The following is a 57,671-nucleotide window of genomic DNA, read 5'->3' as shown; positions in this document are numbered from 1 at the left end:
GAAATCTTAGTACGGGAATTCCATATTTGTCGACCACATTCGGATCTATTTCACAATAATTATCTTCACGGGCAATTGCAGTACCCCGGCCTGCCATACCAACTCCCGTTCCATAAAAACGGCGCTGATCCTCTTTAAAGGCTAATCCATAACCTCCCTCATCTTTCATTTTTCCATTTTTATCAGGAACCATGCCAGTCATAGTTGAAACCCCTCCTCCAAATCCATAAGATGGCATTCCCATTCCCCCGCCATATTCGATGTGGTATCCACGAGGGAAATCTAAATTCTTATTATCCAGCCACCAAGGGGAGTAGATATGAATGCTGCCCAATCCGTCTTCATTGTATCTTTTTCGATCCATTAATTGTGGTAGAAAACCATAAACGCTTGCTCCAGTTGAATCATGGAGGTACTTACCCACAACACCGCTGTTATTTGCTAGGCCATTTGGATGTGCAGATGATTTTGAATTTAAGAGAATTCTGGCAGACTCACAGGCACTCGCCCCTAGAATTACCAATTTTGCGTTAACCTGGTACTCCTGTAAATCTTTTCTATTGACATAAGAAACACCTTTTGCAGTGCCATCAGCGTTTGTGATAACTTCTCTGACCATTGCGTCCGTTATAACAGTTAAATTACCCGTACTGACAGCAGGAATTACTAAACACGAAGATGCAGAAAAATCGCCGTAGACTTTACAGCCTCTTCCACACTGACCGCAATAGAAGCAAGGTGCGCGATCGTTATTTCCTTTAATGGCCTCTGTCATAACCGCACCTCTACCTGCAATTACTTTTACACCAGCCTTTTCTGCTCCTTTTTTAATGAAAAGCTCGTTTAACCTAGGCTTTGGTGGTTTCATAAAGATGCCATCGGGTTCATTTTTTAGTCCCTCAACCGTACCATAAATTCCGATCATTCGGTCTACCTTATCATAAAATGGTTTAACATCATCGTAAGTAATTGGCCAGTCATCCGTTAATCCATCTGTAGGTTTAAAATCTTCAGGTCCCATTCTGAGAGAGATTCGCCCCCAGTGATTGGTACGGCCACCCAACATTCGGGATCTGAACCAATCGAACTCAGTTTTGTTTTTTTTGGTATAGGGTTCTCCCTCAAGTTGCCATCCACCGTATGAAGCATCAAAATCTCCGAATGGACGAGTTGTACCTGCGCCCCTGCGGGGTGATTCCCATGGCCATTTCAATTGGTGAGAATCAAGCCTGGGATCGAAATATTGCCCAGCTTCGAGCATCAATACTTTTTGCCCTGCATTTGCCAATACATAGGCTGCCATACCCCCACCTGCTCCAGACCCTACAACTATAGCATCATAAACGGTAGATGATTTTTTTATTTGAAAATCGCTCATTATAAATGGTTAGAATTTAAAGAATATCCTAATTTAAAGCTTAATTTTGGAAAATGGAAACGTTCAGGCGAAATGTAGTTAGAATGTTAGCTAAATCGATTTATATATATGAGTAGCAACGATGTTTTACTGAAATTTGCAGGCCTTTTAAGGGAAAGTATCGCAAATAATAATTTTATAAAATTATCGCTTGGTAATTACCATGGCAATGATGAAGCGCTTAAAAATCTGTACATACGAAAAGTTAAGATTAAGCGGGCTGATATGTTGTCGTTTAATTACAGATATAAAACGAGAGATATTTTTAAAAATTTTGCGGTCGACACGGGTGTAGCTAAAGTGATTCAATACGTAAGTAACGATTTTAAAGTAGGTACTCTGTTTACAACAGACGAAGAGACGGTAATCGAGCATCATCAAAAGAAGGGAATCTTGATTCGCTCCAAGAAGAATGTACAAGCTATACAAGTTTCGACTGCGCACGATAAGGAAAAGAAACGCATGATTAAACCCGCTGGAAATACCTATTTACATTCCCTAAAAATAACAGATGCGGATGGAAATGTATTTAAGAATGCGCAGGATAAATACAAGCAAATCAATCAATATATTGAAATATTGAGCTCGTTGATTAAGGAATTGCCAACAGGAACGATCAAAAACGTTGTTGATATGGGATCTGGGAAAGGATACTTAACTTTTGCTTTATATGATTATTTACATCAGCAATTAGCACTTAAAGCCCAAGTTACAGGCGTTGAGTATAGAGGTGACCTCGTAAATTTATGTAATGATATAGCTCGGCAAGCTGATTTTGAGCAACTGAAATTCGTAGAAGGAACCATTGAAGCGTATGAAGTAAGCAAGATTAATTTGCTAATTGCACTGCACGCTTGTGATACGGCTACAGATGATGCAATTTATAAAGGCATTCAAGCAGGTGCTGAACTAATTGTTGTTGCACCTTGTTGCCATAAGCAAATTAGAAGGGAAATTGAGCAACACAAAGTGAAGAACGATGTTTCTTTTTTGACTAAATATGGAATATTTTTAGAACGCCAGGCTGAAATGGTTACCGATGGCATTAGGGCGTTAATATTAGAGTATTTTGGCTATAAGACCAAAGTATTTGAATTTATCTCTGATGCACATACGCCAAAAAATGTACTAGTAGTTGGGATAAAAGGAAAGGAGCAGGGAGCGAAGAGCAAAGACGAAACTCTACAAAAAATAAAGGAAGCCAAGGCTTATTTCGGAATCGGGTACCATCATTTAGAACGGTTAGCGGGGATTTAGTCTTGTCTATAGCAGGGTTATTTTACAACTGTAAATCGACGTGGTCCCTGCTTTAGATCTTGATCATATTTAAGTATGCCATTGTACCAGACTTTACTGATCACTTTAGAATTCTCACCGTTTAGTATTTCACACTTTATGGTATCGGTTCCAAAATCGCCAAGTTTGATGAGCGTAATCGGGTATTCGGTATTGTTCGTCTCTGGTGTACCGGTATAGGGATAAACCTTCAAACCAATATCAGACAATCCATCTAAGGGTTTTATTAAAAAACCCTTTGAAGCACTGAGATTGCTTTGATTAAATAAAATGGGTTGGCCATCCTTAACAAAATATATATCTATGTTATTTTCATGAAGCACTATTGATGAGTTTAATAGATTTTGAGATTGTTGGTTTACAAGCAAAATTTCTACCATGGCAGAAAGGATTGTAGCTTTTTCTTTTTTACAGGACGAATTGAATAGTAGTGGAAGGACCATTACTATAACTAAAACTTTTTTCAATACATTCTTAATTAAGTACAATGTACTAATATAACAAAATAAGTTATATTATTGGTCTAATCATTTAACTTAACACTTTAAGAATGAAAAAAACGCACTATCTTATTTTGTTTATGCTCCCATGTTTCTTTGGTTGCAAAAAAGTCGATTATCTGCGGAATCCGCCTATAGAGCTAAGTAAAATCGACAACCACATAGTTACAATTGTACAAGCAAATAAGATCGCTTTATTACATGCTGCGTTTCCCCAACCTGTTAAAAAGCCTTCGAGAATAATGAATCTAGGTGAGCCTATTAAATCAAGCGTACAAATGCCCAATCCATTAAAGACAATTAAGAGTACATTTCCATATAACGATAGCGATTCTGATCCCACACTTTTTATCATTAACTTTGTTGAAGGCGGCTTTGTAATAGTTGGAGGCGATGATCGAATTAGACCGATATTGGCTCACTCTGATAAAACTTCCTTTCCAACGGATGAAGAATACCCTCTCCAATCGCAGATTGGTTAAAAGCGAATCATGAAGGAGTTAAATACATGAGAAGTAGAAATAAACCTCAAGCGGAATCGGTTAAATCAGATTGGGATCAAGTGTTTATGAAAGGTGAGCTTTCTTTGGGGAAAACGATTGCCATAAATTCATTGCCTGAATGTGACGAAGAGGGCGAACAGTACACAGAGACATTAATAAATGGTCCTCTTATGGGAACTACCTGGGGGCAGGGGGATGGGTATAACGCAAACACCCCGTATATGAATTGTTCAAGCTACATAAATGGTAACGCCCCAACCGGTTGTGTGGCCACTGCAATGGGTCAGGTGATGAACTATTATCAACAACCTTCTAATTGGTCTTGGAGCCCGTCCGGAGCGTATAGCTCTTCTACGAACACATTATTATCAGTGCTTGGAAACCAATTGGGGATGAATTACGGCTGTGGTGGATCTGGTGCGCTGATGAGCAATTTTGATAATGTGTTTGGGGCCTTAGGTTACTCCACTGCAAACTATCATAGCTACTACAATGCTTCTGTAGTTGAAAGTGACTTATTGAATAGTAAACCCGTAATCATTGGCGCGGGACAGAATTGGGCAAATCCATTTTCTGGGCATACTTGGGTTATAGAAGGCGTCTGGAAGATCGGTTATTACATATGTCATTTGGGGGAAGGGCCCTTTCCAGGGGCGATGTGCAAAGCAGGGGATTACCAAGCGGACCTGCCGGATATTGGACCCAAACTGCAGGCTATTTGAGATTTTATATGAATTGGGGGTGGGATGGAAGATGGGATGGTTGGTTTGGATATGATAAAAACAGCTGGACCCCTGGAGGTGTATCTGCCTATAATAACTGGATGGAAATGGTGACAAATATAACACCTTAAGGACACTATTGTTTAAAGATAGTCTGCCGATATAAGCATCTTGAATTAAGTCAAGATTTACATTTTAATAAAGCAATATTATTGCTCTAAAATTGAGCGAGCGGTCTCTTTCTGCCAACGTGTCAGCAGAAAAATAAGCTAAACTTCCTGTTTTAACAGTCGTTAAGGCTTAATTTCTGCCAAAACCTAATTGGCACATTGCTTGTTACTAGCTTGTAAACAATAAAATTTAAAAAAGTAAAATATAATAAAATGGGAAAAATAATTGGTATAGACTTAGGAACAACGAACTCTTGCGTTTCTGTAATGGAAGGTAACGAACCTGTAGTTATAGCCAACAGTGAGGGTAAACGTACTACGCCATCTATTGTTGCTTTTGCAGAGAACGGCGAGCGTAAGGTAGGAGAGCCTGCAAAACGTCAGGCGATAACGAACCCTACAAAAACAATTTATTCTATTAAGCGTTTTATGGGGTCTAGCTTTGCCGAAGTTTCGAAAGAGGTTGGAAGAGTACCTTATAAAGTAATTAAGGGAGATAACAATACACCTCGTGTAGAAATAGACGATCGTAAATATACTCCGCAAGAGATTTCTGCAATGATTTTGCAGAAAATGAAAAAAACGGCTGAAGATTTCTTAGGCCAAGAAGTAACAGAAGCAGTTATTACTGTTCCTGCTTATTTTAACGATGCACAACGCCAGGCTACAAAAGAAGCTGGTGAAATTGCGGGGTTAACAGTAAAACGTATTATCAATGAGCCAACTGCAGCCGCTTTAGCTTACGGTTTGGATAAAGCACATAAAGACATGAAAATTGTTGTGTTTGACTGCGGTGGTGGTACACATGACGTTTCTGTTTTAGAATTAGGTGATGGAGTTTTCGAAGTAAAATCAACCGATGGTGATACGCACTTGGGTGGTGATGATTTTGACCATATCATTATTGATTGGTTAGCTGCTGAATTCCAAACGGAGAATGGCATGGACTTGAGCAAAGATCCAATGGCATTGCAACGTTTAAAAGAGGCTGCCGAAAAAGCTAAAATTGAATTATCAAGCACTACTTCAACAGAAATTAACTTACCATATATTACTGCTGATGCGAGTGGCCCTAAACACTTAGTGCGTACTTTAAGCCGTGCAAAATTTGAGCAATTAGCTGGTGACTTAATTAAACGTACAATAGATCCTTGTAAATCGGCTTTGAAAAATGCTGGATTAAAAGTTGGTGATATTGACGAAATTATCTTGGTAGGTGGATCAACTCGTATTCCAGCTATTCAGGAAGCAGTTAAAGCGTTCTTCGGCAAAGAGCCAAGTAAAGGTGTAAACCCTGATGAGGTTGTAGCAATTGGTGCCGCTATTCAAGGTGGTGTTTTAACCGGAGAAGTTAAAGATGTATTGTTATTAGATGTTACCCCACTTTCTTTAGGTATTGAAACCATGGGCGGTGTGATGACTAAATTAATCGAAGCTAATACAACTATTCCTTCTAAGAAAGCGGAAACTTTCTCTACTGCTGCCGACAATCAGCCTTCTGTAGAGATCCATATTTTGCAAGGAGAGCGTCCAATGGCTGCTCAAAACCGTACAATTGGTCGCTTTATTTTAGATGGAATTCCACCAGCACCTCGTGGTGTACCTCAAGTAGAAGTTGCTTTCGATATTGATGCTAACGGTATCCTACATGTAAGTGCTAAAGATAAAGCAACTGGTAAAGAGCAGAAAATCCGTATTGAAGCATCTTCTGGTTTAACAGATGATGAGATCAAGAAAATGAAAGAAGAAGCTGAAGCAAATGCTGAAGCAGATGCTAAGCAGAAAGAAGAAGCCGATAAAATTAATGGCGCTGATGCTTTGATCTTCTCAACTGAAAAACAATTGAAAGAATTTGGAGACAAGTTATCTGCTGATAAAAAGGCACCGATTGAAGCTGGTTTAGAGAAATTGAAAACAGCACATGCGAGCCGTAATTTTGCAGACATTGATGCAGCGCAGGAAGAATTGCAAAATGCATGGAATGTAGCTTCTGAAGAGATGTACAAAGCCGGACAAGAGGGGCAAGCTCAAGAGGGCGCACCACAAACGGATGCTCAACAAGGAGGTGAAACCGTTACGGATGTAGAGTTTGAAGAAGTAAAAGACGAAGAGAAAAAATAGATCAAAAAAAATGTCCCGATGTTAATCGGGACATTTTTTTTTGTTATGCCCATAAATTCTCTGGGTAAGCACCATCTTTGATCAATTGATCAATAGATGCCTGTACAACTGGTTTATCTTCTTTATAGGTAACTCCAAACCACTTATTATCGGTTGGAATACTCTTGAAATCAGCAATGTTATTTTTAATTAAATATTCGCCCACTAAAGGAATGAAGAATTCTGCTTTAGGATTGTGTTTATTTGCTTCTGCAAATTTAACAAACTGCTCTTCTGTAGTTTTAAAAACTGAGGGAGTAAAGCCCCAAAAATTCATAGAAACTGGGTTTTCGAAATCCAATGGGTATTCTTCGCCATTTTCCTTATAAACGATTGCATCACCTTTAGCATATATTTCTGTCCGCTCATTGATTTCAGTAATGTTTCCGGCAGCGTCTACATTACAAACTCCACGAGATACTGCTCCAAAGTCAGATAACGTTTTGCCGATCTTATAACCTATGATAGCAAATTGACTATCCGTAATTTCATTAGTTAAGAAATCGCTCATTTTTTTAAAAGCATCATAACCATAAAAATCATCAGCATTGATAATGCAGAATGGTTCTTTTACTGCGTTTCTACCGGCTAACATCGCATGAGCGGTACCCCATGGTTTTTCTCTGTAAATATCTTCTTGGATGCCATATTGTTTAAGGTCGAAATTTTGAAATACATAGTCAGTTTCAATTTTTCCTTTCAGTTTTGAATCAAAGATGTTTTTAAAACTATCCACAAATTCTTCTTTAATAATGAATACAACTTTGCCAAAACCAGCTTTAATTGCATCATATATTGAATAATCGATAATAGTTTCGCCATTGGGGCCAAAGCCATCTATTTGTTTCATGCTTCCATAACGACTAGCCATACCAGCGGCTAGAATAAGTAGAGTAGGTTTCATATAATTTTTTTAATAATTCAAAGGTAGGGTTTAAAAGCCAAAAATACCACCACTTCTTGAGCGTGGTTTTTTGCCCGTTAACATTCCAAAGAGACCACGCACAATTTCTTTTCCAATTTGCCTGGTAATTGTAGCGCCCATTACTTGTTCTACAATTGATTTTTCTCCCGCCCTTGGTCTCTGTTTTGCTTCAGCGTTCTTTTGTTCTTCTTGCGCAGCTTTTACTTCATTGTCCTCCGCCATTTTTTGATTAATCCGATCGGTAAGCATCTCGAAAGCGCTAACTGGATCAATTACTTCTTGATACTTCGTGAAGATAGGACTTGTTTGCATCAGCTTTTCACAATCTGACACAGCCATGGGCCCCATAACAGCTTTTGGTGGGGTTAACATGGTAGCTGCCACTTCGGTGGGAATACCTTTTTCGTTTAATACTGTTATAAGTGCTTGACCCGTGCCTAATCCGGTAAGTATTTTATCAATCTCATAAAAATCTGATTTGGGATAAGTATTTACTGTTTTTCTTAAGGCATCAACATCATTGGGCGTAAATGCACGTAATGCATGCTGAACGCGATTACCAAGTTGAGCTAGAACGGTTTCAGGGATGTCCATAGGGGATTGGGTACAAAAGAAGACCCCTATTCCTTTCGATCTAATGAGTCGGATGATCGTGTTTACCTGTTCTAGAAATGCCTTTGGTGCATCGTTAAAAAGCAAATGGGCTTCATCAAAAAAGAATACCAGTTTTGGTTTGTCCAAATCTCCGGCTTCAGGCATTGCTTGATAAATTTCAGCTAGCAAACTTAGCAGAAATGTAGAATAGAGCACAGGTTGATTTTGGACATCGGCAATATTTAACAAGCTAATTACTCCTTTGCCATCGATGCGATTAAAAAGGTCCTCAATATCGAAAGATTTTTCACCAAATAAATTGGCTAAGCCTTGCTGCTCAATCGTGACAATTTTCCGTAAAATAGTGCTTGAAGTGGAGGTCGAGATTGAACCGTAGCTACTTTTTATTTCTGCTGCGCCGGCACCCTCTGATAAATAACCTAATAGTTTTTTAAGGTCGTTTAAATCAACAATGGGCATTTTGTTGTCATCGGCATACTTAAATATAACCGATAATACACCTGTTTGAGTGTCATTTAATTCAAGAATTTTGGCTAACAAAACAGGTCCGAACTCAGTTACCGTAGCACGCATTTGAGCGCCAGATTTCCCGCTTAAAGAATAAAGTTCAATAGGATAGCCGCTTGGTGTAAAGGGCTTATTCAATTGCTTAGAACGGTCTTCTATCTTAGGATTTGTTGATCCCGCCTGATAAAGACCCGAGAGATCGCCTTTTACATCGAGCATAAACACAGGAACATTGGCATCTGATAATTGTTCGGCAAGTAACTGTAAAGTCCTAGTTTTTCCGGTTCCTGTTGCTCCTGCGATTAGGCCATGTCGGTTCATCATCCTCAAGGGCAGATTGATTTCGGCTGCTGCCAAAACTTCGCCATTTAAAATCCCTGCTCCTAAGTAAATAGAGGCACCCGTAGGTGCATAAGATGATTTTATTTTTTCGGTGAATAAAACTTTTTGATCGCTCATAGCTGTATGTTTTATGCTTTAATTTAAGAAAGAGTACTCAGCATTAATTGTATTTCTTTTTTAATTCTTCAGACATTTCCTTAGCAATTTTCATTCCCCATTGCTGGCCAACCATCATAGATTCTTGTGTGATGAGTGGTGTTTTTTCAGCAAATTTTTTCCCTACCGGCGATTGATAAAAAGCAATCATTTGATTTATTTCCGATAAGGTGAGATGTTTTTTATAGATAGGGACTAATTTGTCTATTAAGTCGGCAATAGAGCTCTGTGTGAATTTGGTATTCATTTTATCTAGGAATTCCTTTGGCACATTTGAGTTTTGTTTGCCCATCATGTCAATCATTTGGCTAATAGCTACCTTATAGGTTTTATCGCTACCGGATACAAGGATCATTTTTTGGATTGCTTTCTTATATTCGACATCCTTTTGCTGTGCAAAAGTTGTTACTACTGATAAACAAGTGAATGCAAGCAGGATTAGGCTTTTTTTCATAAATTTTGTTTGAATAAATATCAATTATTAAGTCGGCTGCTATGAAAATTCTCTAAAATCTTGCTCCGCTTTAATGTTTAGTAAACTCTCATAAATTAAACTAATAACATTATCAACATCTTCCTTGTGCACCATTTCTACTGTAGTGTGCATATAACGTAGGGGAAGGGAGATTAATGCCGACGGAACACCCCCATTTGAATAAGCGAAGGCGTCGGTATCTGTGCCGGTAGATCTTGATGATGCTTGACGCTGAAAAGGGATGTCATTTTTTTCTGCGACCTTGATCAATAGTTTATTCAAGTTGGTTTGCACCGCTGGCGCATAAGAAACAACTGGCCCCTTACCGCATGCCAGATCACCCTGTGTAATTTTGCTGATCATAGGGGTTGTCGTGTCGTGCGTAACGTCGGTTACAATAGCCACATTCGGCTTGATCCTTTGCGCAATCATCTCTGCACCGCGCAGACCTATCTCTTCTTGAACGGAGTTTACAATATATAATCCGAATGGTAATTTCTTCTTATTTTCTTTTAGTAACCTAGCTACTTCCGCAATCATAAAACCACCAGCGCGGTTGTCGAGCGCACGACCAACATAATAACGATCGTTTAATACCATAAATTCATCTTCATAGGTGATTACACAACCCACATGTATCCCTAATTTTTCTACTTCTTCTTTTGTTGTACAGCCGCAATCTAAAAAGATGTTTTTCAACTGCGGAGCTTCTTCTTTTTCACCGTGACGGGTGTGGATAGCCGGCCAACCAAAAACTGCTTTTACGGTACCTTTTTCTGTATGAATATTCACACGTTTTGATGGAGCTATCTGATGATCTGATCCTCCGTTGCGGATCACATAAATTAAGCCGTCACTCGTAATGTAATTTACATACCAAGAAATTTCGTCAGCATGTGCTTCAATCACAACTTTATAACTTGCTTTTGGGTTAATTACGCCCACTGCGGTGCCATAATTATCAATAAAACTTTCGTCGATATATGGTTTCAGATAGTCTAACCAGAGTTTTTGCCCTTCCCACTCATATCCAGTTGGAGCAGGATTATTTATATATTTTTCGAAAAACTGTAATGACTTTTTAGTTACTACAGGAATGTGTTTTTTCTTGTTTTCTTCTTCTTTCTTCTTTGCCATTGTTATATATGATTACCCATATTGTATTACTAATTCCATTCTCACAAAATCGAAACCTGCAGCTGAATAGGTTTGATTAGTTTGATGGAAACCAAATTTAGTATAAAATTCTGTTGAATTTACCCTTGCATTGCACCAAAGTTTTGTCAGTTTTTGCACTTTACAGAAATCGATTAAATAGGTCATCAATTGTGAGCCTAAACCTTGGTGTTGTGCTTCGGGCAATATGGCAAGTTTTCGAAACTGCCCAATTCCATCCTCCATAAAAAGTGAAACTACTCCTGTTAATTCATAATCGACATAAATACCAAAATGGATGCCATCGAAATCATGCTCAAGCTTTACAAAATCATAAGGTTGGTGAGGATACATGGTGACGTGCCGAATGCGCCATGTTAGTGAGGGGAATATTTGCTCTATAACTGCCATTTTAAAGTATCGAGTATTAAGACTTGAATAGGTCTATAAAGGGATATTTCCATGTTTCTTTCTCGGCATATTTACAACCTTATTTTCGAGCATTTTGAAGGCTTTGATCAATTTTGCTCTTGTTTGAGCAGGTTCAATTACTTCGTCAATAAATCCGCGTTCAGCGGCCCGGTAAGGATTGGCAAAAATGTCGGAGTATAATTTCTCTTTTTCAATCCATTTTTCTTCGGGATTTTCGGCACCTGTAATTTCTCTTTTAAAAATAATCTCGGCAGCTCCCTTTGCACCCATCACAGCAATTTCAGCGCTTGGCCAAGCGTAGTTCATGTCGGCACCAATATGCTTCGAATTCATTACATCATAGGCACCACCATAAGCTTTTCGAGTAATTACGGTAATGCGAGGAACAGTTGCTTCACTAAAGGCATATAATAGCTTAGCACCATTCGTGATGATGCCATTCCATTCCTGATCGGTACCTGGCAAAAAGCCCGGTACATCTTCAAAGACTAATAAAGGAATATTAAAGCAATCGCAAAATCGAACAAATCTAGCTGCTTTTGTTGACGAGTTGCTGTCAAGTACACCCGCTAAAAAGGCAGGTTGATTGGCGACTATACCAATGCTTCTGCCAGCCAATCTTGCAAAACCAACAACGATGTTCTCTGCATAGGCAGCATGCACTTCTAAAAAGCTTTCTGGGTCAGCGACTGTGTTGATGATTTCTCGAATGTCATACGGTTGGGACGCATTTTGAGGCATTAAATCATTAAGGTATGGCCGACTTTCATCGGATGCCTCATAAGGTAAACTGCAAGGAGTTTCTTCGCAGTTCTGGGGCATATAACTCAATAATTTTTTAACATGATTGATGGCCTCAAGTTCATTTGCGCAGGCAAAATGGGTAACGCCAGATTTGCTCGCATGTGTATTTGCACCACCTAATTCTTCGGAGGTTACTATTTCGTGAGTTACAGTTTTGACTACATTTGGACCCGTTACAAACATGTAAGAGGTGTTTTCTACCATTAAAATAAAATCGGTAATAGCAGGAGAGTAAACAGCTCCACCGGCACAGGGCCCCATAATAGCCGATAGCTGTGGAATTACGCCTGAGGCCTGCACATTGCGATAAAATATATCGGCATAACCTCCCAATGAAACAACACCTTCTTGAATACGAGCCCCACCACTATCATTTAGCCCAATTAAAGGGGCACCATTTTTCATGGCCATCTCCATAATTTTGCAAATTTTCTCTGCATGTGTTTCCGATAGTGAACCTCCAAAAACAGTGAAATCTTGAGAAAAAATATAAGTTAACCGCCCATTAATAGTACCGTAACCAGTTACTACGCCATCTCCTAAATATTTTTCGCGCTCCATTCCGAAGTCAGTACTCCGGTGAGTAACCATCATCCCGATTTCTTCAAAACTACCATCATCCATTAGAAAATGAATTCGCTCTCGTGCGGTTAATTTACCTTTTTTATGCTGACTCTCAATTCTCGCGTTACCGCCGCCTAAGTTGGCTTCTTTAATCTTGCTTTGGAGTATTTCTATTTTATTCTTCATAGGATAGGTCAAAGGTTCTAAAAGTAAACATTACCATCTGTATTGCAAACGTGTGGTAAATACATCATCATTTAAATCACTCGTAATAGCGGCAAGCTGCGTAGGTTTATTTGTGACGTGTTCATTATAAATAGTTAGCTTAAGTCTAGCATTGATGGAACAGGTTAAGCCATAACCTAATGTGCTAAATTTGATGTCACCGGCTGTGGTATTGTTTGCCGCAAATCCAATTTGTGTTTCCTCAACATCCACATTCGGGTCGTATACGTCGTATCCGAGTATTGCTTTAAATCTTGTCCGTGCTATTTGTTGAGTGAACCAAAAGTAGTAACCCTTAAAATTTCGCAAATATAAATCGCCAGTGGGCTGAGTACTGAAACTTGTGCTGGCAGCTGGCCCCGTTGTGTTAGCCGATGAGCCCACTCCTGGCTGCTTCCCATAAATATACTCCGTTTTGAAAGTAGTTTCACCAAAAGAATTGTGGTATTCAAGTTGAAAATTCACACCGTAATAGTCCCTTCTAACTTTACTGTTTTCATTATTTGGCGAACTGTTCTTCTCAAACCCTCCTTCATTTGGTTCGAAATACGTTTGGGTATTGCTACGTACAGTTCCTTTGTAAAAGGATCCGCCGAAACCAATATGTAGTTTTTGATGAGCTAGGCTATCGAATTTGAAATTTAAGTTCCCAATTAAATCTTTGCCAGAATCGTAATCCTTCGCACTTAGTCCGCTACCGTTTACCATAGCTAAATCCAGACTTAAAAATTTGGCAACTTTTTTCGGATTAAAACTAATCATTGCCCCTAAATCTCGTTCTCGGGGCATCAACGTTTGAAAAACTCTAGCCCGTTCCGGGAAATCTCTATATCCTGAAGAGTATACAATAGAATAGCCAAAAGGTCTATTAAACAGGCCTGCTGTAAAACGAAATGAGGGTAAGGTAGGTGCGTGAAACTGAATGAAGGCATCCATTAACCTCACTCCGTCCTGTGTGCCATCTAATTGGAAAACGATACTTGAAAATTTATCTACACGATCTATTTTTAATCTGCCACGCCTAATCATAAATCTTTGATCGGAGTTTTTGTCAAAATTTCCACCAGACCACGAAGAAATGCCCGCTGATTGAGCTTTCTGGAACTGAGCTTGGAGGTAACCGGTTATTTTTATATCATGTTCATCATATGATGATGGTGCATTATTGTTTTGTCCACATACAAAAAACGGAAATAGTGCAAATAAAATGGGCAAAATCTGTTTCGTCATAATAAGTTGGTTAAAGGATGCCAAAATACAGTTAATCCCTTGCTTTTTTGTAATAGATTTTCAATTTCAACCCATGCGACACTTTATTTGTAAAAGTTTTGTATAAAAATGCTTTTTTCTTCCTTAAAAATTTGGTGCTTTCAATATTTTGGAGGTATTTTTGAAAACATCAATACAATTATAACGAATAGATGTTGCTAAGCAAATACCGTATACTTATAGTACTTACCTTCTTGGGTATCTTTACTGCAAAGATGGTAATTTCTGGGGCACCTGTATTTTTTGCTCATTTGGACAAAGATCTCATGAGCGCTGTGATTATGCAGCTTGAAACTGAGAATAACTCGGATGACCCTGGAAAGTCAAACGTCAAATTTGGCGAGCAAAAATTGATGTTTCAACGGTTTGACGTAAATTATATTCCCCAGTTGATTACACAAGGAATTAAAAATAGCTTCATAGATCATTCGCGGCGATATGTTGATCCTTATCACCCATCTGTACCAACACCCCCACCAAACTTTTCTTAATTTTTTGATAGCCAACAGTTTTTGCAGGATAAATTCTGCAATATAATGTGGTATTTTAAAAATGGCTGTGATTTATAATGCGCAAGTGCGTTGCTGCATAGCTAATTGCATATGGCAGGTAAGTAAAAGTTATCTTTATCTACGTGTGATTTATTAAATTTTAAAGAAAGTTTATGAAAAGTGAAAATTCGCAAGCTCCAAGCTTCGATGTGAAGAAATATTTATTGAAAAAAAATTTAAAGCGCGATTTACCCTCTAGCATTGTAGTGTTTTTAGTTGCGTTGCCGCTGTGTTTGGGAATTGCCCTAGCTTCGGGCGCGCCCCTATTTGCCGGGCTTATTGCAGGTATTGTTGGGGGGATAGTTACTGGCTCTTTAAGTGGTTCGCAGTTAAGCGTTAGTGGTCCGGCGGCTGGATTAACCGTTATTGTTTTAGGGGCGATTACCTCATTGGGTGATTACCGAATCTTTTTACTTGCTTTGGTTTTGGCGGGTGTTCTTCAATTGGTGCTCGGCCTGATTAAGGCCGGCACTATTGGGAATTATTTTCCCTCCAGTGTGATCCAGGGAATGCTCGCAGCAATCGGATTAATTTTAATATTAAAGCAACTCCCTCACGCTTTAGGGGTTGATAGTGACTTCTTAGGTGATGAACAATTTTTCCAGAGCGACAATCAAAATACCTTTTCTGCTATTGGCAATGCGCTAAATCAGTTTAGTCTTGCTGCTGTTTTAATTAGCGTATTGGCCGTATTAATTCTTTTATTTTGGCCAAAAATTAAAACACTAAATGTGGTTCCAGCCCCCTTAATAGTGGTAGCACTTGGGATCACGCTGAGTCTTGCTTTTCAGGGAACTCCATATGCGTTAAAGGCAGAGCAAATGGTGGCGATTCCTGTTGTTAGTGGCTTTGATGGGTTTATCGGGCTGTTTAGTATGCCAGATTTTACCGCAATTGGCAATAAACAAGTTTGGATTGTTGCAGGTACTATTGCAATTGTAGCTAGTTTGGAAACGCTTTTAGGGATCGAAGCAGTTGATAAAATTGATCCAATAAAGCGAGTAACTCCAACCAATAGAGAGTTAATAGCCCAGGGGATTGGAAACATGGCGAGTGGTATGATTGGCGGATTGCCAATGACATCGGTTATTGTTAGAAGTTCAGCGAATGTTGGCGCTGGTGCCAGAACTAAAATGTCAACTATTTTTCATGGAATTTTACTGCTGCTATCATTGGTATTAATTCCAACCCTGATTAACATGATCCCGTTGGCTTGTTTAGCTGCGATACTTTTGGTTACAGGTTATAAACTTACTAGAGTATCCTTGTTTAAAGATATGTATCATAAAGGTTGGGATCAATTTATTCCGTTTGTTTTAACCGTAGTGGCCGTAGTACTAACCGATTTATTAAAAGGTGTAGCCGTGGGTATGGTATTTTCAATCTTTTACTTACTTCGCACCAACATGCGCAATCCATACTTTTATAAAGTACAGGAAGAAGGTAATAAGAAGAATATTAGAATTAAACTAGCAGAGGAGGTTTCGTTCTTAAATAAGGCAGCCATACAGGTGCTTTTAACTGGAATTCCCAATGAAACCAATGTAATTATAGATGGTTCGAATGCTCGATATATAGATCCAGACGTTTTAGAAACTATTTTTAATTACAAACATAATGCTTATACCAAAGGCATTATTGTAACTTTAGAGCATGTTAAAAATCATTATACCGTGCCTAAATTAAATAATAAGATTGTAGAAGAAATTAATAATTAAAATTATGTGCGCAAAAACAATAGAAACAAAAGACATAACATACGACGGCCTATTACAGGGCAATATTGATTGGGTGGAGGATATGAAGAAAACTGACCCAGGTTATTTTGATAAATTATCTGCAGGGCAAAACCCGCCGGTTTTATGGATCGGGTGTTCAGACAGCCGCGTGCCAGCAAATCAAATTACTAATACCTTACCTGGTGACATCTTTGTTCATAGAAATATTGCGAACGTTGTTGTTCATACCGATATGAATATGTTAAGCGTGTTAGATTATTCGGTAAATGTTTTAAAAGTAAAACATGTGATAGTGTGTGGGCACTACGGTTGTGGTGGAGTTAATGCTGCATTAGGAAATAAACAAGTAGGAATTATTGACAATTGGCTTAGAAATATTAGAGATGTTTATCGCATGCATGAAAGAGAGATGCAAACGATGAAAGATCCAGAGCAGAAATCAAATCGTTTGGTTGAATTAAACGCAATTGAAGGCGCGGCTAATGTAATGAATACCTCTATTGTACAAAATGCATGGGCTAATGGGCAAGAGCTTTCGGTGCATGCTTGGGTTTACAGTTTAAAGACAGGATTAATTAAGGACTTAAAAGTAACCAGTACAAGTGTAGCGGACGTTTCTCCCGCTTTTAAGGTGAGTTAAGTTCGCTTGAGCATCAATAAAAAAGTCCAGGCAATTTTTGCCTGGACTTTTTTGTTGTATAATGTTTTAATCATTTCCTAAAAAAGGATACCTATAATCTTTAGGTGGATCAAATGTTTCTTTGATAGTGCGTGGAGAAACCCAACGTAGCAAATTAATCATCGAACCCGCTTTATCATTTGTACCACTACCTCTGGCACCTCCAAATGGTTGCTGTCCTACAACTGCTCCTGTACATTTATCATTAATATAAAAGTTGCCAGCAGCGTTTCTTAAACGATGTGTAGCTTTTTCAATTGCATAACGATCTTGACTAATAACTGCACCGGTTAAAGCATAGATTGAAGTGGTGTCAATAACATCTAAGATTTTATCAAAGTCCTTATCATCGTAAACATATACTGATAGTACGGGTCCAAATAATTCCTCACACATAGTGGTATATTTAGGATCGTCGACAACCAATACGGTTGGCTCAATGAAATAGCCTTTGCTATTGTCGTAATTTCCGCCTGCAATAATTTCAACTCCCTTATCTGTTTTTGCGGTTTCAATGTACTTGGTTAGGCTGTTGAAAGATTTCTCGTCAATTACGGCATTGATGAAATTTCCAAAGTCTTCAGTTCCACCCATTTTAAAGGTTGCCAGATCGCGTAGCATATATTCCTTTACCTTTGGCCAAATGCTTTTTGCAATGTACGTTCTGGACGCTGCCGAGCATTTTTGGCCTTGGTATTCAAAAGCACCACGTATAATTGCGGTACTAGATGTTTCTGGATCTGCCGAACCATGGATTAGGATGAAATCTTTACCTCCCGTTTCTCCAACAATCCGAGGATAGGTTTTGAATTTATGGATGTTATTCCCTATTGTCTTCCAAATATCCTGAAACACACCAGTAGAACCTGTAAAATGAATACCGGCAAAATCAGGATGAGAGAAAATTACGTCGCCAGCATCGGGGCCAGATACATAAACCAAATTAATTACTCCATCAGGTAGGCCAGCTTCTCTGAAAATCTGCATTAAAACATTTGCTGCATAAATTTGCGTATTAGCAGGTTTCCAAACAACTACATTTCCCATCATTGCTACAGAAGTAGGTAAATTTCCGGCGATTGCGGTAAAGTTGAATGGTGTTAGGGCAAATACAAAACCCTCTAAAGGGCGTTGTTCAAGCCTATTCCAACTTCCTTTTGGAGATACTGGCGGTTGCTGTTTATAGATTTCTGACATGTAACTTACATTAAAACGCAAGAAATCTATCAACTCGCACGCAGAATCAATTTCGGCTTGATAAGCGTTTTTGCTTTGACCTAACATCGTCGCAGCATTTAATTTATAACGATATGGTCCAGCGATTAGGTCAGCGGCTTTTAAGAAGATTGCAGCGCGATGTTCCCATGCTAAATTTTCCCAATCTGCCTTTGCGGCTAAAGCAGCATCGATGGCTTGGGTTACATGATTTTTATTTCCTTTACTAAAGTTAGCCAACACATGCTGATGATCATGGGGAGGTGTAACTTTGCCTTTCTGTTCTGTAAACACTTCTTCACTTCCAATATACATTGGAATATCAATTACTGTAGCACGCGCATCAGCTAATGCAGCTTTTAATAATTCTCTTTCTTTACTTCCAGGTGCATAACCTAAAATAGGCTCGTTGATAGGGGTTGGTACGTTGAAAAATCCTTTAAGCATAGTATAATTTTAATTTCTGCAAATATAAGGACTTTCTAGTGTCTGAGGATAAAATTATAGGATTTATAGGATTATCCTTAGATTTGATTGCTTTATATGATTAATATCTTACGCTATTTGCTATTCCCCATTTCCATATTCTATGGAATAATAACCTTGTTAAGGAATAAATTATATGATTGGGGCATTTTCAAATCTACAAAATTTGATCTTCCGATAATTTGTATTGGTAATTTAGCGATTGGTGGCGCGGGTAAAACACCAACAACAGAGTATTTGGTAAAACTTTTAACGGAATATAAGATTGCGATATTAAGCAGAGGTTATGGTCGTAAAACAAAAGGGTTCATCGTAGCCAATGAAAATGCCACTTCTCAAACCATCGGTGATGAACCTATGCAATATTATCATAAATTTAAGCAGGTTACCGTTGCTGTGTGTGAAGACCGTGTACACGGAATAAATAGATTAAAAGATGATCATGATCTAATTCTTTTAGATGATGCATATCAACATAGAGCGGTAAAAGCAGGGTTTAACATTTTATTATTTGAATTCGATAAATTATTAAAATGGCAGTTCTTATTGCCCATGGGTAATTTACGTGAGGCATTTTCAAATTATAATCGTGCAAATGCAGTGTTGGTTACAAAAAGTCCCGTTCCTGTTAATATTGTTGATCAAATTAATATCCGTAAAAAAATAGACCTAACAATTGAGCAGAAAATTTCCTTTTCATCTATAAAGTACGGTCAGTTAATCAGCTTGTTCGCTAAAGAAATCGGTGCTGAAATAAATGGAAAAGTAGTCTTTCTACTTACCGGAATAGCCAATCCTAAACCTTTGTTGATGTATTTAAATGCGTTATCGGGAAGCATCATAAAGTTTGAATATCCAGATCATCACAAGTTTACAAAAGCGAATATAGAGGATTTGGTAAGCGCCTTTAATGAGCATCCATCGAAAGAAAAAATCATCATCACAACAGAAAAGGATAGTAAACGTTTATTAGATGATAATTTAAAAGATTTACTATTAGATTTGCCTATATTTTATCTGCCAATTGAGATAGAATTGGCGACTAAAGATAAATTTACCTTTGATAAAAATATATTAGATTATGTTGCACACGCTAAAAGAATCAGTTGAATACTTAAAACGCAAAATAGGTGATTTTGAACCTGAAGTTGGGATTGTATTAGGTACTGGCCTTGGCGGTTTGGTTAAGGATATTAAAGTAGCATATAGCATCATGTATTCGAGCATACCACATTTTCCGATTTCCACCTTGGAGTTTCATTCTGGAAAATTGATTTTTGGAGAATTAGCAGGAAAGAACGTGGTGGCAATGCAAGGCAGGCTACATTATTACGAAGGATATTCCATGCAACAAATAACCTTCCCCATTCGAGTTTTAAAATCAATAGGAATTCGGCATTTATTTGTTTCGAATGCGGCAGGATCTTTAAACCCAGATTTTAAGAAAGGCGATTTGATGATCCTTAACGATCATATTAATTTGCAACCTGAGAGTCCTTTAAGAGGTATTAACGACTCAGATTTAGGTCCTCGTTTTCCGGATATGAGTGAACCTTATAATCGAAAGTTAATTGCCAATGGGTTAGAAATTGCAAAAAATGAAGGTATCGCTTGCCACGAAGGTGTATATGTCGCTGTAACCGGTCCCAATTTGGAAACAAAGGCAGAGTATAAATATTTAAGAATTATTGGTGGAGACGCTGTGGGAATGAGCACTGTTCCCGAAGTTATTGTAGCCAATCATATGGGTTTACCGGTTTTTGCGATTTCCGTATTAACGGATGAAGGATTTCCGGAAATACTTTCTCCTTTTAGTTTAGAAGAAATATTAGAAACTGCAGCAGAGGCTGAGCCTAAAATGACGAGCATCCTAAGCAAATTAATCTCCTCGTTGTAATGTATAGAATCATCATATTATTTACTTTTTTTAGTTTGTTTTTTTGTGGTTCAAATGCTGCATTTTCACAAGATTTAAAAACAACGATCAATGCAAATAAAAAACAGCAGGATTCGATAAGGAAAGCACTAGATGGAGAAAAAGATTCTGTTGTTTTTACCGCTAAGTATGTTAGATACACAACTTTAAAACTCACAAAGGATAGTATTCAAACAATTCCACTCGATACAAGTCTTGTTGGCATTCAAAATTTTAGCCCTTTATTCCAGCCCCGAAACCCCACAGTTGGTACTGGAAATTTAGGTTTAGCCGCTACATCGCTCTTATTTAATCCACACAAAACAATTGGGTTCGATGCAGGATTTCACTCATTTGATTATTATGTATTAAACCATGATGATGTTAAGTTCTATAAGGCTCGTTCACCCTTTACAAGTTTGTATTATGTAAGTGGTGGGGAAAAGGAACAGATGTTGAAGCTCACACATTCGCAGAATATCAAGAAAAATTGGAATTTTGGTGCGAATTTTAATCGGATCGGAGCAAATGGGGTTTATTCCCGCCAGCGTGGAGATCATTTGAATGCGGCAATTTTTACCTGGTATGAATCTCCTAATAATAGATATAACCTTTGGGTTGATGGAGTTTTTAATACCTTGAAGGCACAAGAAAACGGTTCGATTGTCAATACTAATATTTTTGAACCTAACGGTAACAGATTGGTTGACAAGCTTGCAGAATCGGTTCGGTTGTATACAGCAAAGCAGCTTTGGAGAAAAAATGCTTTTTTGATGAAGCAAAGCTATTTTGTTGGTAGAATAGACAGTACCGGTAAGAGCAGTGCTCAGAATATTTTACCAACCAATAAAATTTCACACACTTTTATTTTTGATAATAGCTCGTATTCCTTTAAAAAGGATCAGGTAGAAGAAAATTCATCTGCTGTGTTACCTGTAGAAACAGCTTATGATCCAGCGTTTACAAACGACTCTACCAATGTAAAGCATATACAAAATGAATTCATCTACAGTTTTTTTTTAAGAGCGAAAGGAAGTTCTGTTATTAAGAATGAGCTAAAAATCGATGCAGGAATTCGCCATGATTTTTATAATTATGAGCAATACAATGTGAGAAAAAGCGGTGAAAATGATTATTTTGACCGGTTTAGCTTCCAAAATGTTACCTTACTAGGTGTGTTAGGATATCGTTTTAGCAACCGGATTAATCTTGATTTGAATGTGCAGCAAATTTTTCAAGGTAGAAACATTGGCGATTTTTTATATGAGGCAAAAAGTAAGCTGTTGTTTAGTGAAAAAGCGGGTAGAATTGTAATGGGTGCCTATCTGCAAAATAAATCGCCTGAACAAATTTTTACCGAATATAAAGGAAATCATTACCAATGGGCACCACAGGATAACAATTTTGACCGGACTAAAATTGCTAACTTTACTTTCAGTTACCTTAACGATGTGTTGAAATTGGATGCAAGTGCAGCTTATTATCTCGTTAATAACTACCTCTATTTTAAAGAGGATCCCAGTAAGGCAAAGGCGATCATTCCGGCGCAGGAGTCTTCCGCAATTAATTTACTGAAAGTTAGTGTAGGCAAGAGATTTGTATTCCGAAGCTATCATCTTGATGCCTATGTGGTTTATCAGAAGACCGATAGCAAGGATTTATTAAGAACGCCAGAAGTTTATACGTTTAACAGTTTATATAAGGATCAAACCTTTTTTAAAGTTTTGAAAACGCAAATAGGATTTGATGTAAGGTATAATACAACCTATACCTCTTTGTCCTATTCTCCAGCAGCGAGTCAGTTTTATAACACTACTTCTCCTACATTCGGATCAAAACCAGTTATTGATATTTGGGTAAAGGCGGGTTTACGTAGGGCGAATTTATTTGTGAAATACGATTACATCAATCAGAAGCTCTTTTCAAATGGGTTCTATACCGTAAATGATTATCCTATGCAAGACAAGTTGTTGAAGTTTGGTGTAAGCTGGAATTTCTATGACTAGCGACTAGGTTTTCTGCGGTTTTTTCTTCGCTGCCGGGAACAGCACGTTATTTAAGATTAGCCGATATCCCGGAGAGTTTGGATGCAAACTTAAGTCTGTTGGAGGATCGCTTACTTGATGCTGATAATCTTCAGGGTCATGACCCCCATAAAAAGAGAACTGTCCTTTTCCAATTTCACCATGCAAATAACGCACTTCTGCACCACCTTTATTTTCACCCAATACGGTGACGCTTGGTTTGATCAAAGACTTTTTAAAGGCAGTTGTTTGTCCCATAAAACCCTTAATTACCTTGTCGTGATTTTGAGTAAGCATTGTGGGGACCAAATCCCATTTTGCAGAAAAGTCAAACAGGGTGAAAAAGTCATTTCCCTCATTAAAGTTTCGAGACTGGGTGGCGTCAATGTCTGAAAATTCATACTTCTCTGCATTCATCTCCAATTTAAAGTCTTTGAAAGCGACAGCTGCATTGTAATTTAATTTACTTTGAGCATCTTGATCTGTGCCATCACCATCAAACATACTTTCGCAAATATCTAGGCCTTCTGCGGCTAATGCGATGTCGAAACTGTCTGTTCCAGAACACATTGCGAACAAAAATCCTCCTCCTGAACAGAATTCTTTGATACGCTTAGCTACAGAAAGCTTCATTTGGGAAACTTTTTGGAAACCATTTCGTTTCGCTGCGGCTTCTTGATATTTTACATCTTCTTGATACCATGTAGCATTTCTAAATGACGACCAAAATCGCCCATATTGACCAGTAAAATCTTCGTGATGTAAATGCAGCCAATCATAAACTGATAATTTATCTTTTAAAATTTCATCATCATATATAATATCGTATGGAATTTCTGCATAGGTAAGTACAAGCGTCACTGCATCATCCCATGGTAATTTACTTTTTGGAGAATAAACTGCGATCTTGGGTGTTTTCTCCAATTTCACCATTTCCATATTCACATCGGGATTGTTAATTTCATTTAGAATGCCATTTACTTTTCCATCTGCGATAATCTCGTAAGACACACCTCTTATTTTGCATTCATCTTCAACAGTTTTCATGTATTTGATCAAAAAACTGCCTCCGCGGTAATTTAATAACCAATTAACTTCAGCTTGCTGCGTGATGCTCCAATAAGCAATCCCGTATGCCTTCAAATGATTTTTCTGGGTCTCATCCATATAAATTAAAATAGATGATGCCTTTGTGCAGAAGGAGAGCAATGTTAATAGGAGAAAAAACTTGATTTTTTTTGAGGTCATACTTTGGAAATCCCTAACGAATGTAATTTTTTTACGGGTCATTATAAAATTAAACTGCTTTTAAAACGTTAAAATACATTATTTGATATTGATTTTATTTTCTTGGCAGTATTTATGCATGAATTGTGGTGCTAATCGTTTCTATTTGCTAAATTTGGCGCTCGCAAACCCCTTTGAGTTTGCGCGTATAATACATTGATAAATTATATATAGCAAGGAAAATATACTATGAGTAAAGCAATAATTAAAACAGAGAAGGGCAATATGACAGTTGAGTTTTATGAAAATGATGCTCCAAAAGCTGTTGCCAATTTTAAAAAATTAGCAGGAGAAGGCTTTTATGATGGAATTTCTTTTCATCGCGTAATCCCTAACTTTATGATACAGGGTGGCTGCCCAAATTCTAAAGATCCAGCAAAGGCGCACTTAGCTGGCACTGGAGGTCCAGGTTACAAAATTGACTGTGAATTGGATGGAGAAAACCAATTCCATGATCGTGGTGTACTATCAATGGCCCACGCAGGGAGAAATACGGGTGGATCTCAATTCTTTATTTGCCATAGTAGAGCAAATACAGCACACTTAGACCGCAATCACACCTGCTTTGGCAAGGTTGTTGAAAATGTTGATTTGGTGGATGACATCAGACAAGGAGATAAAATTTTATCAATTGAAGTTATAGAAGATTAAATGCACAAAGCGCTTTGGGTGAAGCGTTTAAAGCGCCAAACACAAGACGTCAAACTATTTACATATGAATTTAAGAGGAATTGTAGCTGTATCTGGAAGGCCAGGTTTATTTAAACTTATTGGCCAGAATAAAGCAGGTTATGTTTTAGAAAGTTTAGATGCGCAAAAACTAAAGATTGTTGCTAATTTATCGACAACAAAGTTGGCTTCATTAGAAGACATCACAATTTATGGTGAGAATCAAGAAATAAAGTTAATTGATGTGCTTACTAAAATTGGAGGGCATAAAAGTGTGCCAGATGCAAAGATTGATGGCAATGCATTGAAAACTTTTTTTGAAGAAGTTGCTCCTGATTACGACAAAGAAAAGGTATATACTTCAGATATGAAGAAAATTGTAGGATGGTATAATTTATTAAAGGATTTACCATTGTTTACAGAAACTGCTCCTAATTTAGAAGAGGAATCTGGAGGGATTACTGAAGACAAAGTTGATTTGAAACCAAAAGCAACCGCGAAGGCAAAACCAACAAACTCTAAAGCACCAACAGCAAAGTCAGCGCCTGCCAAAAAAGCAAGTATGACTAGCAAGAAAGGTGTTTAATGTTCAATTAGCTAATTAGTAAATTTTGCTAATTAGCTAATTAATTAAATACCACAATACAAATAAGATGATGAGCGTAACGGTGATCGTAATGTTCATGATTCTTTTCTCCTTAGACGTGTCTGTTCTAAATCGATATTTTCTTTTGTAATTATTCGGTAACATCGTAACTCCTTTTAAATAATGATGACAAGACTGGGCAATTTCCATAATGGATTCGCTGTGTTTTATGCATGGTGATAAGGTTCGTTTTTCAAAATCGTAAAAGCACGATATAATTGTTCAACAAAAAATAACCTTACCATTTGGTGAGAAAATGTCATTTCAGATAATGAGACAGTCGCATTTGCCCGTTTATAAAGACTTTCATCGAAACCATATGGTCCGCCAATTATAAAGATTAAATGTTGGACACTCCCTATCATTTGCTTGTTTAAATAGTTTGCAAATAAAACAGAGCTATACTTTTTGCCTTTTTCGTCCATTAAAACAATAACATCGCCATTGTTAATTTGTTTAAATATAACTTCAGCTTCTTTGTTTTTTTGCTGCGCTTCAGTTAAATTTTTGGTGTTTTTAATGTCGGGGATAATTACTAAATTAAAATTGATATAATGTTTTAGTCGGTTAAGATACTTCTCAATTCCCTCTATTAAATATTTGTCCTCAGTTTTGCCAACGGCGATTAACGAAATCTTCATGTTATTCTATCTTGAGCATTTTCTATCTTTACCCTTTATTTTTCAAAGATAATGTTTAAAACCGAGCAAGAAATACAAACGAATTACGAAATCTTAATTGATGAGTTCGAAAACAAAATAAAAGTCGTTAAAGCGAAGATAGATAGGTTTTCTTTTTTAAGGGTGGCGTTATTACTCGCTGAAGTATTGGTGTTTGTAGTATTTGTGAGTGTTACTAATGAGCTGGTCATATTAATCGCTGGGTTTTGCTTATTGCTGCCGATTATCATTTTCATCGCTGTGGTGAAAAAGCAACAGGTACTGGAGAAGGAAGAAGCCTACTTAAAAAATTTATTGTGGGTTTATCAAAATGAGGTAGCTGTTAGCACTGGAAATGGAAATGGTTATGATGAGGGTACATCCTTTGAGGATGATAGTCATCCTTATCTCGCTGATCTAGATGTTTTTGGGAAATCTTCTCTATTTGCATTAATTAACCGTTGTGCAACCTATGAGGGTATAGAGAAATTATCAAATCATCTTAGCCAGGAAAACAATAAAGTAGCAATTTTGGAACGGCAGGTTGCGGTTCGAGAAATTTTTAGTGAAATTGAAAGCACTTTCGGTTTTAGAGCTAATCTAAAAATGCATAGAACCAATAAAATTGCAGAAATTAAATATAAATTAAAAGAGCAACTTGCTAAACAATTGAAGTTTACACAAGGGCGGTTTTTGAAGTTGTATGTTAAAATAACTCCGGTTGTAACCATAACGTTGTTTCTGGCAGCCGTGGTGGTAGGTGGAAAACTTTGGAGCGTGCTATCGCTGTTAGTGTTAGTGAATGCGGCGGTTACCTTTTATTACATGAAGCGTATCAATATGCTTTATTATGGCTTTAGCGGAAGTGCGGCGTTGTTGAACGATTATGGGACTGCAATAGCATGGACTGAAGAAAGGGAATGGAAAAGTGATTATATCATAGCTTTATTTGACTCTAAAGAGAAAGTAAGCTTACAGATAAAGAAATTAGCTAAAATTATACAAGCGTTTGATGTAAGGCTAAATATTTTACTTTCAGCCGTATTGAATTTTTTCTTTTTATGGGATTTAAGATGCTGCATTAAAATTGATCAATGGCACCAAACTGCAGCTTCAAAAGTAGAAAATGGTTTAGATCGCATTGGTTCCTTTGAAGAATTGATCTCGATCGCAACTTTGACGTTCAACCATCCAACTTGGACATTCCCTGAGATTGTTGATGATTTTTCATTTTCGTCCACCTTTATGGGCCATCCACTTATCCCACCGCCTAAGAGGATTGATAACCATTTTGAGTTTATGGGACAGCCGACTGTTGATATTATTACCGGTTCTAATATGGCTGGTAAAAGTACGTTTCTACGCACAATTGGTGTTAATATGGTGCTTGCTTATTTGGGCGCCCCTGTTTGCGCCAGTAAGATGACGCTCTCTATTTTTAGGCTCTTAACGTATATGAGGATCAAAGATTCGCTGCATGAGCGTACGTCTACATTTAAGGCAGAGTTAAATAGATTGAAAATGATACTAACCCAAGTCGCGCTACATGAAAATTCACTGGTTTTAATTGATGAAATGTTAAGGGGGACCAATAGTAAAGATAAGTTGATGGGTTCGAAAGTTTTTATTGAGCGATTAATTGATTTGCACAGGCCAACTCTTTTTGCTACGCATGATCTTCAACTATCTGAATTAAAAGATATTTATGATGCGGCTGTCCGTAATTTCCATTTTGATATACAGATAAATAATGGAGAGATGGATTTTGATTATAAATTGAAGGATGGCCCTTGTACTATTTTTAATGCTGCAATCTTGTTGAAAGAAATTGGCTTGTCGCTAGATAATTAGTAATCAGTTAACTTTAAGTTCACATTCCTTTTTCACTTTAGCGAACTAGGAATTAGATGATGAAAGTTACTGATTTTGGGAATGATTTTTTGTGGGGAATTGCTACGGCAGCTGCTCAAATAGAAGGTGCATCAAATACTTACGGAAAGGGAGCATCCATATGGGATACATTTTCAAGGCGTAATGGTAAGATTAAAAAAGGACACAGACCTACTATTGCATGCGACTTCTACCATCAATATAAAAAAGATCTAGCGCTTGTTAAAGCATTGGGCTTTAAAATCTTTCGTTTCTCTATCTCGTGGGCGAGAATTTTTCCTTACGGAAGCGGTTATATTAATCAGGAAGGCATAAAATTTTATCATCAGGTAATAGATGAATGCCTAACGCTAGGACTAATTCCTTATATAACATTATATCATTGGGACTTGCCCGAGGCATTGTCTAAGAATGGAGGTTGGACCTCATTTAGTATAAACAGAGATTTTAATCAGTTTGTATCAACGTGCGCTAAAGCTTATGGCGATAAAGTAAAAGACTGGCTTGTTATAAACGAACCTTTTGGATTTACTTCATTAGGTTATATGTTGGGCGTGCATGCCCCAGGAGAAACAGGATTGCATCATTTTTTTGCAGCCGTGCAACATACTGCGATTGCACAGGCAGATGGCGGGCGGATCTTAAGAGCGGAGGTTAGCGAAGCGAACATTGGTACAACTTTTTCTTGTGCTCAAATTCTACCTTATAGCACAGCTGAGGCAGATAGCTTAGCTGTAAAGCGGATAGATTGCCTAATGAATAGGCTCTTTATTGAACCTGTTATGGGTATGGGTTTTCCTGACGCTGGTTGGGATGTGCTGGAGAAGTTCAAGATTAGTCATTCTACTTGGCGCTATCAGGAGCGGATGAGCTTTGATTTTGATTTTATAGGACTTCAAAATTATTTTCCATTAGTGATTAAATTTAATGCATTTGTTCCGGTTATACAGGCATGGGAAGTGAAGGCAAAGAAAAGAAACAAGCCTCATACCGCAATGGGTTGGGAAATTAATGACGAGAGTTTTTATCATATTATTAAGCAGTTTGCAGCATATCCTAAAGTAAAAAGGATAATGATTACGGAAAATGGAGCGGCTTTTCAAGATCGTTTGCTAAACGGCAGAATTGACGATAAAGAACGCATAGCTTACTTTAAAAGTCATTTGCAGGCCTTGCTTAAAGCGAAAAATGAGGGGATTGATATTGTAGGTTATTTGGTTTGGACACTAATGGATAACTTTGAGTGGGCTGAAGGCTATCAGGCAAGATTTGGTTTGGTTTATACTAATTTTAATACCCAACAACGTATAATTAAAGATTCGGGATATTGGTGGAAGTCTTTTCTAGATAGATAAAATACTATAGGTGTAAACCAAAGTTTGTTACTAACTTAGCGCTATGGAAGACAAAATTGTAGTATATAGTACTTTTCAAGACCCGGTTGAGGCTAATATCGTACTTGCGAGATTAAAAGATGCCGGGTTCAGTTGTTTTTTATCTGGGGAAAATACAGCAGTAATTTATCCTTTGTTTGACACATCTATTAGCGGGGTACAGCTGCATGTTTTTGAAGGAGATGTAACTGCAATTAAAGACTTGTTAGCTGAACAAAGCGAAATCTAACAAGTCTGCTATGCAAGAATAAATGAAAATAGGTTGTGTTAGCGGGGTCCATAATTTAAAAACCCCATTCCAATTTTACTTGGAATGGGGTTTTGATTTGAAGCTTAAGTGTTTCTTATAATCCTGCAGCTTTTAATGCTGCTTCTTTTCTAATAATATTTAATGCGCCACCTGCTCTAAACCACTCAATTTGTTGAGCGTTATAGCTGTGGTTTACCACAATGATATCTTTCGATCCATCAGCATGATGAAGATCCACCTGCAATGGAACATTTGGCTCAAATGTGCTTAATCCATGGATGTCAATAATATCATCTTCCTGAATTTTATCATAATCTTCTTTGTCGGCAAATGTTAACGCTAACATACCTTGCTTTTTAAGATTGGTTTCGTGGATGCGCGCGAAAGATTTTACTAATACTGCGCGAACACCTAAGTGACGAGGTTCCATAGCCGCATGTTCTCTAGAAGAGCCTTCTCCATAGTTTTCATCGCCAACTACAATAGACCCCAGTCCTTGTGCTTTATAGTCTCGTTGTGTTGCCGGTACAGGCCCATATTCTCCAGTTAAAGCGTTTTTAACATCATCAGTTTTATCATTGAAGAAATTAACCGCTCCGATTAACATATTGTTAGAGATGTTGTCTAAATGCCCACGGAATTTTAACCAAGGTCCTGCCATGGAAATATGATCTGTCGTGCACTTTCCTTTCGCTTTGATTAATAGTTTTAATCCTTTTAGATCGGTTCCTTCCCATGCCGGAAATGGATCGAGCAACTGTAACCGGTGAGAGGTAGGTGACACTAACACCTGAACACCTGAACCGTCTTCGGCAGGGGCTTGGAAACCTGCATCTTCAACCGCATAACCATTCAAAGGTAATTCATCTCCCACGGGTGGGTCAAGTTTAACTTGCTCTCCTCGATTATTTGTTAAAGTATCTGTTAATGGATTAAAGCCTAGGTCGCCGGCAATTGCGATCGCCGCAACAATCTCTGGAGAAGTCACAAACGCAAAGGTATTTGGATTACCATCAGCACGTTTGGCGAAATTTCTATTAAACGAGTGTACAATCGTATTTTTCTCGGCTTTTTCGGCACCTGTACGGTCCCACATTCCAATACAGGGACCGCAAGCATTGGTAAATATAGTTGCATTCAAATCCTCGAATGTACCTAATAGTCCATCTCGATTTGCAGTATAGCGCACTTGCTCAGAGCCTGGATTAATACCAAATTCTGCTTTAATACCTAAACCTTTATCTATAGCTTGCTTTGCAATGGAGGCTGCGCGCGATAGATCTTCATATGATGAATTAGTACAAGAACCAATCAGACCCCATTCTACTTTTAACGGCCAGCCGTTTGCTTCGGCTGCCGCTTTCATTTGAGAAATTGGGGTAGCTAAATCTGGCGTAAACGGACCATTTAAGTATGGTTCCAGTTCATCTAAATTAATTTCGATCAGTTGGTCAAAATAGTTCTCTGGATTTGCATATACTTCAGCATCTCCCGTTAAATGTTCAGCAATATTATTAGCTGCATCAGCCACATCAGCACGATTGGTAGCACGTAAATAACGTTCCATACTTTTATCGTATCCGAAAGTTGATGTTGTTGCACCAATTTCGGCCCCCATATTGCAAATGGTTCCTTTTCCGGTACAGCTTAAGTTTTCAGCGCCATCGCCAAAATATTCCACTATGGCTCCGGTACCACCTTTTACAGTTAAAATACCCGCAACTTTAAGAATTACATCTTTTGCAGAAGCCCACCCATTCAACTTTCCAGTAAGTTTTACGCCGATTAGTTTAGGGAATTTAAGCTCCCAAGGTAGCCCTGCCATAACGTCGCATGCATCGGCACCACCCACACCAATTGCAACCATACCTAAACCACCAGCATTTACTGTATGACTATCAGTACCAATCATCATACCTCCCGGGAAAGCATAATTTTCTAATACAACTTGATGGATAATTCCAGCACCAGGTTTCCAAAAACCGATACCGTATTTGTTAGATACCGATGCTAAGAAATCAAATACTTCTTTACTCTCTGTATTGGCGTGAGGTAAATCTATTTCAGCTCCAGATTTGGCTGTAATTAAGTGATCGCAATGTACAGTAGAAGGTACAGCAACCTGAGGGCGGCCAGCTTGCATAAACTGCAGTAATGCCATTTGAGCTGTTGCATCTTGCATTGCTACTCTGTCTGGTGCAAAATCTACATAGTCAGTTCCACGGATGAAAGCAGTTTTCGCATTCCCATCCCAAAGGTGCGTATATAATATTTTCTCTGAAAGTGTTAAAGGCCTGCCTACAATTTTGCGTGCCGCTTCTATACGACTGCTAAAATTGGAGTATACCTTCTTGATCATTTCTATGTCAAAAGCCATTGATAAATCGGTTAGTTAATCTATTCTTCTATTAGGTAGCGAATTTACAAAAAAAACAGGCTTAACGCTATCATCTCTATCTCATTATATTATTTGGAAGAATTCTAAATAGTTGGCGACTTCTATTGATGAAGGCAATTGTAAGCTGGTTTGGAAGTTTTTGAATGTAAATTGTTCGAAATCGATCGTTCTTGTACATTTATGAACAGTTTAACTTTTTTTGATAAGTGTAACTGATTGACTTTTAGTGCTTTTATGGGATATGGTTTATTGGCATTAACTTAGCTTACAATGTGGTAATTAGAGTTTGCCAAATTGATAACCTTCATTGATAAGATATTCAATAGCTTTGGGGAGTGCGTATTTTAAACGATCATATGCTTTTAAGCTGTCATGAAAAACAATGATGGAGCCATTTTTGGTGTTTTTAATTACATTGTGATAACATTTTTCGGGAGAAAGTTTGGGGTCAAAGTCCCCGCTTAGTACATCCCACATAATAATCTTTAGTTCTGAGTCGGTAGTCTTGAAGCTTGAGTCTATTTTTGGGGATAAATTGGACTCTATGTACTCAAGCTTCTGGACTGTGAATTGAAGGCTGCGAACTTGAGACTTTTTTATCCTGCCAAAAGGTGGTCGAAAGAGATTGGTTTGTGTGAGTTCTTGGCACTTTAAGAAGTTTTGAATATACGTATGGTCATTTGTTTTCCATCCGTTGAGGTGGTTAAAAGTGTGGTTCCCAATGGCATGCCCTTCGCTTTTAAGGCGTTCAAAGAGGGCTGGATGCTTGAGAATGTTATCGCCGATGCAAAAAAAAGTAGCTTTTATTTTAAAGCTTTTTAAAGTATTTAATACAAATTCTGTAACATTGGGTATAGGTCCATCGTCAAAGGTTAAATAAACGATCTTTTCCGAACGGGATTTGTTCCAAGTTAAAGCGGAATAAAACCATTTTAATAAAAGTGGAGATTTAACTAGGTACATGCCGCAAAAGTAAACAATTAAAGGCTGTACTTAAAAATTTACAAAACTCCATCAATTGTTTATTTATTATTGCGAAACAAATTTTTATGAAACAAGTTGCCAATTTGAGCTTTTTAAAAAAGCTAACTTTTATTTTTTCGATAGTTTCTTTAGCAGGCTTTAGCCAATTCGGTTATGCGCAGGAAATAATTACGGTACAACAGGCTATAGATAAGGCATTAACTAATAATTTACAAGTTAAACAATCTAAATTAAGTGAAAGTTTAGCCGACGAGAATTTAAAGCAAGCAAAATTGGCGTTATATCCTAGCTTGAACTCAGGAGTTAATCAAAATATGAATTGGGGTAGAAATCAAAGTGCTTCAGGTTTATTTGAAAACACCCAACGCTATAACCTTAGTGCGAGTTTAAGCAGTGGGGTAGATTTATTTGCTGGTTTCTCTAAGATTAATCAGATCAAACAGAACAAAGTTTTGCTTGACGCAGGTAAAACTAATACTGAAAAGGTAAAAAATGATTTGATTTTGCAGGTAATTACCAGTTATTTACAAATTTTATACAACAAGGATTTTTTAAAGGCTGCCCAAGACCAGCTAACGGTTGCAAAACAACAATTGAATCAACAGCAACAATTGTTAAATGAGGGGAACAAGACCTTGGCAGACCTATCGCAAGCAAAATCATTAGTAGCAACTGCTGAATTAAATGTAACCAATGCGGAAAATGCTTTGTCAATTTCTTATTTAACTTTGGCTCAATTAATGGACGTACCGTCAGCTACCGTATATGACGTACAGTTACCACTGCTTAATACAACAACAAATCCTTCTACAGCAATCAACCCAGAAGAAATTTATCGCGATGCGTTATCTACTTTTCCCGATGTTAAATTAGCCGAATTATATACGGCTGCATCTAGAATAGGCGTGAATGTTGCTAAAGGTAATTTATACCCAAGATTATCTTTCAACGGAAGCTATGGAACCAGTTATTTTTATAGTTATAACTCAACAACACCCAATCAAACTTTAAGCGAACAATTTAAGAATAATCTGGGTAAAGGGATCGGGCTTAATTTACAAATCCCAATTTTCAATCGCTTACAAGCAAGGTCTGGTGTAACTCGTGCGAAAATTGATTTAATGCAAACAGAAACACAAGAGCAGTTGGCTAAGAACAACTTAAGCAAAATCATTTACCAAGCAGTTGCCGATTTAAAAGCCGCTGAAAGTCGCTATCAATCTACAACGAATGCATTTCTTGCTCAAAAAGATGCTTACTATGTAATAGAAGAACGCTACAATGTTGGCTTGGTAAATTCGCTAGAGTATAGTACAGCCCAAACTAATAAAAATAAAGCCGAAATTGACATGATACAAGCTAAATACGATTTATTATTTAGAGCAAAAGTGATTGATTATTATTTAGGAAAACAGATTACATTTTAAACGAATAAAAAACAAATAACTTTATATGAAACTTAAACACATATTAATTGCCGTTGGTGTATTGTTAGCTCTATTAATCGGCGCTAAACTTGCCGGACTAATTGGCGGTGATAAAATTGAAAAGGTTACGGTAGATAAAGCAGGTGAGAAGAAAGTAGTTGAAACGGTTACTGCAAGTGGTAAGATCCAACCTGAAACAGAGGTTAAATTAAGTTCTGAGGTTTCTGGAGAGGTGACCCAGCTTTTAGTGAAAGAGGGTGATGTGGTTAAAAAAGGCCAATTACTTTGTAAAGTAAGACCAGATGTGTTGCAATCAGGTTATGAGCGCGCTGTTGCTTCTTATAATTCACAAAAAGCAAGTGTTACTTCGTCTCAACAACAACTTGTGCAATCTCAAGCTAATTTTGAAAATGCTGAAGCAACTTATAAAAGAAATGTAGAATTATATAACAAAAAAGTAATTTCAGCTGCAGAATTTGATGCTGCTAAGGCGGCTTATTTAACTGCAAAAGCCACCCTTGCTGGGGCAAAAGCAAACTTAACGGGTGCTAAATTCGGGCTTGAGCAATCGGGTGCAAATGTAAAAGAGGCAGGAGCAAATTTAGCTAAAACCACAATTTACTCACCTGTTGACGGAGTAGTTTCTAAATTATCCATAGAATTGGGAGATCGTATTTTAGGTACCTCGCAAATGGCCGGAACTGAGATTATGCGTATTTCGAATTTAACGACCATGGAAGTCAACGTGGAAGTGAATGAGAACGACATTAATCGTGTAAATGTTGGTGACAGTGCTTCTATTGAAATTGATGCATTTGCGGATAAAAAATTTAAAGGGGTTGTAACAGAAATAGCGAGCTCATCTACCAGCGTTGGTGCTGCAACTAATTCTGTCGACCAAGTAACTAACTTTTCTGTAAAGGTTCGATTACTCGCAGATTCATATAGTGCAGTAAAAGGGGGAGCAAAGGATTTGCCTTCGCCGTTTAGACCAGGACTATCTGCAACAGTGGATATTGAAAGTGAAACATTCACAGGTTTAGCTGTTCCAATCCAATCTGTATTTACTGGAGATAAGGATAAATCTACTGATCCGATGAAAAATGCAGGAAATGATCAAAACATGGATAAACAAAAAAGTAAGTTAAACGATAAAAAAGTTAAGCAATACGTTTATTTATTCGACAGTAAGGCAACCACGGTTAAGAAAGTAGAAGTGACTACCGGTATTCAGGATGATCAATTTATCATTGTTAAATCAGGAATTAAATCGGGTCAGGAAATCGTTAGCGGACCTTATTCTGCCATTCAAAATAAGTTAAAAGATGGTATGAAAGTAGAAAAAACGACTAAGGATAAGCTATTTAGCGCAGATGGTAAAAAGTAGGTAGTATCTAATCATAATATTTAAGTATTTTTGAATTCGTTAAGGTTTAAGTTAATTGTAATACACAATTAACTTAAACCTTTTCTCATTTAAAGGATTTTAACTTAAAACACTATGGCAGCAAAGATTGCAATGATAGGAGGTGGAAGTTGGGCAACAGCAATTGTTAAAATGTTGTCTGATAACATTTCTCCAAAGGAAATTTATTGGTGGATGCGCAATGAAGAGGCGATTGCACATATTAGAGCTTTTAAACATAACCCTAGTTACCTGAGCTCTGTAGAGATTAAGCTTCCGGAAAAAAATATTTCTTCAGACATAGCTGCCATCATTAAACAGGCAGATTATGTGGTTTTGAATGTGCCTGCAGCATTTTTAAAGGCAACATTGAAAGGAGTGAGTGCAGCTGATTTGAAAGGGAAAAAAATTGTTTCAGCGATTAAAGGAATTGTACCTGATGAAAATCTAATTATAGGAGAATTCTTAAACCAAAAATACCAAGTTCCTTTAAAAGATGTGTTGGTTATTAGCGGCCCCTGCCATGCTGAGGAAGTTGCGCTGGAAAAGCTTTCTTATTTGACAATTGCTAGCACGGACGTGGCTTTGGCTAATGATTTTGCAAGTTTATTAGCTACGAGGTATATTAAGACTAACGTGTCTGACGATATATTTGGAACAGAATATGCTGCCGTGCTCAAAAATATATATGCGGTGGCAAGTGGCATTTGTCATGGTGTTGGTTATGGAGATAATTTTCAGGCAGTACTGATCTCAAATGCCATTCGCGAAATAAAAGATTTTGTGGACGCCGTGCATCCAATTGATCGAGATATTATAGAATCGGCTTATTTAGGCGACTTGTTAGTGACAGCATACTCTCAGTTTAGCCGTAACCGCACTTTTGGCAATATGATAGGGAAGGGGTATACAGTTAAGTCGGCCCAGCTAGAAATGAATATGATTGCTGAAGGTTACTATGCCGCAAGCTGCATGTATCATATTAATCAGAAATATAAAGTTGAAATGCCAATCAGTAATGCAGTATATAACATTTTATATAAATTTCATCCACCACATGCAGAGATGAGGTTGTTGACGGAAAAGCTGAATTAATTATAGTTTATAAAAAGAAAGGCCTTAGATCTAAGATCTAAGGCCTTTTTAGGATATGAAGATGTGAATTATGATCTACGTCTGCGCTCCCCGCCTCCATTGCCACCTTCACGTCTTCCGCTTCCGCCTTTATCATCACGGCTGCGCCCGGAGAAATCTCTGAAACCTCCACCACCTGCATTACCACCCTCACGTCTTCCGCTTCCACCGCTGCTTCTTCTATCTCCACCACCACTTCTTCTTTCACCGCCGCCATATCCGCCGCCACTTCTTCTTTCGCCACCGCCACCAAAGCTGCGTCTTCTCTCACCACCTTCACCGCCGCGACCACCAACTGGTGCATCACCGCTTTTCTCTATTCTTACATCGCGGCCATTAAATTTAACATCTTTGAAGTTGGTGAACAATGCATCAACCGTATCGTTTTCAACTTCAATGAAAGAGAAAACACCTTTTAAGTCAATTTTACCAACAGCTTTACCACTTATTTTGCCATTATTACAAACAAAACCTAATAAATCACCTCTTGTAAATTCATCTACTGAACCTACATTGATAAATAATCGAGTATAGTTGCTGTTATCAAAGTTTCTGCCTCCACGTTCTCCACGATCACCTCTTTCGCCTCTATCTCCACGATCGTCAGCGCTAGCATTTAAATCTGGTGCGTTTGAATAATAATCTAAGAAACGGTTGAACTCTAAAGATGCGAACTTCTTAATAACGTCTTCTTTACTTAATTCAGCAAATTCATCCATAATTCTAGGAATATACTGATCAATTTGATCTGTATTTACTTCCACATTGTGAACTTTGTGAATTAAAGAGAATAATTGTTTTTCACACACGTCAAACCCGGTAGGTAACTCCGCTTTTGTAAACTGCTTACCAATTATTCTTTCGATCTGACGGATTTTACCAGTTTCTTTAGAGTTAATGATGCAGATAGATATACCTGTTTTACCAGCGCGACCCGTACGGCCCGAACGGTGGGTATAACTTTCAATTTCGTCAGGTAGAGAGTAATTGATTACGTGAGTTACATTGTTTACATCTATACCACGAGCTGCAACATCTGTAGCAATTAATAATTGCATGTTGCGATCGCGGAAACGTTGCATTACTTTATCACGTTGTTGCTGAGATAAGTCTCCGTGTAATGAATCTGCATTGTAGCCATCTTTAATTAAGTGCTCAGCAACATCCTGGGTATCCATTTTGGTTTTACAGAATACTACGGCGAAAATTTCTGGGTTAAAATCTACAATCCGTTTTAGTGCAGCATATTTATCACGCGCACGAACAATATAATATTCGTGTTCGATGTTTACATTCCCTGCATTTTTTGTGCCCATGGTTAGTTCTACCGGGTTTTCCATGTAGTTTCTAGCAATACGACGAACCTCAGGAGGCATCGTAGCCGAGAATAACCATGTTTTTTTATCGTCTGGAGTGGTCGATAAAATGTCATTAATGTCTTCCTGGAAGCCCATGTTTAACATTTCATCAGCTTCATCCAATACTACATATTTAACGTTAGAGAAATCGATGGCTTTACGACCAATGATGTCTAACATACGGCCGGGCGTGGCCACTACGATTTGTACGCCATTGCGTATTTCACGTAGTTGTTGCATAATGTTCGCGCCACCGTAAACGGCAACTACGTGTGCATTAGGCGTGTTTTTTGAGAAATTTTTGATGTCGTTTGCAATCTGCAGACATAGCTCACGCGTTGGGCACAAAATCAGTGCTTGCGGCTTATTTACTTTAAAGTCTATTAATTCTAACAGCGGCAATCCAAATGCGGCTGTTTTTCCTGTTCCTGTTTGGGCCAAACCAACAAAGTCGTTACTACCTTCTAACAGTACAGGAATAGATTGCTCCTGAATAGGCGTAGGGTTTTCAAATCCTAGCTCTTTTACGGCATTAACAACGTCATCACTTATCCCCAATTTACTAAATGGGTTTATCATTATAACATTTTTTAATTAAGCCGCAAAGGTACGGATAATTATCGGTATTTTACTGAGGGCTAAGTAAATAGTTTTTGAACTAGGATTTTAGAAAATCCATTGATAGTGAGCTAATTATTAATCTGCTTTGTTTAACATATGCGCTAGTATCGGTTCACACTTCTCTTTACAGGGTAAATAGAAATACTTATGTTTCCACGTTGCAGACTTAGGAGAAAGTCCCCACCAAAATTCTGCTAATGCTAATGGCTTTAATTCATTTTGAAACGCATACTGCAATAATTTTGGCGCGGCACACTCGCCTGCGCCTGCCGGAGGATTTTTATATCCAGCTTCTGTGAAAATTGCAAGTAGGCTTTTTTCCTCACCAGCTTGGTTTAAAAAGTGATAATGGCTAAATATTTCATTTTGCAAAGCAATAGAATGTTGCTTACGCTGGGCTTTAAGCTTATGGATTGCTTCTTTACTCGCCTCTGGCGAGAGGTCTTTTAAGAATTTAATTTCATTAGTCATTGCCGTTAATTCTTCCATTCCCTTGTTCAGGAAACTGCCTTCAGAGAGCAAGTCAAATATGGGTGGAACAAACTTTATGTGACTGTTTGAACCAGCTAGTTTGCCAGAGAATGCAGTCAAATAGCCAATTTCATGTTTTTTATTTTGCACAACTAATACGCCAAACATTTTGCCAATGACCATTCCTTTACCATCAGCCAAGCCAAAGTTATGCTGCCATTCCTGTTGGTTTTGAAGATGATCTTGTAATTCTTCTGCCGCTAAAATGCAAAGCGGATGTGGCGCATCTTGACTTAAAGTGAAATGTGAAGGTAATTTATAGGCCTTAGTAGATTTTGAGAAATGATTAAAAAATGGAATACTGGCTATCATTTCGCCTAAGATGTCAAATTCTTTTCGTTCTCAGTTCGTGGTTTTCCTTTTCCATTTGGTTTTCCCTTTCCAGTTTCAATTAAACTGCGTAAACTGTTCTGGATATAGTTTGTCCAAGAATCTCTACAGATATCATAGCACTCATACGCTGCAACTAAACCTTGATGGGTCATGCGAACCTGTGTTTTTCCATCTATTTGTGAAATGTCGAAAATAATTTTTGTACCTGCCCATTCGGATGTATCCTCAGTAAAGTTGAAATAATTGTCCTTCACAAACCAAACTACTTTTTGATTAGGTATAAGCTCAATGATTTTCATCGTTGAACGATGCACGTCTTCATAATGATAGTGAAATTCACTATCTAGTTTATCTGTTGCGCCTTCAATTTCTTCAGACCACCATCCTCGAACATTATTAATAGCGTTATATGCCTCTTCTGGCGATTGATCTACTACTATTGCTGTCGTAAAATCTTGATTTTCCATATGCTTAGTTTTTATTTTAATGAGTTCTTTTTAGCTGATAAAGCCTAGCCGAATTTAATTAAAGTAAATGTAGCGCTAAAATGGGATTAACGTAGGGTGTAAAACAGACTTTCTAAAGGGTTAATTTGGACAACAAAAATTTAATTATAAACTTTTCTATCTTAACCGATCAGCACTTCTAAGTAGTTGCTCATCTCTATTAATGCCTCTAATGGCCAACAGACATAGGGCAATAGCTAAAGGAGGCAAAAACATACCCGTATCATAATTGGCAGTTTCCAATCCGCCTGGGATATTTTTGGCATATACACTGCACCAAAACGAAAGCCCAATCATAAGAACAATGCTCACATAAGCTATTTTCTTCTGTAATTTCCTTCTTTTAAAGTTGAAAATATTGACAAGACATACAATTGCAACTGCAGAGACGCTTATCAAAAGCGGTAGATAACTTTCTATCAGCTTATTAATTCCGCCAACTTTTTGATATAAACCACTAGCAATGATATAAAATTCTCCTCCTATGAGGTTTGATTTTACCATTGGAAGAAATAATAAACAGCTAATGCAAATAGCGGCCAACAATAGCCAGATAGATTGTATTCTTTGAATCATAGTTGTTAAAATAATTAAACAAACTTAATAAAAGATTGTGATTTGTGATATTGGAATATTGAAAAGTTAAAAAGTTACATCAATCTTAAATTTAAAACTTGTCAACATTAAAACATTCTAAGTATTTTTGTCACCTTGAACAGCAAGAGATATTTTATCGAAATCAGTTATAATGGTACCACTTTGCATGGTTGGCAAATACAGCCCAATGCTTTAACTGTACAGGAATGTTTAGACAAGGCACTTTCTATATATTTTAGACAAGAGGTAGTGAGTTTGGGTTGTGGAAGAACGGATGCTGGGGTTCATGCTATTCAGTTTTATGCCCATTTTAATGTTGAGAATATCGAGGAGGGCATTGTTATTAAGGCTCCGGCGGGAATTAACGCACTGTTGCCATATGCTATTGCTGTAAAGCAAATTTTTGCTGTAAGCGACGATGCACATGCGCGCTTTGATGCTACTTCGAGGGCTTATCAATATCATATTCATTTCGAAAAGGATCCATTTAAATTGGATAGGTCTTGGTTATATAAAGGCAATTTAGATTTGTTTGACATGAATAAAGCAGCTGCGGTGTTGTTAGATTTTACCGATTTTTCATGCTTTAGTAAATCTAATACCCAAACTTTTACCAATAATTGTAAAATTAAACTTGCCTACTTCGAAATGGAAAAAGACGGTTCGTTAATCTTTCATATTAAGGCTGACCGTTTTTTGCGCAATATGGTAAGGGCAATTGTAGGTACGTTAATATTAGTTGGCAAAGGGGAACTGGGGGTTATCGATGTGCAAAAAATTGTAGGGAGTAAGAATCGCAGCAAAGCCGGTCAATCCGTGCCTGCCTGTGGTTTATATTTGGTAAAGGTGGAGTATCCGTATGTTTAAATCCGGCAAAGAAATTAAATAGATGTCTAAAATTACAGGTGATACTTTTAACGTTGGTTTACTTAAACGAGTTTTTGAGTACGTAAAGCCCTATCGGAATATTTTTATAGCTTCGGTTGTGTTAACAATAGCACTTGCTGCCATTACTCCTGTAAGACCCTGGCTAATTGGCTATACGCTTGACCATTTTATTTTAGAAGGTAATTACTCGGGACTAGTGGAAATGACCATTTTAATGATCGTGCTATTGGTTGTCCAATCCATCATACAGTATACTCAAACATTGTTAACGAACACCATTGGTCAATCTGCTATCCGCGACTTAAGAGTTAATGTTTTTAATCATATTAGCAGGTTAAGGTTAAAGTATTTCGATCAAACACCTATTGGACAGCTTATTACCCGTACTGTATCTGATCTAGAGACTATCGCAGACATATTTTCAGAGGGATTGATTGCGATGATCGGTGACTTACTGCAAGTAATTGTGATTATCTGCGTTATGTTTTATATCGATTGGGAATTAACCCTTGTGGTACTGCTTCCTATTCCTTTTTTGATGATTGCGACACGAATATTTCAAAAGTCAATCAAAGTAGCTTTTCAAGAGATTAGAACGGAAGTAGCAAATCTTAATACCTATTTGCAGGAACACATAAGTGGTATTTCTATTATCCAATATTTTGCGAGAGAAGATCAAGAGTATAAAAAATTTAAAAAGATCAATTCACGGTACCGTGATGCAAACATTCGTTCAAACTGGTATTATTCAATTTTTTTTCCTGTTGTTGAGCTGATTTCTGCCCTGTCATTAGGCTTGCTAATCTGGTATGGCTCTAAAAGTATTTTAGCTAAGCCTCTCGATGTGCAACCTGGTACCATTACATCGTTTATCTTGTTTATTAACATGCTTTTCAGACCAATTCGAGAGCTTGCAGATAAATTTAATACATTGCAAATGGGAATGGTAGGAGCCGAACGTGTATTCAAAGTTTTGGATACCCAAGAAACTACTCTAAATAAAGGAACTTTTGCTCCGGCACAGCTGCAAGGCGCCATTAATTTTGATAAGGTTTGGTTTAGTTATATTCAAGATGGTAAAGTTAATGAGGAGCAATATGTGCTGAAGGATATTTCTTTTGAAGTAAAAGCTGGTCAAACAGTAGCGCTGGTAGGTGCTACTGGTGCGGGTAAATCTTCGACAGTAAATATTTTAAGTCGTTTTTATGAAACGCAGCGTGGAACTATTAGGATAGATGGGATTGATATTAAAGACTATGAGTTAAATTACTTGAGAAGTCGTATTGCCACGGTATTGCAAGATGTTTTCCTCTTTTCGGATACTATTGTCAATAACATCACCTTAAACAATCCCACAATTAGCTTTGAGGAGGTGGTTGAGGCAGCTAAAAAAGTTGGAGCGCATGATTTTATTGAGCGCTTGCCTGGAGGCTACCATTACAATGTTATGGAGCGTGGTGCCACGCTTTCATCGGGACAGGCGCAACTAATTTCGTTCATTAGGGCCTTAGTTTACCAGCCGGTTATTTTGGTTTTGGATGAAGCGACTTCTTCAGTAGATACGGAAACGGAAATGTTAATTCAAAAGGCAATTGAGCAACTGATGAAGGGTAGGACTTCTATTGTTATCGCACACCGTTTATCAACTATTCAAAAAGCCGATCTGATAGTTGTACTAGATAAAGGAGAGATTAAAGAAAAAGGAACCCATCAAGCTTTGCTTAAAATGAATGGTTACTATAAACGCTTATACGATTTACAATTTTCTTCGGTAGGAATAGCCAACAGTTAATTTCTAATTAACTGTTCTTCCGTATAGTAGATAAAAGTATCAGAACCCTTTTTCTCGGTCTTCTCTCGTGTTAAAATAATGCTTTTTAACCTCAAATATTTTATTTTCCAAGTTTCTGCGGGAATGGTACTGAAGCTGATATGATCGCCAGTTTCATCAATTGTATAGTTAACGGTGTCCCCAGCTTTAATGTATTTGTCTTCTTTTGTAAAAAGCAATGTATCAATGGGTATTACAACTTTTGGGCTATCTAAGCCGTAATAAACGGTATCCTTTACGGTTGTATCGCCATTTTTTGTTGTTATATTAATTGTTTTTAATAAAGGCCATCTTCCAACAAAATGATTTTTTACAAATTCTTGGTCATTGATTTCGTCTTTTTTGCAGGTAAAGAAAATGATAGCCATAAACGCAAAAAAAGCAACTGAAAAGATATATTTTCTCATATATACAAAGATAGAATTTTTTGAGCGATAGTATTTTATCTAATATTAATGCTATTTCATAAAAACGGAGTTAGAAGCATAAAATTTTATATCTTCAAATTTTAAATCCATTTAAATGAAGTCCGTTTTATCTAATTTAACATTCCAAGTTTTAGTAGCCATTGCTTTAGGGATTTTGGTCGGTGTTTTATATCCAGGTTTTTCCTCCTACGCAGAGTTAATCAGCAAGAGCTTTATCAATATGATTAGCATGTTAATTGCGCCTATCATATTTTTTACTATCGTTTTAGGTATTGCCCACATGGGGGATATGAAAAAGGTAGGTAGAGTAGGTGGGAAAGCTTTATTGTATTTTGAAATTGTAACTACGCTTGCGATTATGATCGGGATGGTGGTAGCAAATTTATTGAAGCCGGGGGTTGATGTAAATGTGCCTGCTGGTGATGTGGCTAAGATAGCCGCATACACTACGCAAGCTGGCGAGATAAATTGGCTGGAGTTTATTGCCCACATTATTCCCAAGAATATTTTTGAAGCTTTTACCAAAGGGGAAATTCTCCAAATCCTGTTTTTTGCTATTTTATTTGGATACGGCCTAAGTAAAATGGGGGAGAAGGGGCATTCTTTGATTAGTACGTTCGACAAAATCTCCAAAGTACTTTTTAACATTATGAAGGTAGTGATGCGGGTTGCGCCTATCGGAGCATTTGGGGGCATGGCTTTCAGTGTTGGTAAATATGGATTAGGAACTTTATTGCCCATGGCTAAGCTTATGGGTGCCGTTTACCTAACATGTTTTCTTTTTATTTTTGTGATATTGAATGCTATTTGCCGTTATTATAAGTTTAGCCTTTGGCAGTATTTGAAATATATCCGACAAGAAATATTAATTGTTTTAGGAACCTCTTCTTCCGAGTCTGTATTGCCGAGCATGATGAAGAAAATGGAAGATATTGGTTGTGATAAATCAGTAGTTGGTTTGGTAATCCCAACAGGTTATTCCTTTAATTTAGATGGAACAGCAATTTATTTAGCAATGGCGGTTATCTTTTTAACTCAGGTTTTCCATATTGATTTGAGCTTAGGAGAGCAATTGTCTGTAATGGCTGTGTTAATGGTCACTTCAAAAGGTGCTGCTGGAGTAACGGGTAGCGGTTTTATAGTGTTGGCGAGTACATTAACCGCCTTAAAAATTATGCCTGTTGAGCATATTGCCATTTTATTGGGTGTCGACAGGTTTATGAGCGAAGCAAGGGCTATTACCAATATGATTGGGAATGGAATTGCAACTATTGTAATTGCGAAAAGCGAAAATGAGTTCGATCAAAAGAAATATCTAAAAGCTATACAGCCGGCTGCAATTGAGAAAGCGGAAGAAGATCATTTTTAGGTAGTCTTAAGAAGTTTTTAAGACTTCGTAGGTCTAGAAAATAAATTTGAAAATCCACAGCTTTTAACTTAAGTTTGCACAAAAAAATAGATATAATGAGTGTTTTAGTAAATAAAGATTCTAAAGTAATTGTTCAGGGGTTTACCGGTAACGAAGGTACTTACCATGCTGAGCAAATGATAGCTTACGGTACAAACGTTGTTGGTGGGGTAACTCCTGGTAAAGGCGGTCAGACACACCTTGATAAACCTGTGTTTAATACAGTTAAGGATGCTGTTGATAAAGCTGGAGCTAATGTGTCTATTATTTTTGTACCACCTGCATTTGCTGCAGATGCGATCATGGAAGCTGCAGAAGCAGGCATTAAAGTGATTGTTTGTATTACAGAAGGTATCCCAACAAAGGATATGATTGCTGTAAAATCTTATATCGCCGATAAAGATTGCCGTTTAATCGGTCCAAATTGCCCAGGTATTATCACGGCTGATGAAGCTAAGATTGGCATTATGCCAGGTTTTATCTTTAAAAGAGGTACAGTAGGTGTAGTTTCTAAATCGGGTACATTAACCTATGAAGCTGTTGATCAAGTGGTAAAAGCAGGCTTAGGTATTACTACAGCAATTGGTATCGGTGGTGACCCAATTATTGGTACAACTACTAAACAAGCTGTTGAATTATTAATGAATGATCCAGAAACTGAAGGTATCATCATGATTGGTGAAATTGGTGGTGGAATGGAAGCTGAGGCAGCCTTGTGGATTAAAGAAAACGGAACTAAACCTGTTGTAGGGTTCATCGCCGGACAAACTGCGCCTCCGGGACGTAGAATGGGGCATGCAGGTGCGATCGTTGGTGGTGCCGATGATACAGCTGCAGCTAAAATGAAAATTATGGCTGAGTGCGGAATTACGGTGGTAGAAAGTCCAGCTGAAATTGGGGAAGCTATGGCGAAATTATTAAAGAAATAAGAAAATTTGTTATATACTGAAAACGCCTCCTAATTAAGAGGCGTTTTTTTTGCTATTCCTACAATCTCTCTCTTTTTAAAAGGCATTATAACTGAACGATAGTGTTTATAGCACGCCGAAGTGGTGATATATTACTCTTGTCTTATCCTAGATTATCACTTACAGAAGACAAATAGTTAAACGGTTAAATCCTTACCTTAAAATGAAAAATGGCGAGTGGTAATTAATTATATTTGTTATAGCGCATAGGTGTCAAATCCAACTGTTTGCATAAATCGTATATGAGCATATAAATAGACACAAAATGAAAACATTAATCAATAAAACATTAATCATGTTAAGTGCGTTTTTGGTAACAGGCTTAGCCGCATGCGCTCAAAAGGAAGGACAAAAAGCAACACCTGCTAAAACAACAAAGAAAATGGAATGGAATAAATTAACCAAAGAAGAAGAAGATGTGATTGTGCGTAAGGGTACTGAATATCCTGGTACCGGAAAGTATGATAAGTTTAATGAAAAAGGCATCTACATATGTAAAAGATGTAATGCACCGTTGTATAAATCGGATTCGAAATTTGATGCACATTGTGGATGGCCAGCTTTCGACGACGAAATCAAAGGTTCAGTAAAACGCATTCCTGATGCCGATGGTCAACGTGTAGAAATCGTATGCGCTAACTGTGAGGCACACCTAGGTCATGTATTTATAGGGGAGGGTTTTACCAATAAAAACACCCGTCATTGCGTAAATTCAATTTCGATGATTTTTGTGCCCGAGAAAAAGGATAAATAAAATAGCTAAGCTAGGTTATTGCAACCTAGCTTGCATTTCACTTATTACATCCTTATAAGTGTTCAGTAATCGTTCCCATTCTTTGAATTTCTCATCATCTTTCGCTCCTGTATTGGCAGCATTAGAGGCCTCGCTCTGAATTTTTACCACATATTGTTGTGTTCCAGTATTACCCGGTTTAACAATTACCCTAGTACGAATTGTGTTGTTAGGGAAATTTTTCATAGACCAGGCAGTACGTAAATAAGAAGTTTCTTTATCAGCCATTTCAATTACATCAAAATAATTGGTAACAATTCCATTCATTATTTTCCAAGCGTCTTCGGGTGTTCTTGTTGCGCCAACGGTTATGCTGAAGTTTACATTTGCCTGGTCGCTTTGGATAGATGAAGTGTAAGCTTCATCTGTTTTCAACGCAATATGCTCGTTTGTAGGCGGTGCCTGCATGTTGATCTGATTGCAGAAATTTTTAATAATTGGCACAAAACCTGCACGTTCAACTATAACTTCAACGCAGGCTCCATCCAAGATTTTAACAGAATGTTCTCCATTAGCCACTTGTTTCCCGTCAACTTTAATAATGGCGTCGCTTGGTGTCGTGTTTATTCTTACTACTCGGTCTTTTAATGTAATTGTCTCAAATAAAGGCGTTTGTGGCATTCCTTCTTTATTGTAGTAGGTTCGTTCTATAGGGACGTAGCCTTCTTTTCTATACTCTACGGCTACATTGGTTTTACTTGGAACAACGATTTCATCAGAGTTATCGGCTAACTTTTTCCCGTCGACAAAAATTTGTGCATCATTTGGGAATAATTTTACTTTGACAGCTTTGTCTTCTAAAACAATGAAATCGTCTACCGGAGAAACATCTCTACCTGCTTGATTATAATAAACTTTAGTTTTTTTGTAGAAACCTGGTTTAGTTACCTCGACAGTGGTCGAGCTATTTTCGTTGATATATACATATATTTTTTTAGTGCCAATCTCTATTCCATTTACAAAAATCTTGGCATCATAAGGTTCAGCGGATACTGTAACCATTCTATCCTTTAGTTCAACAAGGTCTTCTTTTTTAGGATCTATACCTTTTAGCCTTTGGTAAGACTTTGTAAATGGTTTAAAACCCGGTTTTTTAAAAATAAGCTTAACAGGAAAATCTTTATTGATTTTAATCTCTGCAGAGCCAGTTCCAAGGAGTTGTTCCTGTCCGCCGGTTTTTGATTCATATATGTTAGCGTCGGCAGGGAGGACACTAATTTTCATTTTTTGGGCGTTAGCAATGTTAGCAACTAATACCACTAATAGGAGTATTGTAATACGGATTTTCATGAGAGAACTAATTTTTGCTACAAGATGCTAAAAGAAATATATCTTTCAAAATTTTTTGTCAATTTCGACTTCGTAAGTCGGCTGAAAACCAGCCGACTTACGAAGTCGTTAAGAAAATCGTACCAGAAAATGTAGCGTAGAATTAAGCTCTCAAGGTCTGAATTTCTGCTGTTTTAGATCATTAAAAATGATTTTGTATATTTGAACCCCACTAATAAACAAGAGCTAGCAACAAATCATCATATGAGGAAACTATTTCTGTTCTTAAGTTTAATTTCGTTTGGAGCGCAAGCTCAATCTATTTCGGTAAAAGAACCTGATACAATAGTTAAAACTATTTTTACCACATACTATGCTAAGAAATTTGAAGGAAGAAAAACCACCAGTGGCGAAAGATATAGAGCTGCTAAATTCACAGCGGCTCATCGGAAATTACCTTTCGGAACAATAGTGAGGGTAAAGAATTTACGCAATGATAAAATTGTTGAGGTAAGGATTAACGATCGTGGACCTTTTAGTAAAAAATTTGAATTGGACTTATCCCAAAGTGCTGCGAAAGCGCTGGGAATCTATAGACTAGGTTACGCGAAGGTGGAAATTTCCTACGTGTTAAATTAAGAGCCAATAGATTAATGTTACAGTTGGGTTTTTAAAATTATTAACACTCATTTTGATTCTGTAAGTGCTTAAAAAGAAATAATTAGCTTTTTTTCATGTCGTTTCTGACACTATTTTGATGAAAACTTTCGAACAATTCATGCACATGTTAACAACTTTGTAGGGCAAAAAATCTCTCAACTTCTATATTTGTTAAACAAAGTTCTTTAAAAGAATCCTCACATAATATTATTTAAATACTTAACATTTAGTTGGTTAAAAACGGGTGCAATTTGAACCTTTTTAAAGAATAACGAACCTAAATGGGTTTTGTGGGCGAATTGATTTTAATAGATTTCTAAACGTAAAAAAATAAGTTTATGCCGCAGGAAGAAGAATTATTGCTAAAGGAAAATAAGGATCGATTTGTCCTTTTACCGATTAAGTATCCCGCTCTTTGGGAAATGTATAAAAAAACAGAAGCGAGTTTTTGGACAGCAGAAGAAATAGACTTATCTGATGATCAAAAGCATTGGGATAATTTAAATGATGGCGAGAGGCATTTTATTTCCCATATACTCGCTTTTTTCTCGGCTAGTGATGGTATTGTGAATGAAAATTTGGCTGTAAATTTTATGAGCGAAGTTCAATTGCCTGAAGCACGTTGTTTTTATGGTTTCCAGATTATGATGGAAAATATTCATGCCGAAACCTATGCCTTACTAATTGATACTTATATTAAAGATCCAGATGAGAAAGATCGTTTGTTCCATGCCATTGATACCGTTCCAGCAGTTAAAAAGAAAGCTGAATGGGCATTAAGATGGATTGAGAATGGAACTTTTGCTGAGCGTTTAGTTGCCTTCGCAGCAGTTGAAGGTATTTTCTTTAGCGGTAGTTTTTGCTCTATTTTTTGGTTGAAAAAACGAGGTTTAATGCCTGGTTTAACTTTCAGCAACGAATTAATTTCGCGAGATGAGGGCTCTCATTGCGAATTTGCATGTTTATTATATAGCATGTTAAGTAATAAACTAAGTGAGGAACAAGTGCATGGCATTATTAGTGATGCAGTTGAAATTGAAAAGGAGTTTATTACGGATGCATTGCCTGTTGCATTGATTGGTATGAATGCCAAATTGATGAGCCAGTATATTGAGTTTGTAGCCGATAGATGGTTGCAAGAGTTGGGTTATAAAAAGATTTATAATGCAACTAATCCATTCGATTTTATGGAAATGATTTCCTTACAGGGGAAAACAAATTTCTTTGAAAAACGAGTAGGAGACTATCAGAAAAGCGGGGTTTTAACTTCATCAGAAGATAAGGCATCTGCATTTTCGCTAGATGATGATTTTTAAGTAGCGTAATAAGGAAAAGTTTACAAGACAGATGGTTAGGGCTCTTGTCTGGTGTACTAAATAATAAATTTTAAAACCTGGTGCCACTATCTTGCAATATGCACCAATAATATTTTAAAGGATGTTTGTAATAAAAAGAGATGGCCGCCAAGAAGCGGTAAAATTTGATAAGATAACGGCTCGAATCGAAAAGTTATGTTATGGTTTTAATGCTGAATTAGTAGACCCTATTGATGTTGCCAAAAAAGTAATTGAAGGTTTGTATGACGGTGTTACAACTTCAGAACTTGATAACCTCGCAGCGGAAACAGCCGCATCCCTAACTACAAAACACCCTGACTACGCATTGTTAGCATCTCGTATTGCTGTTTCTAACTTACATAAGAACACTTTGAAGTCGTTTTCAAAAACGATGGAAATGTTGTACACCTATATTGATCCTAAAACAGACAAACCGTCTTCTTTAATTGCAGACGATGTTTGGGAAGTAATTAAAGAGAATGCTGATATCTTAGATAGCACAATTATTTATGATAGAGATTTTGGGTTTGATTATTTCGGTTTCAAAACCCTGGAGAAATCATATTTATTAAAAGTAAATGGCCAAATTGTTGAACGCCCTCAGCATTTATTTATGCGTGTATCTGTTGGTATTCACAAAGGAGATATTGACAGTGCAATTAAAACGTATAATTTGATGAGTGAGCGTTGGTTTACACACGCGACACCAACTTTATTTAATGCAGCAACTCCTAAACCTCAAATGTCATCGTGTTTCTTGTTAACGATGCAAGATGATAGCATTGAGGGTATTTATGATACTTTAAAACAGACTGCTAAAATTTCACAAAGTGCGGGTGGTATTGGCTTAAGCATTCATAATATCCGTGCTACCGGCGCTTATATTGGTGGTACAAATGGTACAAGTAACGGTATTGTTCCGATGCTTAAAGTGTTTAATGATACAGCTCGTTATGTAGATCAAGGTGGGGGTAAGCGTAAAGGTGCTTTTGCAATTTATTTAGAGCCATGGCATGCTGATATTTTCTCTTTCTTAGATTTACGTAAAAACCATGGAAAAGAAGAAATGCGCGCGCGTGATTTATTCTATGCACTTTGGATCTGCGATTTGTTTATGCAACGTGTTGAAGAAAATGGCGATTGGAGTTTGTTCTCTCCAGATGAAGCACCGGGCTTAGCAGATTGCCATAGCGAAGAGTTTAACAAGTTATATACTCGCTATGAACAAGAAGGCAGAGCGCGTAAAACAATTAAAGCTCAAGAACTTTGGTTCGCTATTTTAGATGCTCAAATTGAAACTGGTACCCCGTATTTATTGTATAAGGATGCTGCTAATAGTAAATCTAATCAGCAAAATTTAGGAACTATTAAAAGCTCTAACTTGTGTACAGAGATTATTGAATACACCTCTAAGGATGAGGTTGCAGTTTGTAATTTAGCTTCGTTGGCTTTACCAAGATTTGTAATTAACGGTGAGTTTGATCATCAAAAACTATATGATGTAACTTATCAAGCTACCTTAAACTTGAACAAAATCATCGATTATAACTATTATCCAGTTATAGAAGCGCAGAATTCTAACTTCCGTCATCGTCCAGTTGGTTTAGGTGTGCAAGGTTTGGCAGATGCCTTTATTTTGATGCGTTTACCTTTCGAAAGTGATGCGGCAAAAGAATTGAACAAAGAGATCTTCGAAACCATTTATTTCGCTGGTATGACAGCTTCTGCTGATTTGGCAGAGAAAAATGGTCCTTATGAAAGCTTTAAGGGCTCTCCATTGTCTAAAGGAAAGTTCCAATTTGATCTTTGGAATGTAAAACCCGCAAGTAATCGTTGGGATTGGGAAACTTTGCGTAAACGTGTAGTTAAGACCGGTGTTTACAACTCGTTATTGGTTGCACCAATGCCAACAGCTTCTACATCTCAGATTTTGGGTAACAACGAATGCTTTGAGCCTTATACTTCAAATATCTATACACGTCGTGTATTAAGTGGAGAGTTTGTAGTGGTTAATAAACATCTGTTAAAGGATTTAGTTGCATTAGGTTTATGGACACCTGCAATGAAAGATAGAATTATCTTAGCTAATGGTTCAATCCAAGAAATCGCAGAAATACCAGATTATATTAAAGAATTGTACAAAACAGTGTGGGAGATTAAAATGCGTAACATCATAGATATGGCTGCTGATAGAGGGGCTTATATCTGTCAATCGCAATCGTTAAACTTATTTATCAATGCGCCAAATACTTCGAAACTAACTTCAATGCACTTCTATGCTTGGAAAAAAGGATTGAAAACAGGAATGTATTATCTGCGTACACAAGCTGCTTCACAAGCTGTTAAATTTACTGTGGAAAATCAGGGTGGCAAAGCGATTGAAGCGGTAATTCCGGCAGAAATGACACAAGAACAAGTTGCAGAAGAGATTGTAGACGGGCCAACTTGTTCGATGGAAGAAGGCTGTATCAGCTGCTCTGGCTAGTTTTTAGTTTTTATTATAAGTGCAAGGGGTAAGATGGTAACATCATACCCTTTTTTTGTACCTAAGATTCTCTATAAATCTTTACTTTTGTATAAATGACAAAGCACGAAATTATTTCATGTGAACGTTGCAATAATGCCATTGAGTGTAAAGCAAATTCTTATACCAAATGTCAATGTAGCGTAGTGCAGTTAAGCATCAACGAAGTTCAGCATATTAGCGAACTTTACGATGGCTGTTTATGTGCAAGATGCCTTTTTGAATTACAACAAGAATATCGTGAAAGCTTAGCGCAAGGGTAAATATCTTTTACCTTTCCTTCTTTTTGCCTAACTTTGTAGCTCAAATTTTTGAATGATGGGCAAAGTAAAAGTTGGCTTAGTGCAGATGACGTGCACAAAGGATAAACAAGAAAATTTAGATAAAGCAATTGTTAAAATAAGAGAAGCTGCTGCAAAGGGTGCTCAAATCATTTGTTTGCAAGAGCTTTTCACTTCTTTATATTTTTGCGATGTAGAAGATTATGATAATTTCGATCTCGCGGAGAAAATTCCAGGCCCATCAACAGATGCGCTGCAAGTTATAGCGAAAGAATTGGGTGTTGTAATTGTTGCATCGTTGTTTGAAAAACGCGCAGAAGGTTTATATCACAATACTACCGCCGTTTTAGATGCCGATGGCACTTACTTGGGGAAATACCGTAAAATGCATATCCCAGATGATCCCGCTTTTTATGAAAAATTCTATTTTACGCCTGGCGATTTAGGGTATAAAGTTTTTCAAACCAAATTTGCTAAAATTGGCATCTTAATCTGTTGGGATCAATGGTATCCTGAAGCGTCTCGTATAACGGCGTTGATGGGAGCTGATATTATGTTTTATCCAACTGCAATTGGATGGGACACCAAGCAGGACGAAGAGACTAACCAAGACCAATATAATGCCTGGCAGACTATTCAGCGCTCCCATTCAGTCGCAAATGGCGTTCCCGTAGTAAGTGTCAACCGGGTTGGATTTGAGCAAGATGGTGCAATGAAGTTTTGGGGCGGGAGTTTTGCGACCAATGCCCAGGGTAAATTACTTTATTTGGCATCGCATGATCAGGAGGAAACTGAAGTTGTGGAATTAGATCTAAATCAAAGTGATTTCATGCGCAAACATTGGCCGTTTTTAAGAGATAGAAGGATAGACTCTTATCAGCCAATTACCAAAAGGTATATTGATGAGGATTAGTTTATTTATATTCCTATTTCTATTAAGCTTTTCTGTTGGTGCGCAAAAGTTAGAAATTTTACCCATTAATAAAAGCTTGTATGTTTATACAACCTATCATAGCTACGAAGGGGAACAGGTTTCAGCTAATAGTATGTACTTGGTTACTACAAAAGGGGTAATTTTATTTGATACCCCGTGGGACCAAACCCAAAATCAACCGCTGCTAGATTCTATTGAAAAAAAGCATGGAAAAAAGGTAATAAAAGTTTTCGCTACTCATTCTCACGAAGATCGGGCGGGTGGATTTGCTTTTTTTAATGCAAAAGGGATCGCAACCTATGCGTCAAAGCAAACCAATGAAATTTTAAGATCGTCCAATAAACCTACCGCTTTAAATACGTTTGAAACCGGTGAGCTGTTTAAGGTTGGTGAAGAATTATTTCAAGTAGCTTATTTTGGTGCTGGACATACAAAAGATAACTTAGTGATATGGTTTCCAAAATACAAGGTGTTAGATGGAGGTTGTTTAGTGAAAAGTGCCGTGGCAGAAACCTTGGGATTTATTGGTGAAGCAGATTTAGAAGCTTGGCCAAAAACAATTTCTGCTATAAAAAACAAATATAAAAAGATCAATCTCGTAATAGCTGGGCATGATAACTGGAAAACCCAGGGAGCCTTAGACAAAACTTTAGCATTACTTAAAAGAAATAAAAATTGACAAATATAGATTTTTCTAATACCCCTAAAAAACAAGGCTATTCTTTTCCGGCAGAATGGGCTAAACACGAAGCAACCTGGTTAAGTTGGCCACATAAGGAAGAATCGTGGCCAGGTAAAATTGAAACCATTTATGAACCTTATTGTCAATTTATCAAAATTGTAGCAACGGGTGAGAAGGTTCGCATTAATGTACGTGATGAACAAATGAAAGCCTCGGCTATTGCTCATTTGGAAAAAGTGAGTGCAGATTTAAGTCAGATAGAATTTTACTTTAATGAAAGTAATGATGCATGGTGCCGCGACCACGGACCCGCATTTGTGATAAATGGAAATAAAAAAGCGGTGGTTGATTGGGGCTATAATGCTTGGGGTGGCAAATATCCACCATTCGATTTAGACGATGTTATTCCGACTAAAATTGCTACTTATTTTAATTTACCACTATTTACGCCCGATATTGTAATGGAAGGTGGTTCGGTCGAATTTAATGGCGCTGGAACAATTTTAACTAGTACTGCTTGCTTATTAAACGAAAATAGAAACCCTCGTTTGAATAAGGAGCAAATTGAAACTTACTTAAAAGAGTTTTATGGCGCTGAGCAAGTATTATGGGTAGGAGACGGTATTGTTGGTGATGACACTGATGGGCATATTGATGATATTACGCGTTTTGTAAATGAAGATACGGTGCTTACGGTAATTGAAAGCAATCCGCTAGACGAAAATTACTTATTACTTCAAGAGAATTTAGCGGCTTTGAAAGTAATGAGATTAATTGATGGAAGACCATTGAATATTATTAAATTGCCAATGCCGTCTCCAGTAATTTATGAAGATACTCGACTGCCCGCTTCCTATGCTAATTTTTATATTGCAAATGCTGCGGTAATCGTGCCTACGTTTAGGGATGTAAATGACCCTATAGCCTTAGACATTATTCAGAAGGCATTTCCTGATCGAAAGGTAATTGGGATAGATTCAACTGATATCATTTGGGGATTAGGCAGTTTTCATTGTTTAAGTCAACAGGAACCATTTGCCGGTTAACAGATTAAATAATTTAACCAATTATATTAACTTTATAAAATAAAATATCTCAATTATATGGGTTTACTCGCAGGAAAAACAGCACTTGTAACCGGTGCATCAAAAGGAATAGGTCGCAAAATAGCCGAAAAATTTGCAGATCAAGGTGCTAATGTTGCTTTTACTTACTTATCATCAGTAGAAAAAGGTGAAGCATTAGAAATGGAATTACAAAGCTTTGGAACAAAAGTGAAAGGCTATCGCTCGGATGCCTCTAAGTTTGATCAAGCTGAGCAATTGATCAACGATATCATTGCGGAATTTGGTTCGATTGATATTGTTGTTAATAATGCCGGAATTACAAAAGATGGGTTATTAATGCGTATGAGCGAGGATAACTGGGATGATGTAATGAACGTGAACTTAAAATCAGTCTTCAATATTACCAAGGCGGCCTCTAAACCAATGATGAAGGCACGTAAAGGTGTTTTTATTAACATGAGCTCGGTAGTTGGGGTAACAGGAAATGCGGGTCAGGCAAACTATGCAGCCTCCAAAGCAGGGATTGTTGGCTTTACAAAATCAATTGCAAAAGAATTAGGTTCTAGAAACATCCGTGCTAATGTTGTTGCTCCAGGATTTATCCGAACAGAAATGACTGATGTCTTAGATCCAAAGGTTGTAGAAGGATGGGAAGCAGGAATTCCATTGAAACGGGCAGGTGAAACTGAAGATATTGCCAACGTTTGTGTGTTTTTAGCCTCAGACATGAGTGCATATGTTACCGGTCAAACGCTTTCAGTTTGTGGCGGTATGCTATAGAACGGCAGAGATTTAAGAGTAGGTATTAAAAAGGCTTTCCAATTTCGGAGGGCTTTTTTGTTTTATAGAAATTTAGCATCTTTACGTCTAGCGTATGGCAAATTTCTTCACAATTAGCTCTATCATTTCATTTTTAGCCTGTTTAGCATTAGGAATTCTGTATGCTTGGTTATTGTATGGAAAACTAAAGCATTTACCAGTCCGATTAATCATCATACTAAGTTTATTTAGAACACTTGCGATTACGCTCCTAATTTGGATGTTATTCGCTCCTTTATTCAAGAAAGTATCCTATACTCTGGAAAAGCCAATTATCATTCTGGCTCAAGACAATTCCCTTTCTGTAGGACAAGTTATGCCTGCTAAGTTTGATCAAATTAATTATCAAAAACAGATGCAGGAACTTTCTACTAAGTTGTCGGAAAAATATGAAGTAAAAACTTATAGTTTCAGTGATAGTGTTAAAACTGGTCTTGATTTCTCTGGGAAGGGAAAGCTTAGTAATGGAGCGGTACTTATTGAACAACTGAAGGATGAAGTAATGAACCGTAATATAGGTGCGATAATTATCGCAAGTGATGGAATTTTTAATCGTGGTGGAAATCCACTTTATGACTTGAAGCAATTAAATGCTCCTGTGTATACGATTGGACTGGGTGATACGGTTCCGAAAAAAGATGTTTTGATAGCGGATATAAATTACAATAATTTAGTATATCTGGATAATGAGTTTACCTTGTCTGTACAGGTACAGGCTTTCCAAAGTAAAGGAGAAAAAACACGGCTAACAGTTACCGAGAACGGCGTAAAAGTTAAGGATGAAATTGTTGACCTTAATGCAAATAGCTTCGTTAAAGATATTCCAATTAAGATGAAGGCGCGTAAA

General features: G+C 37.4%; 53 protein-coding genes (2 of these 53 running past the window's edge). 33 read left to right on the top strand and 20 right to left on the bottom strand.

Annotated features, from left to right (window positions below):
• Nucleotides 1-1,378, bottom strand: the 5' portion of a protein-coding gene (locus tag BM207_RS07275) for a GMC family oxidoreductase (RefSeq protein ID WP_090992905.1). 359 nt of this gene lie to the left of the window's left edge; only the first 1,378 of its 1,737 coding nucleotides appear in the window; it begins with the start codon at nucleotides 1,376-1,378; its stop codon lies off the left edge, out of view.
• Between the two features lie 108 nt (nucleotides 1,379-1,486).
• Between BM207_RS07275 and BM207_RS07270 the strand changes: the two genes are divergently transcribed.
• Nucleotides 1,487-2,674, top strand: coding sequence for a class I SAM-dependent methyltransferase (locus BM207_RS07270; protein WP_090992904.1), 1,188 nt, complete (start codon nucleotides 1,487-1,489; stop codon nucleotides 2,672-2,674).
• A 17-nt stretch (nucleotides 2,675-2,691) separates the two neighbouring features.
• Here BM207_RS07270 and BM207_RS07265 read toward each other — a convergent pair whose 3' ends face one another.
• Nucleotides 2,692-3,180 carry a hypothetical protein gene (locus BM207_RS07265; RefSeq protein ID WP_143095925.1) on the bottom strand — a complete coding sequence of 163 codons (489 nt, stop codon included), beginning with the start codon at nucleotides 3,178-3,180 and terminating at the stop codon, nucleotides 2,692-2,694.
• Between the two features lie 83 nt (nucleotides 3,181-3,263).
• Between BM207_RS07265 and BM207_RS07260 the strand changes: the two genes are divergently transcribed.
• The 4 genes from BM207_RS07260 to dnaK all read left to right on the top strand — a co-directional run bounded on the left by BM207_RS07260 (nucleotide 3,264) and on the right by dnaK (nucleotide 6,729).
• Nucleotides 3,264-3,695, top strand: coding sequence for a Spi family protease inhibitor (locus BM207_RS07260; RefSeq protein WP_090992902.1), 432 nt, complete (start codon nucleotides 3,264-3,266; stop codon nucleotides 3,693-3,695).
• A 26-nt stretch (nucleotides 3,696-3,721) separates the two neighbouring features.
• Nucleotides 3,722-4,438: a C10 family peptidase gene (locus BM207_RS07255; RefSeq protein WP_090992901.1), complete on the top strand. Its 717-nt coding sequence runs from the start codon at nucleotides 3,722-3,724 to the stop codon at nucleotides 4,436-4,438.
• 8 nt (nucleotides 4,439-4,446) lie between these two features.
• On the top strand, nucleotides 4,447-4,569 hold the full coding sequence (locus BM207_RS19360; RefSeq protein ID WP_262497204.1) for a hypothetical protein: 123 nt from the start codon (nucleotides 4,447-4,449) through the stop codon (nucleotides 4,567-4,569).
• Nucleotides 4,570-4,821: 252 nt separating this feature from the next.
• Nucleotides 4,822-6,729: a molecular chaperone DnaK gene (gene dnaK / locus BM207_RS07250; RefSeq protein ID WP_090992900.1), complete on the top strand. Its 1,908-nt coding sequence runs from the start codon at nucleotides 4,822-4,824 to the stop codon at nucleotides 6,727-6,729.
• Between the two features lie 43 nt (nucleotides 6,730-6,772).
• On the opposite strand, the gene BM207_RS07245 is transcribed toward dnaK, so the two are convergent.
• From BM207_RS07245 to BM207_RS07215, 7 genes are read right to left on the bottom strand one after another with little or no spacing between them, the layout of a single operon-like run.
• Nucleotides 6,773-7,672 carry a nucleotidyltransferase family protein gene (locus tag BM207_RS07245; RefSeq protein ID WP_090992899.1) on the bottom strand — a complete coding sequence of 300 codons (900 nt, stop codon included), beginning with the start codon at nucleotides 7,670-7,672 and terminating at the stop codon, nucleotides 6,773-6,775.
• Nucleotides 7,673-7,702: 30 nt separating this feature from the next.
• Nucleotides 7,703-9,274: a helicase HerA-like domain-containing protein gene (locus BM207_RS07240; protein ID WP_090992898.1), complete on the bottom strand. Its 1,572-nt coding sequence runs from the start codon at nucleotides 9,272-9,274 to the stop codon at nucleotides 7,703-7,705.
• 43 nt (nucleotides 9,275-9,317) lie between these two features.
• Nucleotides 9,318-9,767 carry a DUF2059 domain-containing protein gene (locus BM207_RS07235; RefSeq protein ID WP_090992897.1) on the bottom strand — a complete coding sequence of 150 codons (450 nt, stop codon included), beginning with the start codon at nucleotides 9,765-9,767 and terminating at the stop codon, nucleotides 9,318-9,320.
• A gap of 39 nt (nucleotides 9,768-9,806) precedes the next feature.
• Nucleotides 9,807-10,925: a M42 family metallopeptidase gene (locus tag BM207_RS07230; RefSeq protein ID WP_090992896.1), complete on the bottom strand. Its 1,119-nt coding sequence runs from the start codon at nucleotides 10,923-10,925 to the stop codon at nucleotides 9,807-9,809.
• A 12-nt stretch (nucleotides 10,926-10,937) separates the two neighbouring features.
• The gene (locus tag BM207_RS07225; protein WP_090992895.1) at nucleotides 10,938-11,354 is read right to left on the bottom strand and encodes a GNAT family N-acetyltransferase; all 417 of its coding nucleotides are present in this window, start codon (nucleotides 11,352-11,354) and stop codon (nucleotides 10,938-10,940) included.
• Nucleotides 11,355-11,387: 33 nt separating this feature from the next.
• The gene (locus BM207_RS07220; protein WP_090992894.1) at nucleotides 11,388-12,929 is read right to left on the bottom strand and encodes an acyl-CoA carboxylase subunit beta; all 1,542 of its coding nucleotides are present in this window, start codon (nucleotides 12,927-12,929) and stop codon (nucleotides 11,388-11,390) included.
• Nucleotides 12,930-12,959: 30 nt separating this feature from the next.
• The gene (locus BM207_RS07215) at nucleotides 12,960-14,198 is read right to left on the bottom strand and encodes a porin (RefSeq protein ID WP_090992893.1); all 1,239 of its coding nucleotides are present in this window, start codon (nucleotides 14,196-14,198) and stop codon (nucleotides 12,960-12,962) included.
• Nucleotides 14,199-14,389: 191 nt separating this feature from the next.
• Between BM207_RS07215 and BM207_RS07210 the strand changes: the two genes are divergently transcribed.
• The 3 genes from BM207_RS07210 to BM207_RS07200 all read left to right on the top strand — a co-directional run bounded on the left by BM207_RS07210 (nucleotide 14,390) and on the right by BM207_RS07200 (nucleotide 17,167).
• A complete protein-coding gene (locus BM207_RS07210; RefSeq protein WP_090992892.1) occupies nucleotides 14,390-14,728 on the top strand; it encodes a hypothetical protein in 339 nt (112 codons plus the stop codon).
• 173 nt (nucleotides 14,729-14,901) lie between these two features.
• Complete coding sequence (locus BM207_RS07205; RefSeq protein ID WP_090992891.1) at nucleotides 14,902-16,506, top strand: SulP family inorganic anion transporter; 1,605 nt, start codon at nucleotides 14,902-14,904, stop codon at nucleotides 16,504-16,506.
• Nucleotides 16,507-16,510: 4 nt separating this feature from the next.
• Nucleotides 16,511-17,167 carry a carbonic anhydrase gene (locus BM207_RS07200; RefSeq protein WP_090992890.1) on the top strand — a complete coding sequence of 219 codons (657 nt, stop codon included), beginning with the start codon at nucleotides 16,511-16,513 and terminating at the stop codon, nucleotides 17,165-17,167.
• Nucleotides 17,168-17,233: 66 nt separating this feature from the next.
• On the opposite strand, the gene pruA is transcribed toward BM207_RS07200, so the two are convergent.
• The gene (gene pruA, locus BM207_RS07195; RefSeq protein ID WP_090992889.1) at nucleotides 17,234-18,868 is read right to left on the bottom strand and encodes an L-glutamate gamma-semialdehyde dehydrogenase; all 1,635 of its coding nucleotides are present in this window, start codon (nucleotides 18,866-18,868) and stop codon (nucleotides 17,234-17,236) included.
• 96 nt (nucleotides 18,869-18,964) lie between these two features.
• Here pruA and lpxK point away from each other — a divergent pair, with 96 nt between their 5' ends.
• Genes lpxK through BM207_RS07180 form a run of 3 tightly spaced genes read left to right on the top strand, consistent with a single transcriptional unit; the run spans nucleotide 18,965 to nucleotide 22,828 of the window.
• Nucleotides 18,965-20,017, top strand: a complete 1,053-nt coding sequence (lpxK, locus tag BM207_RS07190; protein WP_090992888.1) for a tetraacyldisaccharide 4'-kinase — start codon at nucleotides 18,965-18,967, stop codon at nucleotides 20,015-20,017.
• Complete coding sequence (locus BM207_RS07185; protein ID WP_090992887.1) at nucleotides 19,989-20,804, top strand: purine-nucleoside phosphorylase; 816 nt, start codon at nucleotides 19,989-19,991, stop codon at nucleotides 20,802-20,804. The genes lpxK and BM207_RS07185 overlap by 29 nt, the downstream gene beginning before the upstream one ends.
• Nucleotides 20,804-22,828 carry a putative porin gene (locus tag BM207_RS07180; RefSeq protein WP_090992886.1) on the top strand — a complete coding sequence of 675 codons (2,025 nt, stop codon included), beginning with the start codon at nucleotides 20,804-20,806 and terminating at the stop codon, nucleotides 22,826-22,828. Before BM207_RS07185 ends, BM207_RS07180 begins: the two co-directional genes overlap by 1 nt.
• A 3-nt stretch (nucleotides 22,829-22,831) precedes the next feature.
• Here the strand turns inward: BM207_RS07180 and BM207_RS07175 are convergent, their stop codons facing one another.
• Complete coding sequence (locus tag BM207_RS07175) at nucleotides 22,832-24,094, bottom strand: asparagine synthetase B (RefSeq protein WP_090992972.1); 1,263 nt, start codon at nucleotides 24,092-24,094, stop codon at nucleotides 22,832-22,834.
• A 228-nt stretch (nucleotides 24,095-24,322) separates the two neighbouring features.
• Between BM207_RS07175 and BM207_RS07170 the strand changes: the two genes are divergently transcribed.
• Together BM207_RS07170 and BM207_RS07165 are read left to right on the top strand one after the other, a co-directional pair.
• On the top strand, nucleotides 24,323-24,784 hold the full coding sequence (locus BM207_RS07170) for a peptidylprolyl isomerase (RefSeq protein ID WP_090992885.1): 462 nt from the start codon (nucleotides 24,323-24,325) through the stop codon (nucleotides 24,782-24,784).
• Nucleotides 24,785-24,848: 64 nt separating this feature from the next.
• A complete protein-coding gene (locus BM207_RS07165) occupies nucleotides 24,849-25,388 on the top strand; it encodes a DUF5606 family protein (protein ID WP_090992884.1) in 540 nt (179 codons plus the stop codon).
• A gap of 227 nt (nucleotides 25,389-25,615) precedes the next feature.
• Here the strand turns inward: BM207_RS07165 and rlmH are convergent, their stop codons facing one another.
• The gene (gene rlmH / locus BM207_RS07160; RefSeq protein WP_090992883.1) at nucleotides 25,616-26,089 is read right to left on the bottom strand and encodes a 23S rRNA (pseudouridine(1915)-N(3))-methyltransferase RlmH; all 474 of its coding nucleotides are present in this window, start codon (nucleotides 26,087-26,089) and stop codon (nucleotides 25,616-25,618) included.
• Between the two features lie 51 nt (nucleotides 26,090-26,140).
• Here rlmH and BM207_RS07155 point away from each other — a divergent pair, with 51 nt between their 5' ends.
• Genes BM207_RS07155 through BM207_RS07145 form a run of 3 tightly spaced genes read left to right on the top strand, consistent with a single transcriptional unit; the run spans nucleotide 26,141 to nucleotide 29,620 of the window.
• Nucleotides 26,141-27,958 carry a MutS-related protein gene (locus BM207_RS07155; protein WP_090992882.1) on the top strand — a complete coding sequence of 606 codons (1,818 nt, stop codon included), beginning with the start codon at nucleotides 26,141-26,143 and terminating at the stop codon, nucleotides 27,956-27,958.
• Between the two features lie 56 nt (nucleotides 27,959-28,014).
• Nucleotides 28,015-29,352, top strand: coding sequence for a GH1 family beta-glucosidase (locus tag BM207_RS07150; protein ID WP_090992881.1), 1,338 nt, complete (start codon nucleotides 28,015-28,017; stop codon nucleotides 29,350-29,352).
• Nucleotides 29,353-29,395: 43 nt separating this feature from the next.
• Complete coding sequence (locus BM207_RS07145; RefSeq protein ID WP_090992880.1) at nucleotides 29,396-29,620, top strand: putative signal transducing protein; 225 nt, start codon at nucleotides 29,396-29,398, stop codon at nucleotides 29,618-29,620.
• 115 nt (nucleotides 29,621-29,735) lie between these two features.
• On the opposite strand, the gene BM207_RS07140 is transcribed toward BM207_RS07145, so the two are convergent.
• A complete protein-coding gene (locus BM207_RS07140) occupies nucleotides 29,736-32,018 on the bottom strand; it encodes an aconitate hydratase (protein ID WP_090992879.1) in 2,283 nt (760 codons plus the stop codon).
• Nucleotides 32,019-32,318: 300 nt separating this feature from the next.
• Nucleotides 32,319-33,002, bottom strand: a complete 684-nt coding sequence (locus tag BM207_RS07135) for a polysaccharide deacetylase family protein (protein ID WP_090992878.1) — start codon at nucleotides 33,000-33,002, stop codon at nucleotides 32,319-32,321.
• A gap of 86 nt (nucleotides 33,003-33,088) precedes the next feature.
• Between BM207_RS07135 and BM207_RS07130 the strand changes: the two genes are divergently transcribed.
• The 3 genes from BM207_RS07130 (at nucleotide 33,089) to BM207_RS07120 (ending at nucleotide 36,950) form a co-directional block, all read left to right on the top strand.
• Nucleotides 33,089-34,450, top strand: coding sequence for a TolC family protein (locus BM207_RS07130; RefSeq protein ID WP_090992877.1), 1,362 nt, complete (start codon nucleotides 33,089-33,091; stop codon nucleotides 34,448-34,450).
• A 25-nt stretch (nucleotides 34,451-34,475) separates the two neighbouring features.
• Nucleotides 34,476-35,837: an efflux RND transporter periplasmic adaptor subunit gene (locus BM207_RS07125; protein WP_090992876.1), complete on the top strand. Its 1,362-nt coding sequence runs from the start codon at nucleotides 34,476-34,478 to the stop codon at nucleotides 35,835-35,837.
• A 114-nt stretch (nucleotides 35,838-35,951) separates the two neighbouring features.
• Nucleotides 35,952-36,950 (top strand): NAD(P)H-dependent glycerol-3-phosphate dehydrogenase, encoded by a 999-nt coding sequence (locus BM207_RS07120; RefSeq protein WP_090992875.1) that lies wholly within the window; start codon nucleotides 35,952-35,954, stop codon nucleotides 36,948-36,950.
• 68 nt (nucleotides 36,951-37,018) lie between these two features.
• Here the strand turns inward: BM207_RS07120 and BM207_RS07115 are convergent, their stop codons facing one another.
• The 4 genes from BM207_RS07115 to BM207_RS07100 form a co-directional block, all read right to left on the bottom strand.
• Nucleotides 37,019-38,926: a DEAD/DEAH box helicase gene (locus tag BM207_RS07115; RefSeq protein ID WP_177217077.1), complete on the bottom strand. Its 1,908-nt coding sequence runs from the start codon at nucleotides 38,924-38,926 to the stop codon at nucleotides 37,019-37,021.
• Nucleotides 38,927-39,043: 117 nt separating this feature from the next.
• On the bottom strand, nucleotides 39,044-39,811 hold the full coding sequence (locus BM207_RS07110) for a pseudouridylate synthase (protein WP_090992874.1): 768 nt from the start codon (nucleotides 39,809-39,811) through the stop codon (nucleotides 39,044-39,046).
• 5 nt (nucleotides 39,812-39,816) lie between these two features.
• Complete coding sequence (locus tag BM207_RS07105; protein ID WP_090992873.1) at nucleotides 39,817-40,299, bottom strand: SRPBCC family protein; 483 nt, start codon at nucleotides 40,297-40,299, stop codon at nucleotides 39,817-39,819.
• A gap of 156 nt (nucleotides 40,300-40,455) precedes the next feature.
• On the bottom strand, nucleotides 40,456-40,914 hold the full coding sequence (locus BM207_RS07100; protein WP_090992872.1) for a DUF4293 domain-containing protein: 459 nt from the start codon (nucleotides 40,912-40,914) through the stop codon (nucleotides 40,456-40,458).
• Nucleotides 40,915-41,049: 135 nt separating this feature from the next.
• Between BM207_RS07100 and truA the strand changes: the two genes are divergently transcribed.
• Nucleotides 41,050-41,802, top strand: a complete 753-nt coding sequence (gene truA, locus BM207_RS07095; RefSeq protein ID WP_090992871.1) for a tRNA pseudouridine(38-40) synthase TruA — start codon at nucleotides 41,050-41,052, stop codon at nucleotides 41,800-41,802.
• Between the two features lie 22 nt (nucleotides 41,803-41,824).
• Nucleotides 41,825-43,615, top strand: coding sequence for an ABC transporter ATP-binding protein (locus BM207_RS07090; protein ID WP_090992870.1), 1,791 nt, complete (start codon nucleotides 41,825-41,827; stop codon nucleotides 43,613-43,615).
• Here BM207_RS07090 and BM207_RS07085 read toward each other — a convergent pair.
• The gene (locus BM207_RS07085) at nucleotides 43,612-44,061 is read right to left on the bottom strand and encodes a hypothetical protein (protein ID WP_090992869.1); all 450 of its coding nucleotides are present in this window, start codon (nucleotides 44,059-44,061) and stop codon (nucleotides 43,612-43,614) included. The genes BM207_RS07090 and BM207_RS07085 overlap by 4 nt on opposite strands.
• A 115-nt stretch (nucleotides 44,062-44,176) precedes the next feature.
• Here BM207_RS07085 and dctA point away from each other — a divergent pair, with 115 nt between their 5' ends.
• From dctA to BM207_RS07070, 3 genes are all read left to right on the top strand, one after another.
• On the top strand, nucleotides 44,177-45,451 hold the full coding sequence (gene dctA / locus BM207_RS07080) for a C4-dicarboxylate transporter DctA (RefSeq protein WP_090992868.1): 1,275 nt from the start codon (nucleotides 44,177-44,179) through the stop codon (nucleotides 45,449-45,451).
• A gap of 95 nt (nucleotides 45,452-45,546) precedes the next feature.
• Nucleotides 45,547-46,419 carry a succinate--CoA ligase subunit alpha gene (sucD, locus tag BM207_RS07075; RefSeq protein WP_090992867.1) on the top strand — a complete coding sequence of 291 codons (873 nt, stop codon included), beginning with the start codon at nucleotides 45,547-45,549 and terminating at the stop codon, nucleotides 46,417-46,419.
• A 304-nt stretch (nucleotides 46,420-46,723) separates the two neighbouring features.
• Nucleotides 46,724-47,212, top strand: a complete 489-nt coding sequence (locus tag BM207_RS07070) for a methionine-R-sulfoxide reductase (RefSeq protein ID WP_090992866.1) — start codon at nucleotides 46,724-46,726, stop codon at nucleotides 47,210-47,212.
• Nucleotides 47,213-47,227: 15 nt separating this feature from the next.
• Here BM207_RS07070 and BM207_RS07065 read toward each other — a convergent pair whose 3' ends face one another.
• A complete protein-coding gene (locus BM207_RS07065) occupies nucleotides 47,228-48,541 on the bottom strand; it encodes a hypothetical protein (RefSeq protein WP_090992865.1) in 1,314 nt (437 codons plus the stop codon).
• Nucleotides 48,542-48,784: 243 nt separating this feature from the next.
• Here BM207_RS07065 and BM207_RS07060 point away from each other — a divergent pair, with 243 nt between their 5' ends.
• The 9 genes from BM207_RS07060 to BM207_RS07020 form a co-directional block, all read left to right on the top strand.
• Nucleotides 48,785-49,159 (top strand): septal ring lytic transglycosylase RlpA family protein, encoded by a 375-nt coding sequence (locus BM207_RS07060; protein ID WP_090992970.1) that lies wholly within the window; start codon nucleotides 48,785-48,787, stop codon nucleotides 49,157-49,159.
• 359 nt (nucleotides 49,160-49,518) lie between these two features.
• Entirely contained in the window at nucleotides 49,519-50,496 is a 978-nt protein-coding gene (locus BM207_RS07055; RefSeq protein ID WP_090992864.1) for a ribonucleoside-diphosphate reductase small subunit, read from the top strand.
• Nucleotides 50,497-50,617: 121 nt separating this feature from the next.
• The gene (locus tag BM207_RS07050; protein WP_090992863.1) at nucleotides 50,618-53,002 is read left to right on the top strand and encodes a ribonucleoside-diphosphate reductase subunit alpha; all 2,385 of its coding nucleotides are present in this window, start codon (nucleotides 50,618-50,620) and stop codon (nucleotides 53,000-53,002) included.
• A 95-nt stretch (nucleotides 53,003-53,097) separates the two neighbouring features.
• Nucleotides 53,098-53,304, top strand: coding sequence for a cysteine-rich CWC family protein (locus BM207_RS07045; RefSeq protein WP_090992862.1), 207 nt, complete (start codon nucleotides 53,098-53,100; stop codon nucleotides 53,302-53,304).
• Nucleotides 53,305-53,359: 55 nt separating this feature from the next.
• Entirely contained in the window at nucleotides 53,360-54,235 is an 876-nt protein-coding gene (locus BM207_RS07040; RefSeq protein WP_090992969.1) for a carbon-nitrogen hydrolase, read from the top strand.
• The gene (bla, locus tag BM207_RS07035; RefSeq protein ID WP_090992861.1) at nucleotides 54,225-54,935 is read left to right on the top strand and encodes a BlaB/IND/MUS family subclass B1 metallo-beta-lactamase; all 711 of its coding nucleotides are present in this window, start codon (nucleotides 54,225-54,227) and stop codon (nucleotides 54,933-54,935) included. Before BM207_RS07040 ends, bla begins: the two co-directional genes overlap by 11 nt.
• On the top strand, nucleotides 54,932-55,984 hold the full coding sequence (locus BM207_RS07030) for an agmatine deiminase family protein (RefSeq protein ID WP_090992860.1): 1,053 nt from the start codon (nucleotides 54,932-54,934) through the stop codon (nucleotides 55,982-55,984). The genes bla and BM207_RS07030 overlap by 4 nt, the downstream gene beginning before the upstream one ends.
• Before the next feature lie 57 nt (nucleotides 55,985-56,041).
• Complete coding sequence (gene fabG, locus BM207_RS07025) at nucleotides 56,042-56,785, top strand: 3-oxoacyl-[acyl-carrier-protein] reductase (RefSeq protein WP_090992859.1); 744 nt, start codon at nucleotides 56,042-56,044, stop codon at nucleotides 56,783-56,785.
• Nucleotides 56,786-56,879: 94 nt separating this feature from the next.
• A protein-coding gene (locus BM207_RS07020; protein ID WP_090992858.1) for a hypothetical protein crosses the window boundary here: on the top strand, nucleotides 56,880-57,671 show its beginning. It continues 1,293 nt past the right edge of the window; the window shows 792 of its 2,085 coding nt (coding positions 1-792); it begins with the start codon at nucleotides 56,880-56,882; its stop codon lies beyond the right edge, outside the window.

The organism is Pedobacter insulae, assembly GCF_900113525.1.
Taxonomy (GTDB): domain Bacteria; phylum Bacteroidota; class Bacteroidia; order Sphingobacteriales; family Sphingobacteriaceae; genus Pedobacter; species Pedobacter insulae.
The sequence above is the reverse complement of the archived record's forward strand: the minus strand, read 5'-3'. Positions and strand labels throughout refer to the sequence as shown.

Coding starts and splice junctions, on each gene's coding strand:
- BM207_RS07240 (WP_090992898.1), bottom strand. CDS start 9,274: ATGAGCGATCAAAAAGTTTTATTCACCGAAAAAATAAAATCATCTTAT.
- fabG (WP_090992859.1), top strand. CDS start 56,042: ATGGGTTTACTCGCAGGAAAAACAGCACTTGTAACCGGTGCATCAAAA.
- BM207_RS07210 (WP_090992892.1), top strand. CDS start 14,390: ATGTTGCTAAGCAAATACCGTATACTTATAGTACTTACCTTCTTGGGT.
- BM207_RS07270 (WP_090992904.1), top strand. CDS start 1,487: ATGAGTAGCAACGATGTTTTACTGAAATTTGCAGGCCTTTTAAGGGAA.
- BM207_RS07135 (WP_090992878.1), bottom strand. CDS start 33,002: ATGTACCTAGTTAAATCTCCACTTTTATTAAAATGGTTTTATTCCGCT.
- BM207_RS07230 (WP_090992896.1), bottom strand. CDS start 10,925: ATGGCAAAGAAGAAAGAAGAAGAAAACAAGAAAAAACACATTCCTGTA.
- BM207_RS07245 (WP_090992899.1), bottom strand. CDS start 7,672: ATGAAACCTACTCTACTTATTCTAGCCGCTGGTATGGCTAGTCGTTAT.
- BM207_RS07110 (WP_090992874.1), bottom strand. CDS start 39,811: ATGATAGCCAGTATTCCATTTTTTAATCATTTCTCAAAATCTACTAAG.
- BM207_RS07050 (WP_090992863.1), top strand. CDS start 50,618: ATGTTTGTAATAAAAAGAGATGGCCGCCAAGAAGCGGTAAAATTTGAT.
- BM207_RS07045 (WP_090992862.1), top strand. CDS start 53,098: ATGACAAAGCACGAAATTATTTCATGTGAACGTTGCAATAATGCCATT.
- BM207_RS07220 (WP_090992894.1), bottom strand. CDS start 12,929: ATGAAGAATAAAATAGAAATACTCCAAAGCAAGATTAAAGAAGCCAAC.
- BM207_RS07125 (WP_090992876.1), top strand. CDS start 34,476: ATGAAACTTAAACACATATTAATTGCCGTTGGTGTATTGTTAGCTCTA.
- BM207_RS07200 (WP_090992890.1), top strand. CDS start 16,511: ATGTGCGCAAAAACAATAGAAACAAAAGACATAACATACGACGGCCTA.
- BM207_RS07040 (WP_090992969.1), top strand. CDS start 53,360: ATGGGCAAAGTAAAAGTTGGCTTAGTGCAGATGACGTGCACAAAGGAT.
- BM207_RS07235 (WP_090992897.1), bottom strand. CDS start 9,767: ATGAAAAAAAGCCTAATCCTGCTTGCATTCACTTGTTTATCAGTAGTA.
- BM207_RS07185 (WP_090992887.1), top strand. CDS start 19,989: ATGTTGCACACGCTAAAAGAATCAGTTGAATACTTAAAACGCAAAATA.
- sucD (WP_090992867.1), top strand. CDS start 45,547: ATGAGTGTTTTAGTAAATAAAGATTCTAAAGTAATTGTTCAGGGGTTT.
- pruA (WP_090992889.1), bottom strand. CDS start 18,868: ATGCTTAAAGGATTTTTCAACGTACCAACCCCTATCAACGAGCCTATT.
- BM207_RS07115 (WP_177217077.1), bottom strand. CDS start 38,926: ATGATAAACCCATTTAGTAAATTGGGGATAAGTGATGACGTTGTTAAT.
- BM207_RS07145 (WP_090992880.1), top strand. CDS start 29,396: ATGGAAGACAAAATTGTAGTATATAGTACTTTTCAAGACCCGGTTGAG.
- BM207_RS07090 (WP_090992870.1), top strand. CDS start 41,825: ATGTCTAAAATTACAGGTGATACTTTTAACGTTGGTTTACTTAAACGA.
- bla (WP_090992861.1), top strand. CDS start 54,225: ATGAGGATTAGTTTATTTATATTCCTATTTCTATTAAGCTTTTCTGTT.
- rlmH (WP_090992883.1), bottom strand. CDS start 26,089: ATGAAGATTTCGTTAATCGCCGTTGGCAAAACTGAGGACAAATATTTA.
- BM207_RS07165 (WP_090992884.1), top strand. CDS start 24,849: ATGAATTTAAGAGGAATTGTAGCTGTATCTGGAAGGCCAGGTTTATTT.
- BM207_RS07205 (WP_090992891.1), top strand. CDS start 14,902: ATGAAAAGTGAAAATTCGCAAGCTCCAAGCTTCGATGTGAAGAAATAT.
- BM207_RS07100 (WP_090992872.1), bottom strand. CDS start 40,914: ATGATTCAAAGAATACAATCTATCTGGCTATTGTTGGCCGCTATTTGC.
- BM207_RS07060 (WP_090992970.1), top strand. CDS start 48,785: ATGAGGAAACTATTTCTGTTCTTAAGTTTAATTTCGTTTGGAGCGCAA.
- BM207_RS07085 (WP_090992869.1), bottom strand. CDS start 44,061: ATGAGAAAATATATCTTTTCAGTTGCTTTTTTTGCGTTTATGGCTATC.
- BM207_RS19360 (WP_262497204.1), top strand. CDS start 4,447: ATGAATTGGGGGTGGGATGGAAGATGGGATGGTTGGTTTGGATATGAT.
- BM207_RS07255 (WP_090992901.1), top strand. CDS start 3,722: ATGAGAAGTAGAAATAAACCTCAAGCGGAATCGGTTAAATCAGATTGG.
- BM207_RS07140 (WP_090992879.1), bottom strand. CDS start 32,018: ATGGCTTTTGACATAGAAATGATCAAGAAGGTATACTCCAATTTTAGC.
- BM207_RS07180 (WP_090992886.1), top strand. CDS start 20,804: ATGTATAGAATCATCATATTATTTACTTTTTTTAGTTTGTTTTTTTGT.
- BM207_RS07175 (WP_090992972.1), bottom strand. CDS start 24,094: ATGACCTCAAAAAAAATCAAGTTTTTTCTCCTATTAACATTGCTCTCC.
- BM207_RS07215 (WP_090992893.1), bottom strand. CDS start 14,198: ATGACGAAACAGATTTTGCCCATTTTATTTGCACTATTTCCGTTTTTT.
- BM207_RS07070 (WP_090992866.1), top strand. CDS start 46,724: ATGAAAACATTAATCAATAAAACATTAATCATGTTAAGTGCGTTTTTG.
- BM207_RS07170 (WP_090992885.1), top strand. CDS start 24,323: ATGAGTAAAGCAATAATTAAAACAGAGAAGGGCAATATGACAGTTGAG.
- lpxK (WP_090992888.1), top strand. CDS start 18,965: ATGATTAATATCTTACGCTATTTGCTATTCCCCATTTCCATATTCTAT.
- BM207_RS07225 (WP_090992895.1), bottom strand. CDS start 11,354: ATGGCAGTTATAGAGCAAATATTCCCCTCACTAACATGGCGCATTCGG.
- BM207_RS07155 (WP_090992882.1), top strand. CDS start 26,141: ATGTTTAAAACCGAGCAAGAAATACAAACGAATTACGAAATCTTAATT.
- dctA (WP_090992868.1), top strand. CDS start 44,177: ATGAAGTCCGTTTTATCTAATTTAACATTCCAAGTTTTAGTAGCCATT.
- BM207_RS07130 (WP_090992877.1), top strand. CDS start 33,089: ATGAAACAAGTTGCCAATTTGAGCTTTTTAAAAAAGCTAACTTTTATT.
- BM207_RS07260 (WP_090992902.1), top strand. CDS start 3,264: ATGAAAAAAACGCACTATCTTATTTTGTTTATGCTCCCATGTTTCTTT.
- BM207_RS07150 (WP_090992881.1), top strand. CDS start 28,015: ATGATGAAAGTTACTGATTTTGGGAATGATTTTTTGTGGGGAATTGCT.
- BM207_RS07105 (WP_090992873.1), bottom strand. CDS start 40,299: ATGGAAAATCAAGATTTTACGACAGCAATAGTAGTAGATCAATCGCCA.
- BM207_RS07065 (WP_090992865.1), bottom strand. CDS start 48,541: ATGAAAATCCGTATTACAATACTCCTATTAGTGGTATTAGTTGCTAAC.
- BM207_RS07055 (WP_090992864.1), top strand. CDS start 49,519: ATGCCGCAGGAAGAAGAATTATTGCTAAAGGAAAATAAGGATCGATTT.
- dnaK (WP_090992900.1), top strand. CDS start 4,822: ATGGGAAAAATAATTGGTATAGACTTAGGAACAACGAACTCTTGCGTT.
- BM207_RS07120 (WP_090992875.1), top strand. CDS start 35,952: ATGGCAGCAAAGATTGCAATGATAGGAGGTGGAAGTTGGGCAACAGCA.